Source organism: Variovorax jilinensis (genome assembly GCF_030316885.1).
In the GTDB taxonomy this organism is placed as follows: Bacteria; Pseudomonadota; Gammaproteobacteria; order Burkholderiales; family Burkholderiaceae_C; genus Variovorax; species Variovorax jilinensis.
Window position 1 is genome coordinate 1 of the sequence record NZ_JASZYQ010000010.1, and the last position, 55,867, is coordinate 55,867.

Below are 55,867 nucleotides of genomic sequence, written 5' to 3' on the forward strand. Positions count from 1 at the left end.
CGAGGCCCGTTCGATGTCGGCCCAGGACGTCGTCCGGATGTCGTCGGCCAGCGCCTCGAAGCCCTGCGTGTGGGTGTCGATGAAGGCACGATCGAGCACACCCAGTCCGCCCGCGGCGAGGTCGGCGGCATCGATCTCGAGCACGCCCTTCATAACGCCCTTGAGTGCCGCCGCATCGCCACCCACCTTCACCTGCAGGTAGTCGCTGGCGATCTCGGTGGAAGAGAAGGTGGCCATCTCGACCGGATTCTGCGGCGCCGCGAAGCGCTCGAGCGCACGTTCGCGCAGCGGATTGAAGACCACGATGCGAGCGCCTCGCCGGGCCGCGGCATGCAGCGAAGTCATCATCCGCGGATGGTTGGTGCCCGGGTTGTGGCCGATCGAGATGATCAGTTCGGCCTGGTCGAAATCGTCGAGCGACACCGTGCCCTTGCCGATGCCGATCGACTGCGGCAGGCCGACGCTGGTCGGCTCATGGCACATGTTGGAGCAGTCGGGAAAGTTGTTGTTGCCGTAGGCGCGCGCGAACAGCTGGTAGAGGAACGCCGCTTCGTTCGACGCCCGGCCCGAGGTGTAGAACTCGGCCATGCGCGGGTCGGGCAATGCATGGAGCGCCGCGGCGATGCGCGTGTTGGCCTCGTCCCAGCCGATCGGCAGGTAGCGGTCGGTGGCCGCGTCGTAGGCCATCGGATGCGTGAGGCGTCCGAGGTCCTCGATGTCGTGGTCGTTCCATGTCAGCAGTTCGCTGACCGAGTGACGCTGGAACACCTCGGGCGTCGCGCGCTTGCGTGTCGCTTCCCAGCTCACGGCCTTGGCACCGTTCTCGCAGAACTCGAAGGCCGAGGTGTGCTTCGGATCGGGCCAGGCGCAGCCCGGGCAGTCGAAGCCGTCGGGCTGGTTGTTCCTGAGCATGATCCGCGAGCCGGCGATCGCGTTCATCTGGCCGTGGATGGCCTTGGCGACCGCGCCGAGCGCATCCCAGCCGCCGGCGGGGTTCTGGTACTTGCGGACGCCGGCGACCGGCTGGGCCTGGGGTTCGCTGCCAGCATCGGCGCCGGGCGATGTTCGATCGTTCAATGAGACTCCTTCGCCGTGGGGAACGGCCTCGCAAGCAAATGATTGAATGAATGATGCCGCGGTCCACGGTCGTGACCGCTGGGTTCGCCAGCATAGCGCTCGGCGCACGCCGGTTCACCGAAAAACGTCGTGGCCGAACGGTGGCATTCGTTCAGATCGGCGCGTAGGCACCAGTGCCATCGGGCCAGGTCGTGAGCACGTCGTATCCCGTGGGTGTGACAGCCACCATGTGCTCCCACTGGGCGGACAGCGACCTGTCCCGGGTCACGACGGTCCACCCATCGGGCAGTTGCCGGGTCTCCCGCCTGCCGGCGTTGAGCATCGGCTCGATGGTGAAGACCATTCCGGGCTCCAGCTCGACCCCTTCGCCGCGCCGCCCGTAGTGCAGCACCTGCAGTTCCTCGTGATAGACCTGACCGATGCCGTGCCCGCAGTATTCGCGCACGACGCTGAAGTTCTCGCGGTGGGCGACCGACTGGATGGCGTGGCCGACGTCGCCCAGGGTGGCGCCGGGCCTGACCTGCCGGATGCCTGCCCGCATGGCTTCGTAGGTTGTCTCCACCAGCCGCCGAGCCAGCACGCCGGGCTCTCCGACGAAGAACATGCGACTGGTGTCGCCGAACCAGCCGTCCTTGATCACCGCGACATCGATGTTGACGATGTCGCCCTTCTTCAGGATCTTGTCTGCCGAGGGAATGCCATGGCAGACCACCTGGTTGACCGAGGTCAGGATGGTCTTGGGATACCCCAGGTACCCGACGTTGGCCGGAATGACGCCCTGGACGTTCACGATATGGTCGTGGCAGATCCGGTCGAGGGCATCGGTGCTCACGCCCGGCACGACGAAGGGCCCGATCATGCCGAGCACCTCGGCCGCGAGCCTGCCGGCCCGCCGCGACATCTCGATGTCCTCGGCCGACTTGATGGAGACCTCGCGCCGCATCAGTGCCTTTCGGTCGAGGACGCGCGTGACCTGCCCGGTCGTGACGCGATCGCCGCGACGATGTCCAGCCCACCCGAGAGCTCGGACTCGATCAGCAGCTGGCAGACCTCGCGGTAGTCCAGTTCGGGGTGCATCTCGATCAGCATGCCGACCCGCATCCAGTGCTCTGCCTGCGCGTTGATGGAGCGGCTCAGTGCATTCCCTGCCACGCGCAGGTTCTCGTGCATCAGGTCTGAAATCTTGACGATACCCATGGGCGATCTCTATATGAAACGTATATGAATTATATACATTCCGTCTCCATGGCCGAAAGGCGGGCAGGAGGGCCCCGTCAGTGTGTCAAGTCGCGCGCCCCGGGCCTGCCGGACCGCCCCTTCCCGCCATCTGCATTCCATCCGCCCGGCTGCCGCCACTCTCGCGGCGAGCAGCCGAAGCGCTCGCGGAACGTGCGGCTGAAGTGGGCTGCATCGCTGAAGCCACGGCCGTAGGCGATCTCGCCGACGGAACGGCCGGCCGCACGCGGATCGAGCAGGTCGCGGCTGCAGGCCTCGAGCCGGCGCTCCCAGATGTACTGCGTCGGCGTGACCGGCTCGCTCTTGAACACGCGGTGAATCTGGCTCACCGACAGGCCCAGCCCGGCCGCCAGCGAGCCGACCGACAGCTCGGGATCGTGCAGCTGCTCGTCGATGCTCCGCTTGATCCGCGCGAGGTGGAAGGCGGTCAGGTTGCTCAGGCCGGGCGAACGGGCCGCCGGCAGCGTCTGCAGCCCGGCGACCAGGATGTTCAGCACGCCGTTGGCCACCGCCAGCGCCGATGCCGGCTGCAGCGCGTCGATGTCCTCGTGCAGGGTGCGGATCATGCCGAGCAGCAGGTGGCCGGCGCCTTCCCGGCCCGACACCGTGGTGGCCGTCAGCGCCTGGGTCTCGCGCAGCGCGCTGCGCAGGCGCTCGCCGGGCAGCTTGAGCACGATCTGCTCGAAGGCGTCGTCGAACTGCAGCTGGTAGGGGCGCGTGCTGTCGTAGAGGGCGAAGTCGCCGACCGACAGGACCGCGTCGCGTCCGTCCTGGCGCACCACGCCGCGGCCCCTGGCCTGGATGCTGACCAGGAAGTAGTCGTCCGACGAACGCGCGACGTGTCCGGCGGTGCGCATCACCCGCTGCGGCCCCGAAGTGACCACCGAGACGTCGAGGCTGGGCAGCGTGTGCTGCCGGATGCTGCCGTCGAAGTCGCCCGCGCTGCCGGCCCGTGCCACCGGATCGCAGCCGAGCTGGACATAGACGTTGCAGATCATGTCGGTCCAGTAGGCGAGCCGCTGCTCGCGCGGGACGACGTCGGTGCTGAGCACTCGGGTCATGGGCGATCCTTCCGGGGCATGTGCGGCTTGCGACGCTGGATCAAGAACGCCGCGAGTTCCGGACAAGGTGAATCCAGGCGGCGAACTTACGCTTCAAGCAACCCGCATGCCACCGCGCTAACCCGGATGCCGCGGGCCCCTTCGCCCCCTTGCGCCAATCAACCCGGAGCCCGCCATGTCCAGCCGAACCCATCCCCGCCTTCGCGTCGCCGCAGTGCAGGCCGCACCCGTCTTCCTCGACCTCGACGGCACCATCGACAAGACCATCGAGCTGATGGCCCAGGCCGCCGGCCAGGGCGTGCAGCTGATCGCGTTTCCCGAGACCTGGGTGCCCGGCTATCCGTGGTGGATCTGGCTGGACTCGCCGGCCTGGGGCATGCAGTACGTCCAGCGCTATCACGACAACGCCCTGGTCGTGGGCTCGCCCGAATTCGACCGCATCCGCGAGGCCGCCCGCAAGCACCGCATCTGGGTCTCGCTGGGCTACAGCGAGAAGGCCGCAGGCAGCCTCTACATCGCCCAGGCGCTGATCGACGACCAGGGCAACACCCTGCAGACGCGCCGCAAGCTGAAGCCGACCCACGTCGAGCGCACCGTGTTCGGCGAAGGCGACGGCTCGGACCTGGCCGTGGTCGAGACGCCGATCGGCAACATCGGTTCGCTGTCGTGCTGGGAACATCTGCAGCCGCTCAGCAAGTACGCGATGTACTCGCAGAACGAGCAGATCCACTGCGGCGCCTGGCCCAGCTTCTCGCTCTACCGCGGCGGCGCCTATGCGCTCGGCGCCGAGGTCAACAATGCGGCCAGCCAGGTCTATGCGGCCGAGGGCCAGTGCTTCGTGGTTGCGCCCTGCGCCACGGTCTCGAAGGCGATGCACGAGCTGCTGTGCACCGATGCCTCCAAGCAGCAGATGCTGCTGGTCGGTGGCGGCTTCGCGCGCATCTACGGGCCCGACGGTTCACCGCTGGGCAAGAATCTCGCCGAAGACGAGGAAGGCCTGGTGGTGGCCGACATCGACCTCGGCATGATCTCGCTGGCGAAGGCGGCGGGCGATCCGGCGGGCCACTATTCGCGACCCGACGTCACGCAGCTGCTCTTCAACAGGAAGCGGCGCGAGCCGGTGGTGCTGCACGGCCCTTCCGCGGTCGAGCCGGCGGCCCCGGAGGCCGAGCTGCCGCCCGCGGAGCCCGCTGCGACCGGGGTCCGGCAGCCGATCGCCGCCTGAGCGCAGGGCGCGTCCGTCCCGTGCGCTGATGCAGAATCGCGCGCAGAGTCACACGGGAACGAACGATGATCAGCAGCCTGGCGCAACTGCGCGCCCTCTACGCAGCACCCGGCGAGCGTGCGGTGCGCAAGCAGCTCGACCGCCTCGACGTCCACGACCGGCGCTTCGTCGCCCTGGCGCCCTTCTGCGTCGTCGCCAGCGCCGGGACGGACGGCGCCTTGCTGGATGTCTCGCCGCGCGGCGGCACACCGGGCTTCGTCAAGGCGAGCGAGGATGGCGCCACGCTGTGGCTGCCGGACTCGGGCGGCAACAACCGGCTCGACACGCTCGAGAACCTGCTGGTCGACCCGCGCATCTCGCTGATCTTCATGATCCCGGGCGTGGACGAGACGCTGCGCGTGAACGGCACGGCGCTGCTGCGCGACGAGCCGACCTTCACGCACCGCTTCGCCCAGGAGCGCCAGCAGCCGAAGCTGGTGATCGAGGTCGCGGTGCGCGAGGCCTACCTGCACTGCGCCAAGGCCTTCATGCGTTCGCAGCTGTGGCAGGCGGATACGGCCGTTTCGCGCAATGCGCTGCCCAGCATGAACCAGATGATCCATGACCAGATCGGCGCCGGCCCGGTGACCGAGAGCGCGGCCGAGACGATGGCGCGCTACCGCCTCCAGATCGAAGGCGAGCAGGGCATCCGGCCCTGAGCCGCGCCGCCTCCCGGTCCTACCCTTCGCTGCGCATCACGTGCACGCGCAGCTGGCCGAGCTGGCTGTGCAGCTGCTTCACGGTCTTCGTGTCCAGGCCTGCAAACATCTCCTGGATCCACTGCGCATGCTCGGCCGCCATGGCCTCGAAGCTGCGCCGGCCCTTGGGCGTGAGGCTCACGATCCAGGCGCGCCGGTCTTCCGGACTCGGCGCCCGCAGGACCACGCCCTCGCGCTCCAGCTCGTCGGTCAGGCCGGTGACGTTGCCGCCGGTCACCATCAGGTAGCGCGAGAGCACGCGCATCTTGAGGCCGTCGCGATACCGGTAGAGCTGCGCCATGTAGTCGAAGCGCGCCAGCGAGATGTCGAAGCGTTCGCGCAGCCGCTTGCGGATCTCGGCCTCGATCTGCGTCGTGCTGGCCAGCAGGCGCAGCCACAGCTTGAGTACCGCATGGTCGTCGTGTCCGGCGCGCGCCTCGTGGCCGAGTTCCTCGGCGTCGCTGAGCGTCGCATGCGACGGGTCGTTGCTTTTGTCGTTCATGGGGCCTGCAAGAGAAGAAGACCGGACATTGCGACCGCGCCGAGTTGTCGATGCGCCTCAGCGCATCAGGCGGCCGCCGTTGAGGTCCAGCGTGGCGCCGGTGATGAAGGCGCCCGCCGGCGAGGCGAGGTAGACCACCGCGGCCGCAACCTCCTGCGGCTCGCCGAAGCGCCCGAGCGGGATGCCGTCCAGCAGCGCCTGCTGCCGCTCCGGCGCCATGGCGTCGAGCAGCGGGCTGCGGATCGCGGCGGGGGCGATCGCGTTCACCGTGACGCCGTCGGCCGACAGTGCCTGCGCGAACGAACGTGTGAGCGCCACCAGGCCGGCCTTGGAGGCCGCGTAGTGCGCGCCAGTGGCCGCGCTGGCCTGCTGGCCGGCGATCGAAGCCAGGTTGACGATGCGACCCGAGCCGCGCGCCCGCATGTGACGCCCGGCGATGCGGCAACCGAAGAAGCTGCCGCGCAGGTTCACGGCCATCACGTCGTCCCATTCGTCGGCGTCGATGTCCCACAGCGGGGTCGATGAGGTCCGGGCGGCGTTGTTCACCATGATGTCGACCGCGCCGAAGTGATCGACCGCGGCATCGAGGCAGCGCGTGAAGGCGCTCTCGTCGCGCACGTCCAGTGGCAGCGCGAGGCAGTGGTGGCCGGCGGCCCGAAGCGCGTCGGCCGCCGCATCCGCGGCCTGCGCATCCACGTCGGCCAGCACCACGGCCGCGCCGGCTTCGGCCAGCCCGCGCGCGATCGCGGCACCCAGGCCCTGCCCGGCGCCGGTGACGAAAGCGGTTCGGCCGTCCAGCGCGAACATGGCTCAGGCCCTGGCGCGTCCGGCCGGACCACGGTCCCAGGTGGTGGCCGAGACGCCGCGTTCGCGCAGCTTGTATTTCTGCACCTTGCCGTTCTCCGTGCGCGGCAGGTCGTCGAGCAGATCGACGTAGCGCGGCACGGCGAAGTACGGCAGGCGCGACTCGCAAAAGGCCATCAGCTCATCGGGGACGAGCGCCTGCCCCTCGCGGGCCACGAGGGCGGCCATCACCTCGTCCTCGGCCAGGTCGGAGCCGACCGGATAGACCGCGCAGGCAGCTACCGCGGGATGGCTCAGCAGCACCTGCTCGACCTCGAAGGAGGAGATGTTCTCGCCGCGGCGGCGGATCGCGTCCTTGATGCGGTCGACGAAGCGGAAGGCACCGTCGGACTCGCGCAGCACGCGATCGCCGGTGTGGAACCACAGGTTGCGCCAGGCCTCCACGGTCTTCTCGGGCATGTCGAAGTAGCCGCTCGCGAAGGCGAAGGGCTCGTCGGCACGCAGCAGCAGTTCGCCCGCCTCGCCCGGGGGCAGCTCTGCGTCGAGCGCGTCGGCCACCCGGGCCTGGAAGCCCGGACGCAGCCAGCCCATGACGCCGCCGCGCGGCGAATCGGGCGCGGTGGCGATCGCGAAGTTGGTCTCGGTCGAGCCGTAGCCCTCGAGCAGGCGGACGCCGGTGCGCGCCATGAAGGCCTGGCCCGCGGCCGAAGGCACGCCGGGGCCGAGCCCGGTACGCACGCGGTGGTCGCGCTCACCGGGGCCCTCGGGCTGGGCGAGCAGGATCGGCACCATCGCGCCCAGCAGGTACACCACGGTCGCCTTGCAGGCGCGCATCGACGGCCAGAAGCCCGAGGCCGAGAAGCGCGACTCGAACACCACCTCGGCACCGGTCAGCGCGGCCTGGCCGAAGGTGTTGAGCGCGTTGATGTGGAACAGCGGCAGCGTGCTGCACAGCACGTCGTCGGGGCCGACGCCGAGCACTTCGGCACTGTTCACGCTCCACCAGAAATACTGGGCATGCGGACACACGACGCCCTTCGCCGGGCCGGTGGTGCCGCTGGTGTAGAGGATCGCGAGCGGATCGCCGGGTCCGACCGCGGCCGGCTCGATCGCCTGCCCCGCCGAAGGAAAGCGCACGAGGCGCACGCCCTCTGCCGGGCGCCAGTCGGTGGCCGGCTCGCCGATCACCCAGATCTCCTCGAGCACCGTGCGGCGCAGGTCCGCGGTGTGCAGGCGCGGCAGCAGCTCGGCCTCGATCACCAGCAGCCGGGCCTGGCTGTTGGCGAGGAAGTATTCGATCTGCGGCCCCATCGAGGCGGTGTTGATCGGCACGGCGACTGCGCCGAGCCAGCCGGCGCCGAGAAAGACCTCGAGGAACTCGATCCGGTTGCCGCTCATGAGCGCCACGCGATCGCCGCGCGCCAGCCCGGCCTGCGCCAGCGCCGCGGCGCGCCCGGCGGCGGCCGAGGCCGCGTCCGCGTGCGACCAGGCCCTGCCCGCGACCTGCAGCAGCGGGCGCTGCCCGAACCGCGCCGCCTGCCGCTGCAGCATCGCCGGCAGCGTGCGCTGCGCGGGCGGAATGGCGCGCGGCTCAGTCGTCGTCATGGGTGCCTCCACCCAGGTAGGTGGCCTGCACGCGCGGGTCGCTCTCGAGCTGCGCCGACGGCCCGGACAGCGCGATCTCGCCAGTCTCCAGCACGTAGCCGTGGTCGGAGCTCTCGAGCGCGGCGCGCGCGTTCTGCTCGACCAGCAGGATCGAGACGCCGTCTTCGCGCAGCTGGCGCACGATCGCGAGGATGTCGCGCACGATCAGCGGCGCCAGGCCCAGGCTGGGTTCGTCGAGCATCAGCAGGCGCGGCGCCGACATGAGCGCACGGCCCACGGCCAGCATCTGGCGCTCGCCGCCCGAGAGCGTGTCGGCGCGTTGCGCACGCCGCTCGGCCAGCCGCGGGAAGCGTTCGTAGACCTGCTGCAGCTGCCGCTTGAGCGCGTCCCGGCCGAGGCGCCGCGAGAAGGCACCGAGCTGCAGGTTGTCGAGCACGGTCAGCTCGCCGAACAGTTCGCGCTTCTCGGGCACCAGGCAGAGGCCGCGCTCCACGCGCGCCTCGACGTCGAGGCCATGCAGGTCCTCGCCTTCGAACTTCAGGATGCCCTTGCTCGGCAGCAGGCCCATGGCGGCGGCGAGCAGCGTGGTCTTGCCGGCGCCGTTGGGGCCGATCACGGAAATGATCTGGCCATGCTCGAGGCTGAGCGAGACACCGCGCACGGCGTCGACCTGCCCGTACGAGACATGCAGGTCGCCGATCTCCAGCATGGCGGTCGCATCACTCATACGACGCTCCCCAGGTAGGCAGCCTGCACGCGCTCGTCCGCCCGCACCGCCGAGGGCACGCCCTCGACCAGCTTGGAGCCGAAGTTCATCACCACCAGCCGGTCCACCAGTTTCATCACGAAGTCCATGTCATGTTCGACGATCAGGATCGTCACGCCCTCGTCGCGCAGCTTGCGCAGCAACTCGCCGAGTGCCATTTTTTCCTTGCGGCGCAGGCCCGCGGCTGGCTCGTCGAGCACCAGCAGAACCGGATCGGCGGCGAGGGCACGCGCAATCTCCAGGATGCGCTGGGTGCCCAGCGGCAGGCTGCCGGCCAGCTCGCCGGCGCGGTCGCCCAGGCCGATGCGGTCCAGCTGGCGCTGCGCCTCCTGCAGGATCTGCCGCTCCTCGGTGCGGTCGAGCCGCATGCCGGCCTTCAGCACACCGGCCCTGGTGCGCGAATGGGCGCCGAGCGCGACGTTGTCGAGCAGACTCATCTGCGGGCGCAGCTTCACGTGCTGGAAGGTGCGCGCCAGCCCCAGCCGCGCGACCGTCCGCTGCGGCAGGCCCGCGATGTCCTGCCCCAGAAAGCGCACCTGCCCCGCGCTCATCTTCATGGTGCAGGTCAGCAGGTTGAACATGGTCGACTTGCCGGCGCCGTTGGGTCCGATCAGGCCGACGATCTCGCCGGCCTTGACGTCGAAGCTGACGTCGTTCACCGCCACCAGGCCACCGAAGCGCTTCACCGCGCCGGTCACCGAGAGGATGGGCGAGCCGCGCTCGGGCAGCGTCCGATGCGCCAGCGGCTCGACCGGCGCCGCCGGCACGCGCGGTGCAGGCGCCAAGACGCGGCCGCGGGTCCAGCGCCGCACGAATCCCATCAGGCCGCCGCGCGCGAAGTGCAGCAGCAGGATGAACAAGGTCGCGAAGGCCACCGCCTCGAGCTGGCCGGCGCGCTGCGTGAGCATCGGCAGCACGTCCTGCAGGCCGTTCTTGAGGATCAGCACCAGCCCGGCGCCGACCAGCGCGCCTGCGAGCTGTCCGAGGCCACCGGCTACCGCCATCAGCAGGTACTCGATGCTGGCGCGCACGTCGAAGGGCGACGGGCTCACGAAGCGGTTCATGTGCGCATACAGCCAGCCCGCGATGCCCGCGAACAGCGCCGCCGTGACGAACAGCGTGAGCCGCACGCGGTAGGCGTCGGCGCCCACGCTCGCGAGCAGCGTCGCGCCGCCGCGCAGGCTGCGGATCGCGCGGCCGGGCCGCGACTGCAGCAGGTTGTAGCTGAACAGGAAGGCGAGGCCGACCAGCGCCCAGATCAGGTAGTAGATCGCGCGCGGATCGGCCAGCGACCAGTCGCCGATGCGCAGCGGCGGAATGTTCGACAGGCCGGTGTGGCGCCCGAGCGCATCGACGTTGCCGAACAGCATCGCGATCGACAGGCCCCACGCGATGGTGCTGAGCGGCAGGAAGTGCCCGCCCAGGCGCAGCGTGAGCATGCCGATGGCGAGCGCGGAGAGGCCGATCAGCAGCAGCGCGAACAGGAGGCCGATCCAGGGCGACATCCCTTGCGTGGTCGTGAGCCACGCCGTGGCATAGGCCGCGATGCCGACGAATGCCGCCTGCCCGAAGGAGGTGGCACCGCCGATGCCGGTCAGCAGCACCAGGCCCAGCGCCACCAGCGCACCGATGCCGATGTCGTTGAGCAGCGAGACCGTGAAGTTGCCGGCCACCATCGGCGCGATGGCCAGCAGCACGACCACCAGGCCGACCCAGAAGTTGCGGTTGCGAAGGAGGCTCATCGAATTACCTTCTGGCAGCTGCGCTTCGGCATTCGTCTTGGGAGCGGCGGTACGGCTCATTGGTCCACCTCGTCTTCTTCCTCTTCGGAATGAACGCTCAGGAAGGAGCGCAGCATGAGCACAGGGATCAGCAGGCTGAACACGATCACGTCCTTGAGCGCACCGCTCCAGAACGACGCGAAGCTTTCGACCACGCCCACGGCGAGGGCGCCGATGGCGGTCATCGGGTAGCTCACGAGCCCGCCGATGATGGCGGCCACGAAGGCCTTGAGGCCGATGATGAAGCCGGAGTCGTAGTACATGGTGGTCACGGGTGCGATCAGCACGCCGATCAGGCCGGCCAGCAGCGAGGCGCTGCCGTAGGCCAGCAGGGCGGTACGCGCCGGCCGGATGCCGACCAGCCGCGCGCCTACGCGATTCACCGCGGTGGCGCGCAGGGCCTTGCCGGCCACCGTGCGCTCGAAGACCAGGAAGAACAGTCCGCTCAGCACGATCGCCGCGCCGACCATCAGCACCACCTGGCCGCTGACCGAGAAGCCATCGCCCAGCGAAATGCTGCCGCCCGCAAGAGGCTGCGTGCGCGAGCCTTCAGGCCCGAAGAACAGCAGGCCCAGTCCCGACAGCAGGAAGTGCAGCGCCAGCGAGACGATCAGCAGCACCAGCACCGAGGCATCCGCAATGGGCTGGAACACGACGCGCGCCAGCAGCGGCGCGATCGGGACCACCAGCAGCACGGTGGTCGCGATCTGCACCGCCGCCGGCATGCCGGGCCGTGCCACGGCCCAGGCGAGCAGGCAGGGCAGCAGCGGCAGCACGCCCCAGGAAAGAATGGCCCGCGGCAGCTTGCGTGCCTCGCCGCGGCGCAGCAGGCTGCCGACCTCGGTCAGCGTCGCCAGCGCAGCCAGCACCATCACCAGGCCGATGGTGGGCGGCAGGCGGTCGGTCTCGAAGGCCGCCAGGGTCAGTGCCGCGAAGGCCGCGATGTCGCCGAAGGGCACGAACACCACCCGCGTGACCGAAAAGATCAGCACCAGCCCGAGCCCTGCGAGCAGATAGACCGCGCCATTGGCGAGCCCGTCGATGCCCAGGATGAGCGCCACGTCCCATGTCATTGAAATGCCCTTCGAAAAATGTTGCCCCCACGCTCCCCCACTGCGTGTGGGTCGCTGCCCCCCGAGGGGGCCGCAGGCCGCCCGTCCGTGGGCATCGCGGACTTCTCCGCGCTGGCGGCCCGGCGCCGGCCTGGTGCCCCTGGTTCCGTACGACTCTCGGCCTTTGTCATTGCGCCAGCTTCCACTGCCCGTTGTCGAGCTTCACGATGACGCGCGCACGCTCGTCGACGCCGTACAGGTTGCCCGGCTTGAAGTTGTAGACCCCGTGCGTACCGACCACTTCCCTGGTGCTCGCGATCGCATCGCGCAGCGAGAGCCGGAACTCCGGCGTGCCGGGCTCGCCCTTGGCCCGTGCGGCGGCGTCGGTGAAGACCAGCCAGCCGTCGAACGAGTAGGCCGAGAAGGCATCGCTGGTCGGCGCGTTGTTGACCTTCTGGAACACGTTCCGGAAGTCCATCGCGATCTTCTTGGTCGGATAGCCGTCTGGCAGCTGCTCGGCGACGATCACCGGGCCCGTGGGCATCAGCGCACCCTGCCCCGCCGCGCCGACCACGCGCACGAAGTCGGGATTGATCAGGCCATGCTGGCCGTACATCGGGCCCTTGAAGCCGCGCTCGGTCAGCGCGAGGAAGGGCAGCGCGCCCGGCGTTCCGGCGCCGCCGGTCATCACCGCGTCGGGCTTCATCGCGAGCAGCTTGAGCACCTGCCCCGTGACCGAGGCATCGGCCCGCGCATAGCGCTCGTTGCCCAGCACCTTGATGCCGGCCTCGGGCGCCGACTTCATCAGGGCGTTGTAGACCAGGTCACCCCAGGCATCGGTGAAGCCGATGTAGCCGACCGACTTGACGCCATCCTTCTTCATGCGCTGGACCACGGCGTCGATCATCAGCTGGGTCGGCTGGGCCACGGTGAACACCCAGGCGTTCTCGGCCGGGTCGAGCTGGATCGGGGTCAGGCCGATCATCGGCACCTTGGCGTCGCGGCCCACCTGCGCCATGGCGATCGCGGCCGGCACGCCCGAGGTGCCCATCAGGATGTCGACCTTGTCCTCCTCGACCAGCTTGCGCGCGTTGCGGCCGGCGGTGGTCGGGTCGGAGCCGTCGTCGAGCACGATCAACTGGATCTTGCGGCCGTTGACTTCCGGCTTGTAGGCGAGGGCCGCCTGCATGCCCTTGGCATAGGGCACGCCGAGCGAGGAGTTGGGGCCCGAGAGCGAGACGCTCAGGCCGACCTTGAGATCGGCCGCGAACGCCGCGGCGCCGAGGCCGAGTCCGAGTGCGGTCGCGAGTGCGCTGCGGGTCAAGGTCTGCATCAAGCTCTTCATGTCGGAACTCCTGGTGAGGGTGGGAATGGATGAGCGCTGCGCTCAGATGAACAACTGGATGGCCGGCAGCGCGCGCCCGGCATTGAGGAGATCGACGCGCTTCTCGCGGATCGACCAGGCAGTGGCGGTGCGAAGGAGCCGATGGCGGTAGCTGCCCGCGAGCAGCAGCTGGTCGTCGCCACGCGCCTCGATGTAGAGGAAGGGGGTGTGCAGCAGCAGCTCGTCGCTGCCGTCGGGCCCGGGCTCGACGCGCGATCGCTGCAGCACGTGCTGGCAATGGCTGGCCGGATGCTGCGAATGGGCACGCGGGTTCCTGAGCCGCTCGACACGCAGCTGCAGCAGCAGCCGGTCCTCGTAGGCGATCGAGTTGTGGGAGTGCGGGTCGGCCTGCGCCGCGCCCTGCAGCGGCACCCAGTAGTGCCCGTCCTCGGCGAACAGCGCCAGCCAGTCGTCGAAGCGGCGCGCATCGAGCAGTGCGGCCTCGGCGGCGACAAAGTCTTCCGGAGTCGTCACGCGTGGGCCTCCGCGGACGGTGCCATGAACTTCGCCCAGGCGCGGAACTGGTTGCGCATCAACAGCTCGTTGGTGCCGTTGGTGGTGAGGGTCGACTGCCCGAGCTCGGACGGATCGAAGTTGCGGTGCAGGCTGATCCACTCGTTGCCGTCGGCGCGCAGACCCTGCTGCATGCTCTCGAACAGGTGGACGTCGTCGTGTGCCACCACCGACATGGGCGAGAAGACCAGGCGGTTGTAGCTCATCGCGCGCTCGAACAGCAGCGCGGGCGCACCCGCGGCGCGGAAGCTCCAGGCCTCGATCAGCGTGCGGTCGTGCGCCAGCGGGCGGATCACACGGATCGCCTGAGGCGAGCCCTTGACCGACAGGCTCGGGAAGAACACCGAGTTCTGCGGCGAACGCTGCAGGATCTCGGCGGCACGCTCGGCGCCGTGGGCATCGCGCATCGCCTGCTCGTAGTCGGGCAGCTGCGCGTAGTTCGAGTGGATGCTGAAGTTGACGCCCAGCACGCTGTGCCCGTTGGCGAACACGCGCCCGCCCATGCGGTCGAAGAAGTCGTAGCCGGAGCCGAAGGGCAGGATCTGCTCCATGGCCATCGGCTTGGGCGCATCGGGCGGCTGGCCCTGCCACAGCGCATCGGCGGCTTGCGTGGCCGATTCGTGGGTCGACATCGGATGCACCGTGTCGTTGACGTTCTCGAGATACATCTTCCAGTTGCAATGGACGATGTTGCGCAGCACGCCGCCGCCGACCGTCAGCCGGCCCTCGGGCGAACGGTCGACCATGTTGTCGATGGCGCCGAGCACCTCGCCGAAGTAGTCCTGGAAGTCCGGTCCCTCGTCTGCCAGCCGCACGAAGACGAAGTCGCGATAGACCGCCGTGTGCTCGATCTCGGTCAGGCCCCGGCCCGATTCGCATTCCTTCAGCCGAGTGCCTTCGTAGCCGCTCTTGAGCGGGATCGCGAGCGGTGCGCCGTCGAGCTTGTAGGTCCAGGCGTGGTACGGACAGCGAAAGAACCTGCCCGCGTTGCCGCACTCGTCGGTGACCAGCCGGCTGCCCTTGTGGGCACAGCGGTTGTAGAACACGCGCACCGCCCCATCGGGCTGGCGCACCATCATCACCGGCCGGCCCGCCAGTTCCAGCGACCAGAAGTCGCCGGCATTCGGCACCTGGCTCGCATGGCCCGCATAGAGCCAGGTGCGCGCGAAGAAGCGCTCCTGCTCGAACGCGAACAGTTCCTCGCTCAGGTAGAGGTCGCGGTGCACGCGATCGTCCTCGACGAGCGCGGCGATCGCTTCGGGCCGGCTGCGGTAGTCAGGCATCTACGGAACCAGCTTCCACTGGCCCTTCTCGCTGCGCACGATCACGACCGCGCGCTGGTCGGAGCCGTAGCGGTTGTCGGGCTTGAAGTTGTAGATGCCGTGGGTGCCGACCAGCTCCTTGGTGTCGACGATCGCATCGCGCAGCGCGGCGCGGTAGGCCGGCGTGCCGGGCTCGCCCTTGGTGCGCGCGGCCGCATCGGCCAGCAGCAGGTAGGCGTCGTAGGTGTAGGAGGAGAAGGCGTCGTTGGGCGCCGCGCCGTTGGCCTTCTGGTAGGCGTTGCGGAAGGCCATCGAGACCTTCTTGATCGGATTGGTGTCGGGCAGCTGGTCGGCAACCAGCACCGGCCCGCTCGGCACCTGCAGGCCCTCGATCGAGGCGCCTCCGACACGCACGAAGTCGGCATTGATCAGCCCGTGCGTGCCGTAGATCTGGCCCTTGTAGCCACGGTCGGCGAGCGCCAGGTAGGGCAATGCGCCGGGCGTGCCGGAGTTGCCCGCGAAGACGGCGTCGGGCTTGGTCGAGAGGATCTTGAGCACCTGGCCCGCCACCGACGAATCGCTGCGTGCATAGCGCTCGTTGGCCACCACCTTGATGCCGGCCGCCTCGGCGCTCTTGACGAGCGAGTCGTAGGCCAGGTCGCCGAGCGCGTCCGAGAAGCCGATGAAGGCGACCGTCTTGACGCCCGACTTCTTCATGCGTTCGACCACCGCCGCGACCATCAGCGGGAACGGCTGCGAGACAGTCACGGTCCAGGCGCCCTCGGGGCCCGGGATGGTGACCGGCGTGGGCGAGATCAGCGGCGTGTTGAGCTCGCGCGCCACCGCTGCGATGGCCATCGCGCCGGGCACGCCCGAGGTGCCGATCAGGACGTCGACCTTGTCCTCCACCACCAGCTTGCGCGCGTTGCGCCCCGCGGTGGTCGGGTCGGAGGCGTCGTCGAGCACGATCAGCTGGACCTTGTGGCCGGCCAGCACCGGATGCTCGGCGATGGCGGCGCGGATGCCCTTCTCGTAGGGAATGCCGAGCGCGGATACCGGCCCTGAGAGCGAGCTGATGAAGCCGACCTTGAGGTCGCCGGCCATCGCCTGGGCAGCGGCCAGGGCTACCGCCGTGGCGCCGATGAATCGAATGAAGGTGCGCATGATCTGTGGTTTCCGGTCAACGAGTCGGTGGGCTGGGGACATGTGTGGAGGGGGACGAGTCAGGGCACCAGCTTCCACTGGCCCTTCTCCAGCTTGACGACCACGCGCGAGCGGTCGTCCGAGCCATAGCGGTCGTCGGGCTTGAAGTTGTAGACGCTGTGCGTGCCCACCAGCTCCTTGGTGCTGACGATCGCGTCGCGCAGCGCGACGCGGTAGGCCGGCGTGCCGGGCTCGCCCTTGGCGCGCGCGGCGGCGTCGAGGAACAGCAGCCAGGCGTCGAAGGAGTAGGCGGAGAAGGCATCCGTGGGCGGTGCGCCGTTGGCCTTCTGGTAGGCCGTGCGGAAGTCCATCGAGACCTTGCGGATCGGGTTCGAGTCGGGCAGCTGCTCGGCCACGATCACCGGACCCGTGGGTGCCAGCAGGCCTTCGACGGAGGTGCCGCCGACGCGCACGAAATCGGGATTGATCAGCGCATGCATGCCGTAGATCTGGCCCTTGTAGCCGCGCTCCGCGAGCGCGAGGTACGGCAGTGCGCCGGGCGTGCCCGACGTGCCCGTGATGACTGCATCGGGCTTGAGCGCCACGATCTTGAGCACCTGGCCGGTAACCGAGGAATCGGCGCGCGCATAGCGCTCGTTCGACACCACCTGGATGCCGGCCGGCTCGGCGCTCTTCTTGAGTGCGTCGTAGACCAGGTCGCCCCAGGCATCGGAGAAGCCGATGTAGCCCACCGTCTTCACGCCCGACTTCTTCATGCGCTCGACCACCGCGCTGACCATCAGCGGCGCCGGCTGCGGCAGCGTGACCATCCATGCGCCGTCCTCGCCCGGCAGGTTCGCGTTGGCGATCGAGATCAGCGGCGTCTTGGTCTCGCGCGCCACCGCGGCAATCGCGAGCGCGCCCGGCGAACCCGCGGTGCCGATGATGACGTCGACCTTGTCCTCGTCGATCATCTTGCGCGCATTGCGTGCGGCGGTGGACGGATCGGAAGCATCGTCGAGCTGCACCAGCTGGATCTTGCGGCCGTTGAGTTCGGACTTGTAGGCCAGCGCGGCCTTCATGCCCTTGTCGTAGGGGATGCCCAGCGACGACACGGGCCCCGACAGCGAGGTGATGAAGCCGACCTTGAGGTCGGCGGCCAGTGCCGTGGCGTGGAAGGCGCCGAGGCCGGCCGCGAGGCCCGCCAGTGCGCAGAGTCGGGTCAAGACTTTCATGCAAACCTCCTGAGGTTGGAGTGGGACGACGAACCGGGGACTTCAAACAAGAACATGATTTATGAAATGTTTAAGTGTCAAGCATGCTAATGAGGCACTGGTGTGATGGCAAGCGAAAGAACCATGATCAACTGGTGATTGGCGTCAGAGCGCGAGGCTGCCGACGCTGGTGCCGCCGCACACGTAGAGCACCTGGCCCGTGACGAATCCGTTGTCGGGGTCGGCGAAGAAATGCACGGCCCGTGCCACGTCGGCCGCTACGCCGAGGCGCCGAACGGGCACCGATGCCGCGAGCGCGCGCTCGCGCTCGCTGCCGGCCTCGACCACGTCGTAGAACATGTCGGTGCGGATCGGTCCAGGCGCCACCACGTTGACCGTGATGCCCTCGGGCGCGAGCTCGAGCGCCCAGGTGCGTGCCATGCCGAGCATGCCGGCCTTGGTCGCCGAGTAGCTGGTGCGCGTCTGCAAGCCAAGCGCCGCACGCGAGGACAGCAGCACGACGCGGCCGAAGCGCCGGGCGCGCATCGCGGGCAATGCAGCCTGTACCAGTTGGATCGCGCAGCCCAGGTGCAGGTCGACGAGCGCATCGAGATCCGAGAGCTTCACGTCGGCGATCAACGCCGGCCGGATCACGCCTGCGTTGTGCACCACGGTGGTCACTTCGAAGCGCCGGACCGTTTCGGCCACGGCCTCGGCAGTGGCCGCGCGGTCGGCCAGATCGACCTCGATGCTGTGCAGCTTCGGATGGTCGATGTCGGCACGCCGGCGCGCCAGCGAGATCACCTCGTAGCCTCGTGCGAGCAGGTCCTCGCAGATGGCCCGGCCGATGCCGGCGCTGCCTCCGGTGACCGCGGCAATCCTGGGCTCGCCAGTGACCGCGGCGGTGCCTGCCGTGCTCATGCCCCGGCCCCCACCAGCGCGAGCACGCGCAACGGACTGCCGCTGCCCTTCTCGATCTTGAGCGGCGGGCAGATCAGCACCGCGCCCGAGGGCGGCAGCAGGTCGAGGTTGCTCAGGCACTGCAGGCCGTAGCGGCCCGCGCCATGCATGTAGTAGTGGCACGGATAAGGCGGCCGAAGGTGGTAGCCCTGGCCGGCATCGGTGCCGATGGCCTCGGAGCCGAAGCCGATCACGTCGCGCTGCTCCACGAGGAAGCGCACCGCCTCGGTGCTCGGGCCCGGCGTGTGCTGGCCGGTCTCGTCGAAGTTCTGATAGGCCTCGGGGTCCTGGCGCTTCGACCAGTCGGTGCGCATCAGCGCCCACGCACCCTTGGGGATCCGGCCGTATCGGCTTTCGTAGCGCTCGATGTCGGCGATGCTCAGCAGGTAGTCGTCGTCGGCCTTGACCTGCTCGGAGCAGTCGATCACGCAGGCCGGCGCAACGAAGTGCTGCACGGGGATGGTGTCGACCGAGTTGTTGGGCAGGTCTCGGCCCGAGATCCAGTGGATGGGCGCATCGAAGTGCGTGCCCGTGTGTTCTCCGCACGAGAAGTTGTTCCAGTACCAGCCCGGCCCGCGCTCGTCGTACTTCGACACCTCCTCGATGCGGAAGGGCCAGCACTGGCCCATCTCGGGCGGCAGCGCGATCTGCGGAAATTCGGGCGTCAGGGTCTGCGTGAGGTCGATCACGCGGATGCGGCCGCTGGCCATCGCGCCCACCAGGCCACCGAGGATCTCGGCGGCGGACATCAGTTCGGTGCTTGTCGTCATCGTATGGCTCCTGTTCTCAGCCGCCCGCGGCCAGTTCGCGTTCCAGCACCTTGGGGTTCTCGCGCCAGCGTTCCAGCCATTCCTGCGCGACGTCGCCCGGATACACGTCTTCCACGCCATCACGCAGTGCCTTCACGATGGCATTGGCCAGTGCGGTGGGCGCCAGCTTGGGCGGCGGCGTGTGCTGGTTCCATTCGTCGTCGATCGGTCCGGGGAACACGTTGATCACGCGGATGCCGGCCGGCCGCATCTCGGCGCGCAGGCACTGGGCGAGCGAATGCGCTGCCGCCTTCGATGCACTGAAGGTGCCGTGCGGCGGGAAGTTGCTGAGCGCGTAGATCGACAGCAGGTTGACCCAGGCGGTCGCCCCGGTCGCACCGTCGGCCGAGCGGCCCTTGAGCGCGGGACCGAACTCCTGGGCCAGCCGCAGCAGCCCGAAGTAGTTGATGTCCATCTCGGCCTTGGCAACATCGGTGCCGCGCCGCGCGCCGATGCCGAAGGTGCGGTGCAGCTCAGCGTTGTTGATCACGATGTCGACCTTGCCGCCGATGGAGCCCGCAAGCTCGGTCACCTGGCGGCCGTTGGTGAGGTCGAGCGGCACCAGCGTCACCTGCGGCAGGGCCGAGATGTCGTCCAGGCCGTCGCCCATCTTCTTCCAGGGCTCGGCATGGCCGACCCAGACGATGTCGGCGCCGGCCTTGACCAGCGCGCGCACGATCGCCTGGCCGGTCTCGGTCTTGCCGTCGGTCACCAGCGCCTTGCGGAACTTGGGGTCGCTGGTCATCTCGCGCAGCATCTTGTCGTCGGCCATGTGGGCACTCCCTTCATTCGGAAAACCAATGAGAACCGCCTGGCCCGCGCGATCGAGGCGCGCGCCGACGCGCACGCGCGCCGGCGCATCGCCGACCTCGCCGTGCAGGTGGACCATCAGCGTCGGTCCGGCATCGAGGTGCACCAGGCCCAGCCGCCACGGCAGCCGCTCGCGGAAGAACAGGTCGTTGCTGTGATGCAGCGTGGTGCTGCCGAGCAGCTCGCCCTCGCCGCTCTGCGCGCGCCAGCGCAACGCAGCGGAGAGGCACTTGTGGCAGACCTCGCGCGGCGGGTACTGCACGGTGCCGCAGTCCTCGCAGGTCTGGAGCTCGAAGCGGCCTTCGGCAGCCGCGGCCGTGAGGCCCAGCGCCACGCGGCCGCGGGCGCCCGGCGGCAGGTTCATCTGCCGCGTGCGCAGCACCGGGTTCTTGCGTGGGGGGCGCATCAGGGGCATGGTCATGGCGCCTCCGCCGGGCCGCCCCAAGGCAGGCGCGCGGCCCCCTCGGGGCGCAGTGCAGCCGCGAAGCGGAAAACGTGGGGGTACATCATTCCGGTCTCCCGAGGATCACGGCGCCCGTACACAGGCAGCGGTCGTAGGTCACCATGCCGAAGCCGGCGACGAGACCCAGCTGGGCATCGGGCACGGCGCGTGCACCGGCCTGATCGGTCAGCTGGCGAATCGCTTCCACCATGCCGAGGAAGCCGCCGGCCGCGCCGGCCTGGCCGGCCGAGAGCTGCCCGCCGCTGGTGTTGTTCGGAAAGCTGCCGTCGAAGGTCATGGTGTGCGACTGCACGAAGGCAGAGCCCTCGCCCTTCTCGCAGAAGCCCAGGTCCTCGAACTGCATCATCGCGATGACGGGGTAGTCGTCGTAGGTCTGCACGAAATCCAGGTCGGCGGGCCGCATGCCGGCCTGTGCATAGAGCTCGTCGCGGTCCTTGCGCCAGCCGCCCTGCACCATCACCGGATCGTCGGCGTAGGCGTTGTGGCGCTCGATCGCGCCCCGGATGACCACGTGTGCCAGCCCCAGGTCGCGCGCCCGCTCCTCGCTCATGACGAGGAAGGCATCGGCACCGGCACAGGGCATCACGCAGTCGAACAGATGGATCGGGTCCGAGATCGGCCGCGCGGCCATGTATTCGTCGAGCGTCAGCGCCTTCTTGAACATCGCATTCGGATTGCCGAGCGCATTGGTGCGCTGGTCCACGCAGATGCGGCCGAAGTCCTCGCGCCTGGCGCCGTAGGTCCGCATGTAGTTGGCGGTGATGAACGCGAAGATGGAGTTCGGTCCGCCCGAACCGTAGGGGTAGCTCGCATCGCGTGCGAAGTTGCTGAAGCTGCCGAGCGTCTGGCGGAAGGAATCGACGTGGTTGGTGTCGGCGCCCACGCAGGCCACGATGTCGGCGTCGCCCGCCTGCACGGCGCGCGCGGCACGGCGCAGGCACATCACGCCCGATGCGCCACCCGTGGGCACATGGTCGAGCCAGCGCGGCGACAGCCCCAGGTGCTGGGTCACGCCCACGGCCGTGTCGGGTGCCAGCGAGAAGCTGCTGAGGCACAGGCCGTCGATCTGGTCCTTGGGCACGCCGCTGGCCTGCACCAGCGCCTCGATCGCCTGTCCGATGAACCAGTGCGCGGTGCGGGTCGAGTAGCGCACGTAGGGCACCGTGACGGGCACGGCCACCGCGACGCCTTCGTAGGAAAGCCGTTGCCTGGTCATGCCTGCCCCACTTGTCGTTTCTTCATCGAACGCGTGTCGATGCAGTGGTCCTGCCCCGGCAGCGCATGCGCCATCTCGCGCAACTGGCCGCGCTGGATCTTCTGCGAGGGCGTCAGCGGCAGCGCATCGACGAAGGCGACGTAGCCCGGCGCCTTGTAGTAGGCGAGCTGGTCGAGCGCATGCGCAACGATGCTGGCGGCGATCTCGGCGCGCCGCGATGCATCGGTGCCTTCGCGCACCACGATGCAGGCCAGCACCTCGTCGCCGCGCACTGCGTCGGGCGTGGCCGCCACGGCCGAGCTCTTCACGGCCGGATGCTGGTTGAGCACGCTCTCGACCTCGACCGCGGAGATGTTCTCGCCGCTGCGGCGGATCACGTTCTTCTTGCGGTCGACGAAGAAGAAGTTGCCCTCGGCATCGCGCCGAACCAGATCGCCGGTGTGGAACCAGCCGTCGGCCCAGGCCTCGCGCGTGGCGTCCTCGTCCTTCAGGTAGCCGGAGAAGAAATAGCGCCTCGGATCGTCGCCGGCCGAGCGCACCAGCAGTTCGCCCGGTGCATCGACGCCGACCTCGCTGCCGTCCTCGCCCACGAGGCGGATCTGGACGAAATCTTCCTGGCGACCGAAGCAGCTGGTGCCCACGAGGCGCGGCTCGCGGTTGGCCATGATGCAGGCGGCCGCGCCGGTCTCTGTCATGGCCCAGGCCTCGACCAGCGGGAAGCCGAAGCGTTCCTCGAAAGGCGCATGGTTCTTGCGGTCCACGCCGGCGCCGAAGCCCCAGCGGATCGCATGGTCGCGGTCTGCGGCCGATGCAGGGGCGGACAGCAGCATCGCCGGCATCACGCCAAGGTAGTGCACGATGGTCGCACCGCTCTCGCGCGCGCTGGCCAGCCAGCTCTTCGGATGGAAGCGATCGAGCTGCACCAGGCATCCGCCCGCGATGAGCACCACCATGGTGGAGAACGCCATCGCGTTCATGTGGTTGAGCGGCAGCGGCGTGATGACACGCTCGGCGTCAGGTCGGATGCCGCACACGCCGTCGAGCGCGGCATACCACTCGCCGGCCCGCAGGAAGTAGGCGTTGCCGAGGATGCAACCCTTGGGGCGTCCGGTGGTGCCCGAGGTGTACAGCAGGCCGCATTCCGTATCGATGCCGATCGCCTCGCCGGCCCGCGGTGCGGTCGTCTTCGCCTTCGGCACCGCGTCGTCGGGACCCATCGTCTCGAAGGCCACGCCCGCCTGCTCGGCGGCCGCGCGCAGGTCGGCGGCGCGCTCCGGCAGGGTCACGGCCAGGCCGATCTCGCTGTGGCCGATGAGGTAGACCAGCTCGGCCGAGCGCATCTCGGCATTGATCGGCACCACGCTGGCGCCCAGTGCGTTGAGCGCGATCCAGTGGAAGAGGAAGGCCGGCCGGTTCTCCAGCAGCAGGCCGACGCGATGGCCGTGCCCGTAGCCGGCCTCGGCATAGGCTTGGCGCAGCCGTTCGACCTCTGCAGCAGCCTCGCCCCATCGAATGGCGCCCGGGGCGATTCCATAGGCGGCCGCGGTCACCGATTCGGTGAACAGGAACTCCGCCTGCGGCGTGCGCTGCGCGGTTGCCGCGAAGACCTGGTGGACGGTGGTGTGTGGCATCGCGTGCTCAGATGAAGAGCTGCACGGCCGGAAGCGCCGCATCGCAGTTGAGCAGGTTGACGCGCTTGAGCGTCATGCGCAGCGCACCGTCCTGCACCGTGAGGTGATGGAAAAAGGTGCCCACGTAGAACTGGAGCTCGTCGCCCTGCGATTCGGTGTAGTGGAAACCGGTGCGCACCACGAAGCGGCCGCACTCGGCGTCGAAGGTCTCGACCACCGGCATTTGCAGCAGGTGATGGCAGCGGCTCGGCGGCTGCTGCGAGAACGCACGCGGGCTCTTGAGCCGTTCGATGCGCAGGTCGCGCAGCAGCTTGTCCTCGTAGAGATGCGAGGTGTGGTTGAGTCCGTCCTCCTGGTCGGGAATCAGCGGAATCCAGTAGAAGGCGTCGTCGGTGAAGAGCGCGTTCCATTCCTCGTAGCGCCGCGTGTCGAGCAGATGCGCCTCGTTGACGACGAAGTCGATCAGGTCCTGGCGGTTGATGCGGGCGTCGGTGTCGGTGGCGGCCATCACATCGTCTCCGTCATGCGCTCGACCCAGCTGCGGTACTGGTTGCGCATCGGCAGCTCGTTGGTGCCGCCGGTGGTGATCTCGCCGCCCTTGAGTTCCGAGGGGTCGTAGTCGCGATGCAGGCTGACCCATTCGTTGCCGCTGGAATGCAGGCCGGCCTGCATGCCGCGGTAGGCCTGCAGGTCGTCGTGTCCCACCACCGAGAACGGCGAGTTGATGAGGCGGTTGTACATGGTCGTGCGCTGCAGCAGCTCGGGCGGTGCGCCCTTGAGGCGGAAGGTCCAGCTCTCGATCAGCGTCCTGTCGGCCGAGATCGGCTTCACCACACGGATCGCCTGGATCGCGCCCTTGATCGTGAGGTTCGGGTAGTAGACGGTGTTGTGCCGCGCCATGCCCAGGATCTGGGCGGTCTTCTCTTCGCCGTAGCGCGCCTTCATGGCGTCGTCGTAGGCGGGGATCGCCTTGTACTTGCTGTGGATGCTGAAGTGCACCCCCGTGAAGCTGTGGCCGTTGTCGTAGGTGCGGATGCCCATGTCCTCGAAGAACTTGTAGTCCGACATGAAAGGCACGAACTGTTCCACCGCCATCGGCTTCGGCTCGTCGGCCGGCTTGTCGGCCCACATGCGCTTGGCGGTGCCGGCGGAAGACTCGTGCGCCACCATGGGGTGCATGGTGTCGTTCAGGTTCTCGACGAACATCTTCCAGTTGCACTGGTGCATGAAGCGCAGGCACCCGCCCGCGATCTCCAGTTCGCCTTCGGGCGAGCGGTCGGCCATGTTGTCGATGGAGCTCAGCGAATCGCCGAAGTAGGCCTCGAAGTCGGGGCCGGCGTCGTTGATCTTCACGAAGATGAAGCCGCGGTGGCTGCGCACGTGCCTGACCGTGGTGAGCCCCTTGGCCGACTCGCACTCGTGCAATGCCGTGTTCTCGTAGCCGGTCTTCAGCGGAATGGCCAGCAGCGAGCCATCGGTCTTGAAGGTCCAGGCGTGGTAGGGGCAGCGGAAGAACTTGCCGGTGTTGCCACAGGCTGCGCTTACCAGGCGCGAGCCCTTGTGGGCGCAGCGGTTCATCATCGCGCGCACGCTGCCGTCGGTGTGGCGCACGACGATCAGCGGACGGCCGGCGATCTCGTTGCTGATCCAGTCGCCGGGCTTCGGCAGCTGGCTTTCGTGGCCGACGTAGTTCCAGGTGTTGGCGAAGAAGTGCTCCTGCTCCAGCTCGAACAGTTCCTGGCTGGTGTACAGGTCGCGGTGCACCCGGTCGTTGTGCACCAGCGCGCGCACGGCATCGGGGTTGTCTCGGTACGAGGTCATGGTCTTCATGGCTCCTTCAGAGGTCGAGCACAAGGCGCGCACCCTTGGCGCGCGAGATGCAGATCTGCATGACGTTGCCCTCCGCCTTCTCGCGGGCGGTGAGCACGTAGTCGCGGTGGTCGATCTCGCCTTCGATCACCGGCACGGCGCAGACGCCGCATTCGCCGCGCATGCAGTCGAACATCGGGTCGCAGCCGTTCTCGATCAGGCAGTCGAGGATGCTCTGGTCGGCCGGGACCGTGAAGCGCTGCCCCGACTGGGCGAGTTCCACCTCGAAGGGCTGGTCGCCTTCCTCGGCGACAGGCTCGGTGAAGAGTTCGAAGTGCACGCGGTCGTGCTCCCAGCCGCGGGCCTGGGTGCGTTCGAGCACCGCATCGAGCATGACCTTGGGGCCGCACACGTAGAGCCGGTCGCCGGCGGGCACGCCGTCGAGCAGCGCTTCGATGTCGAGCGGCGCGCCGGCTTCCGCGTCGGCATGCACGCGCAGGTCGTCGCCCAGCAGCGCCTGCAGTTCAGGCAGGAAGGCCATCAGATCGCGGCTGCGGCCGGCGTAGTGCAGGCGCACCAGTGCTTCCTCGGCGCGGCGGCGCGCGGCCATGCTCGCGAGCGGCGTGACGCCGATGCCACCGGCCACCAGCACCGTGCCGCCGGGGCCGGTGTGCAGCGGAAAGTCGTTCTTCGGCGCCTCGACGGCGATCGCATCGCCCTCCTTCAGTCCGTCGTGCATGAAGCGCGAACCGCCGCGGCCCTCGGCCTCCTTGCGGACCGCGATCACGTACTCGGTCGGCGCGGTGGTGGCGTTGCGCGCCGTGCCGAAGTTGATCAGCGAGTAGTGACGCCAGTCGGTCCTGCCGTCGGCCAGCGTCACCTGCACGCGGACATGGGCACCGGCCGCGAAGCCGGGCAACGGTCGGCCGTCTTCCGCGCACAGGCGCAGCATGCGGATCAACGGATTGAGTTCGCGCGCTTCGGCGACGCGAAGCTGGAGCGTGGCGGTGGGTGCGGTCATCGTGGTCGTCTCGTCAGGCCATGGCGTGCTGCGCCAGCGCGGCCTGCAGCTTGTGGCCGTGTTCGTCGGCAAGCGCCGCGTCGCGCCATTCGCGCAAGGTGGCGGGCGCGAGTTGCGCGCCGGCACGCTCGAATGCGCGCATCACGGTGTCGTAGTTGCGCACGCCGCGCTCGTGGGTATCGCTGTAGCCCTTGACCAGGCGCTGGCACTGGGCGAGCTCGACGGCCAGCTCGGGGTTGCGCCGAGCGGTCGCGGCGATGCGCTGCAGCCATTCCTCGATGCGGCGGTTTTCTTCCGCATAGCGCATCGTGGATCGGCGAAAGCGCTTCATGCCGGCCACGGTGCGCAGCATCAGGTAGCCGCGCAGCGAGCTGGTCTGGATCACGCGGCCGTGCTGCGTGAAGCGCTCGACCAGCTTCTTCGGCAGCGTGGAGCCCATCAGCCAGCGCCCGATGCCGCCCGGCAGCGTCTCGCAGATCTCCTGCAGGCGCGGATGCATGTATTCGTTGATGGCCAGCACCTGGCCGGGCTGCACGCGGGCTTCGCCGCGCACGCGCTCGAAGCGGGTGGCGCGGGTCTTGAGGGCTGCCACGCGGGCCGTGTCCTCGTAGGACATCCAGAGCGCGAGGTGACGCGCGGTCTCGCGCAGCAGGCGGTGGTCATCGCCGTCGGGCTGGGCGGCGATCGCGGCCATGCGCTCCAGATACAGGCCCGCATAGTCCGGGTCCTGGTAGTCGATCAGGCGACGCACGCCCTCGAACAGGAAATCCCGTGCGGCCGGCGGGAAGTCCTGCTGCACCCGCTCGACCAGCGCGCGCACGGCCGGATGGCGGGGTTGCGGGGCTGGCGCGGCCGGGGCCTCTTGCGGCGGCACTTCGCCGTCGTCGCCAGCCTGCGCGCGGGCGAAGGCATCGCCGAAGGCCTTCAGGCTCGGCTTCACGCCCACGCCGCCGCGCTCGATGGTGGCCTCGAACTGGGCGCGGCTGAAGGGCAGGACACCCGAACCCGCGACCGCGCCGAACAGCACGGCACTGATCACGCTGCCCGAAGCCTCGGCCGCCTGCGCCATGTCGAAGCGGATGAAGCGCTTGGCGGCCCGGGCGGTGTGCGCGAGCAGTTGCGCGCTGTCGACCCGGCCATCGCCCAGCGCGCTCTTCTCCGCGATGGAGTACACGCGGTGCGTCGAGGCGATGAGCGTGGTGCGGTCCTTCGTGACCAGGCCGCGCTGCACCGCGCGGCCGGCTTCCATCAGTTCCGACGCGAGCACCACGTCGACGTCGCCGGGCAGCGGCATAAGGGCCAGCACCGGCCGTCCGCCGTCGGCCTCGGCCTGCGCGATCGGGTACAGCTCGACGTAGTAGATGGTCGCGCCGGTGCGCTGGGCAACGCCCGGCACCGAGGTGGTCTGGGCCACGTAGCCATTGGCCTCGCCCATGTCGACGATCCAGTCGGCAAGCACGCCGCCGCCCTCGCCGCCCATGGCGAGGATCGCGATCTTGATGGGCTGGGCCGTGTTCGTCATGGATTCAGAAGGCATGGGCTTCGCGGCGGCGCGCTTCACCTCGCTGCAGCCAGCCGATGACGGCACTGCGCACGCGTTCGCGCAGCAGGTCCCAGCGGCCGGGGTTGCTCACGATCTGCGCCTTGTAGAAGGAAGGGCACAGCACGGCGGCGTGCGAGACCTCGCCGCACACGCCGCAGCCCACGCAGCTGTCGAGCACGGTGGCGACCGGATCGGTGCGCAGCGGGTCCGGGTTGGGCTTGATCGACAGCGACGGGCAGCCGGAAAGCCGGATGCACGAGTGGTCGCCGGTGCAGGTGTCGGAGTCGACGCCGAACTTCTCGCGCACCATGCGCTTGCCGTCGGCAATGGCCCGACGGACCTGCGGCTTCTCGCGGCGCTGCTTGTTGAGCATGCATTCCGACTGCGCGATCAGGACCTTGGGGCCCTTCTCCTTCGTGGTGAGCGCCTCCTTGAGCGCATCACGCATGCCGGCGACGTCGTAGGTGCGGCGCAGCGTCTTCACCCACTCGACGCCCACGCCGCGCACCGCGCGCTCGATCTCGTGACCGGTGCTGCGCGTCTTGTTCACCGCGTTCGACGACAGGATGTCCTGGCCGCCCGTGGCCGAGGTGTAGTTGTTGTCGACGACGATCGTGAGGTTGTCGCTCTTGTTGAAGACCGCATTCGCCACGCCGCTGGTGAGGCCGTTGTGCCAGAAGCCGCCGTCGCCCATCATCGAGATCGCACGCTTGCCGGCCGGCGCATTGAGCGCCGAGGCGCCCGCGCCGCCGAGGCCGTAGCCCATGGTGGTGTTGCCGATGTTGAAGGGCGGCAGGATCGAGAACAGATGGCAGCCGATGTCGGCGCTGACGTGGTGCGCGCCGAGCTCGCGCTCGACCAGCTTCATCGCGCTGAAGATCGGGCGCTCGGGGCAGCCGGTGCAGAAGCCCGGCGGGCGCGCATGCACGACCTCGCCGAGCGCAGTGGAAGGCTGCACGGGCTCGGGCGCGGCGTCGACGCCGATGGCCGCCACTTCCTTGAGCTGTATCACCTTGCGCACCGGCGCGGGCACCGGCAGCGGCGCCAGGCGTTCGTAGCGCTCGCAGAAGCTGCGCGCGCCCTTGAGCAGCTCGGAGGCGGTGTACTCGCCCGCGACCGGCAGCATGTCCTTGCCGTGCAGCGCGGTGCCCGAGCCGGCCTGGCGCAGGATGGTTGCGAGGTTCTGCTCGACGAAATTGGGCTGGCCCTCCTCCACGATCAGCACCGCGCGCTTGCCCTGGCAGAAGCGGATCACTTCGCTCTCGATCACCGGGTAGGCCACGTTCATCACGTAGAGCGGCACCTTGGTGTTGCCGTAGACGTCGGCCAGCTCGAGGCGTTCGAGCGCGCGCAGCAGCGTGTTGTAGCTGCCGCCCTGCACGATGATGCCGATGTCGTCGGCGTCTTCCGAGAAAAACTCGTTGAGCTGGCGCTCTTCGATGAACCGCACCGCGGCGGGCCAGCGGTCCTTCACCTTCTCCTGCTCGTGCACGAAGCTGGCGGGCGGCAGCACGATGCGGCTGACGTCGCGCTGCGGGTTCTCGAGCGCTTCCTGCAAGGTGAACTTGGCGCGCTTGTTGTCGCCTGCGATGAAGTGGCCGTGCACATGGCAGGCGCGGATGCGCAGCTGCAGCATCACCGGCGTGTTGCTGGCTTCGGAGAGGTCGAAGCCGGTCTTCACCGCATCGACGATGCTCGGCAGGTTGGGCCGCGGGTCGAGCAGCCAGATCTGCGACTTCATCGCGAACGCATGGCTGCGCTCCTGCATGATCGAGGAGCCTTCGCCGTAGTCTTCGCCGACGATGATCAGCGCGCCGCCGGTGACGCCGCCCGAGGCAAGGTTGGCCAATGCGTCCGATGCGACGTTGGTGCCCACCGTGGCCTTGAAGGTCACGGCGCCGCGCAACGGGTAGTTGACCGAGGCGGCCAGCGTGGCGGCGGCCGTGGCCTCGCTGGCGCTGTTCTCGAATCGGATGCCCTGCTCGGCCAGGATGTCCTGCGCATCGGCCAGCACGTCCATCAGGTGCGAGATCGGCGCGCCCTGGTAGCCCGCCACGTACGACACGCCGGATTCGAGCAAGGCCTTGGTGACTGCCAGAATGCCTTCACCCCGGAACACGTCGCCGCCGGTCAGCCGCAGCTTCTTCACCTCTTCGACGAACGATCGCTCTGCCATGGTGTTCCTTCATTCGTGGGGCCAGCGGTGCGTCTTTCGACACCGTGATCCATATAATGTTGACAACTGAATGTATTCACAATCATGAATAACCCTAGACATGCAAGCAGCGTGCCCGCCACGGGTCCGGGGGTCGGGGAGCAGACACAGGACGGACCTCACCGGTTCGTCGACGACTACCTGCCCGCGCTGCTGGCGCAGGCGAGCCAGCTGATCTCGTCGGAGTTCCACCGGGTGGCGCGCCAGCACGGCTTCTCGGTGTCGGAATGGCGGGTGATGGCCTCGCTGTCGGGTGGCGAGCCGATCAGCATCGGCGCGCTGGCACAGGTCACGGTGACCAAGCAGCCCACCGTGACGCGCCTGCTGGACCGCATGGAGGCGCGCGGCCAGGTCGAGCGCCTGCCCCATGACAGTGATCGGCGAGTCACGCTGGTGCGCATCACGCCCCAAGGTACGCAGGCCGTGGAACACCTGATGGAACTCGCGCGCGAGCACGAGCTGCGCGTGCTCGAACCCTTCGGCCTGGAGCGCGCGGAGGAACTCAAGCGCACGCTGCGCCACATCGTCGCGCTGCATGCGCAGGTGCCCGGCGACGCCGCCGACGCGGACGGCGACGACTGAACCGCGCCGGCCTCAGCGCGCAGGCACCAGCACCGCGCGGCCTCGATGGCCGCGTTGCGCGATCCACGCCAGCGCCGAGGCCGCGTCCCCGAGCCCGAACGACTCCACCGCGAGATGCAGGCGGCCATCGGCCAGGCGCGCGAGCAGTTCGGGCGCCGCCGCACGTCCCGCGGCTTCGCGGCGGAACATGTTGAGCGGCAGCAGTGCGACGTCGCGCTGCAGGAAGTGGGCGAGGTCCAGCGACAGCGCGTGCCCCGCGGTGTAGCCCACCAGCACCGCACGGCCGCCCGCCTGCACGCACGGCAAGGCCGCGGCCAGCACCGCTCCGCCGACGGTGTCGACGAGCAGGTCTGCTGCCACGCCCGCCAGTGCGGCGCAAGGATCGTCGCCGAGCACGCGCAGCTCGGCGGCCGCGGGCAGCTGCAGCTTCGCCGCGCTGCTCACCAGGGCAGTGACATGCGCACCGGCATCGAGCGCCAGCTGCACCGCGAGCGAGCCGACCGCGCCGCTGGCGCCGCTCACTAGCACGCGCTCGCCGGCACGCAGCCGCGCGACCTCGTGCAGCGCCACCCAGGCCGAGGTGCATGGAGAGAAGAAGGCCGAGCCCAGTGTCGCGGGCACCGCGTCGGGCAGCAGGCCGATCGACTCGTCCGGCGCATCGATCAGCTCGCACCAGGTGCCGTCGAACAGCGTGCCCAGTCCGCTGCCGCGCACCCACACGCGCTGGCCAACGGCATGGCGGTCGCCCGCGACCACCACGCCTGCCGCCTCGACGCCCGGCGTGTACGGAAAGGGCGGGTGCTGCAGGAAGCGGCCGCCCCAGACGGTGCGATCGATATGGCCGACGGTGGCGGCCTCCATGCGCACGAGGGTGCGGCCGGCGCGTGGCTCCGGTTCGGCCAGCGCCTCGATCACCGGTGGCTGGCCGAAGCCGTGCACGCGCGCCGCCTTCACGCGAGCGTCTCCCGGAAGACCAGCACCGCCGCCGCGAAGTCCTCGGGAAGCTGGTCGGGCAGCGGCACCATGCCGCCCTCGATGTCGACGATGCGCGCCTGCGGCAGCGCATGCTTCAGTTCGGCCGCATGCGCAGAGGCAAAGGGATCGTCGGTCGCGCGCAGGATGAGCACCGGCTGCGCGATGCAGCCGATGCGATCTTCCATGCGATAGGCCGCCACTGCGCGATGGCCGTCCTCAGGGCTGCCGCTGGCCGTGAGCGCGTCGCGCACGAAGGCCTCGAGCAGTTCGGGCCGGCCGGGCGGATAGAAGCCCTGCCGGCGCTGCCAAAGCGCCGCGAGATGGCTGCCGTCCGTGCTGGGCTCGACCTCGTCGATCGGCGGCCGTTCGGCGCGCGCGCGGCGGAAGCGCTCGTCGGTGAAGGGCGTGGAGGACAGCACCAGTCCGCGCACCCGTGCCGGTGCCTGCGCCGCGATCTCCAGCGCGATCACGCCGCCCGTGTGATGACCCACGACGTCGCAACGGTCGATGCCCAGCGCATCCAGAAGCTCGACCGCGATGCGGGCCCAGGCCTCGATGCTGACTGGCCCGTCGATGGCGGCCGAATCGCCGAAGCCGGCCGTGTCCATCGCGATCGCGCGGCAGCGTGGGGCGAGCAGCGGCAGAACGGCACGGTACTCGGTCCAGCTGCGCGGCGACTGGTGCAGCAGCAGCACGGCGGGCGCCCGCGCGTCGCCGCATTCGGCGTAGTGCACCTGGCCCACCGACAGGTCGGCGAAGGCGCGCCGGATGGTCATGGCTGCGTCTTTTCCGCCGGCGGCTGCCACAGCCCCGCATGCCGGAGCATCCCCAGCGTGCGCGACAGCACGTCGCGGCGGTAGGCGCCGACGTCGCGGCCCTCGTAGTCGTAGAAGCCGCTGCCGCTCTTCAGGCCCAGGCGTCCTTCATCGACCATCCGATCGACGATCGCGGGTGCCGCGTAGCGCGACTTGTCGATCGAAGCCGACATCTCGCGGCTCGCGTGGTGCAGGATGTCGCAGCCGCCGAAGTCGATGAACTCCACCACCCCCAGCGCCGCGAAGCGCAGGCCCAGCCCGTAGCGCGTGGCCTTGTCGATCTCCTCGGCCGTGGCCGCGCCCTCCTCGATCATGCGGGCCGCCTCGTTCATGACGAGCGCCTGCAGCCGCGGCACGATGTAGCCCGGCGTCGGGCCGCAGACCACCGGCAGCTTGCCGATGGCCTCCATCAGTGCCTTGGTGCGTGCCAGCACGGCCGGATCGGTGCCCGCATGGCAGCTCAGCTCGACCACGGGGATCACGTAGGCCGGATTCAGCCAGTGCATGTTGAGGAAGCGCTCGGGCCTGCGCACCAGCGCCGCCAGCTGCGTCACCAGGATGCTGCTGGTGGTCGAGGTGAGGATGGCATCGTCCCGGCAATGGCGGTTGAGCCATTCGAAGGCCTCGCGCTTGGCCTCGAGCGTCTCGGGCACGCCCTCGAAGAGCAGTTCGGCTGCGGCGAGCGCCGCCGGTGCGGCCGCCGCGTTCACGAACTCGACCCGCGCCGCGATCGCCTCGACCTGGGCGGCATCGATCACGCCGAGCTGCGCGAGTCCGGCCAGGCTGCCCTCGATCTCGGCGCGTGCCTCGTCGCGCAGCTTCTGCCAGGCCTCGTCGCTGCGCGAGCGCAGATCGACCAGCGCGATGCGATGGCCGGCGTAGGCGAAGGCGATCGCGATGCCGCGGCCCATGCGGCCCGCGCCGACCGCCGCGAAGCGGGGCAGCTCAGAAGCCATCGTGCAGCCCGGCCTTGAGTTGGGCCGGCGTCAGTGCCGCCAGGCCCAGCGACTCGAGCGTGCGTGGACCCTGGCGCAGGTCGCGCCCGAGGAAGCCGCCCACGATGGCCAGCAGCCCGTGCGCGATCGGCGCATCGACGCCGACGAAGCGCGCGGTCGAAGCCAGGAAGGCCAGGCCGAGTTCGGTGTCCTCGGTGATGTAGCGGTGGGTGTGCAGGTCGATGTTCTCGCGCCAGTCGCCGGACTTCACCAGCTGCTTGTGGGCATCGCCGTACATCCAGCGGTCGTTGTCGTAGTGGTCGGCCAGCGGATAGTGCGGCGCGCCCTGCCCCAGCGCCTCGCGCACCGCGATGCGCTCGTGGTCGAGCCGGTCTGTCACGTCGCGCACTGCGCGCTGGGTGCCCTCGTTGTGGATGTCCCAGCGCTCGAAGTGCTGCAGCGGCGCGGCGTTCATCACCATCAGCGGCGGATGGATCACCGGGCCGGCGTTCATGAGCGCGCCCGACAGCGCGTCGCCGCAGCCGTGCACGCTGGGATAGGCCCGGCGGATCACCGCGATGGCCTGCGCTTCCTTGCGTGCCGGATAGACGCCGGTCGGCAGGCGGATGGCGCGGATCGTCACGTTCACCTCGCGCTCGCCATGCTTGCGCGCGAGGTAGGGCAAGGTGCCGGTCTCGGCCCAGGCGACGTCGGCGCGGTTGCCGGCCTCGGCAACCCGGCGCGCCATCAGGTAGCTGCCGAAGGTGCCCGGTGGCAGGAACACCACCTGCCCGTCGACCAGGTGCGGCGCCATCGCGCGGGCGATGTCTTCCTGTGCAATGGCCGGCGTCGGGATCACGATCAGCTCGGCGTCGCGCATCGCTGCGCCGATGTCGGCCGTGGCCAGCGCGATCTTCACGTCGCGGCTGCCGTCGGCATCCTTCAGCGTGATCGAACCGGCCTGCACCAGCGGCGCCAGCGCTGCCGCATCGCGACGCCACAGGCGCACCTCGTGGCCGGCTTCGGACAGGTCGGCAGCGGCCGCGTAGGCGCCGTGGCCGCCACCCAGGATTGCGATTTTCATGAGATGAAGCCGAGTTGGAAGTGGATCGATGTTCAATACATTACTTTTCAACTGTTCATGTGTCAACTAAAAGTCGGACTGGCGCACGGACGCACGGATACCGCTCGTCGAGCCGGTGGAATGCCCAGGCCGAACGGCGTAGCATCCGCGCTCTCGTTTTCCATTTCGCGCCCCTGGCGACGCATGGGAGGTGAATCATCATGGCGATTCAGGAGTCCGCGGCCTCGGCATCCAGAGGCCCCGTGTCGCGCCGCAGCATGCTGCGCGGGCTGGGTGCCGCGGTCGGCGCGGCCTGGGTGGTGACACCGCGCTGGGCCGACGCGCAGGCAGCAGGCGCACCTTCAGGCGGAGCGGCGGCGCCTCCCAGCACCGTCACCCAGCCGCCGCGAGATTTCAGCCGACGCGGTGCGCCCACCACCTACTTCACCGATCCGGACGTCCTCACGGTCGACCCGGCCTTCGACGGCCTGCGTCAGCCCAATGCGCCCATCCAGCGGCTGTGGACCGGCGCCCTGTGGTCCGAGGGGCCGGCATGGAACTCGGTCGGGCGCTTCCTGGTCTGGAGCGACATCCCGAACAACCGGCAGCTGCGATGGAGCGAGGACGACGGCCACGTCAGCGTGTTCCGCAGTCCTTCGAACAACAGCAACGGCAACAGCTTCGACTTCCAGGGCCGCCAGCTGTCCTGCGAGCATCTGACGCGGCGCCTGGTGCGCTACGAGCTCGACGGTTCGGTCACCATCCTGGCGTCTATGTTCAACGGCAAGCGGCTCAATTCGCCCAACGATGTCGTCTCGCATCCGGACGGCAGCTACTGGTTCACCGATCCACCTTATGGCGCCCAGCTCTACGAGGGCACGGTCGATGCGGCGGGCGGTCCAGCGAACAAGGCCGGACGCCTCAATCCGCGACTAGGCCAGCCGCCCGAGATCGGCAGCTACAAGCGTGAGTTGCCGACGGCGGTCTATCGCCTCGACAAGAGCGGAACGCTCACGCAGGTGGCGGGCGAGGACGTGGTGCCGGATCCGAACGGCCTGTGCTTCTCGCCGGACTTCAAGAAGCTCTACATCGTCAGCACCGGCCAGGGTCCGGGCGACACCATCGCGGGCGGCAAGGGCGACATGCACGTGTTCGATGTGTCGGCGGAAGGCAAGCTCACGGGCGGCAAGCTGTTCAACAACTTCGTCATCGACGGCATCAAGTGCGGACCCGACGGCGTGCGCGCCGACGTCGACGGCAACCTGTGGTGTTCGAGCAATGCGGGCCGCAGCGTGGGCTACAGCGGCGTGACCGTGTGGACGCCGCAAGGCCGCCTGATCGGGCGCATCCGGCTGCCCGAGGTGTGCGGCAACGTGAGCTTCGGCGGACCGAAGCGCAACCGGCTCTTCATGGCGGCGAGCCAGTCGCTGTATGCGGTCTACACCGCGACGCAGGGGGCCGGACCGGCGTAGGAACGCATCTCATCGGCGGCGGGAGGACGCGCCGGCCGGGTTCATATACTGGGCGATGCCTTCAAACTTGCAGCCACGTGTCGACTCGCGCTATGCGATGTGGCGCCTGCTGATCACGCTGCTGATCATGACCGTGGGCAGCAGCGGCATGTACGTGGTGTCGGTGGTGCTGTCCGCAGTGCAGGCCGACTTCGGCGTCGCGCGCGCCGAGGCCTCCATGCCCTACACGCTGCTGATGATCGGCTTCGGCGTAGGCGGCGTGGTCATGGGCAAGCTGGCCGATCGGTTCGGCGTGATGTGGCCACTGCTGATCGGCTCCGTGTGCGTCGGGCTCGGTTTCGTCGTCTCGAGTCTTGCCACCGGCATCCTGGGCTTCTCGATCGTGCAGGGGCTGCTGGTGGGTCTCGGCAGCGGCGCGGTCTTCGCCCCGCTGGTGGCCGACACCTCGCTGTGGTTCGTGAAGCGTCGCGGCATGGCGGTGGCGGTGTGCGCCAGCGGCAACTACCTGGCGGGCGCGGTCTGGCCGCCGATCGTGCAGATGTTCGTGGAACAGAGCGGCTGGCGCGCGACCTACGTGGGCCTGGGCGTCTTCTGCGGCCTGTCCATGGCCGGGCTCGCGCTCTTCATGCGCGAGCGGCCACCGGCCGCGGTGATGGCGGCGCCGCCCCCTGCGGGCACCGGCCGCACGGTCGCGATGCCCTCCATGCGGCCCTTCGGCCTGAGCCTCGGGGTCGCGCAGGGCATGCTGTGCGTGGCCGGCGTGGCCTGCTGCGTGGCCATGGCGATGCCGCAGGTGCACATCGTGGCCTACTGCACCGACCTGGGCTACGGCGCGGCGCGCGGCGCACAGATGCTGTCGCTGATGCTGGCCTGCGGCATCGTGAGCCGCCTGGTTTCCGGCGCCATCTGCGACCGCATCGGCGGACTGCGCACGCTGCTGCTCGGATCGGTTTTGCAATGCGCCGCGCTGCTGCTGTTCCTGCCCTTCGACGGCATGGTGCCGCTGTTCATCGTGTCGGCGATGTTCGGGCTGTTCCAGGGCGGCATCGTGCCCTCGTACGCCATCATCGTGCGCGAGCATTTCCCGCCGGCCGAGGCCGGCGCCCGCGTGGGCACGATCATCGGCTGCACGCTGCTCGGCATGGCGCTGGGCGGCTGGATGTCCGGCAAGGTGTTCGACCTCACCGGCAGCTACCACGCCGCCTTCCTCAACGGCATCGCCTGGAACCTGCTGAACATGGCGATCGCCGTCACGCTGCTGGTGCGCACGCGGCGCATGGTGCGGCGCGCTGCGCTTGCCGTGTGAGCCTCGTCGCCTGTCGAATCTGCACCAGGGTCAGAACGTCCACTTCGCGCTGACCCGCGTGCTGCGCGGCTCCATCGGATGCACGTGCCTGTCCTCGATGCCCGCACCGCAGGCGCCGCTCGCGACTTCGCCGGCCGTGCAGGAGGCATAGAAGTACTCGATGTCGTTGCCCTTCTTGCCCGCCAGGTTGAAGACGTCGAGCCCGAGCGTGAGGTGGGGGTTCACGGCATAGCGCACGCCGAAGTTCAGCAGCGTGTTGCTGCGCGAGCGCACCGTGTTCAGCGTATCGAGCGCACGCGGACCGAGATAGCGCAGCCAGAGTGATCCGGTCCACGGGCCCTGGATGTAGGTGATGCCCGTGGCGAGCACGCTTTCGACGGCGTTGTCCACGTAGTTGCCTTCGCCTTCAGGTGGCGTGCCGCGAAAGCGCGCGCGTGAATAGGCCGCGTCGACGTCGAGGCGCAAGCCGTTCGACAGCTTCCAGCGCAGCGTGGCCTCGATGCCGCGGCGGTCGCTCGCGCGCCCAGTCTCGGTGGTGCCTGCATCGCCCACGTAGACCAGTTCCGAGTCGAGCCGCAACTGCCACAGTGCCACGGTCGCCATCACATCGTCGTTGGGCTGGAAGCGCCACCCGAGCTCCGAGCCGTTGCCCTTGGCCAGGGCCGGCACGCGATCGGCCGGCAACCCGGTCTGCGGATCGAGCGTGATGGTGGCGCCGCGCACGTCGTTGCTGTGAAAGCCGGTGCCGGCATTGAGATAGAACTCGTGCTGCGGCGTGAGCGTGAAGATCAGCCCGGCCTTGGGGCTGGCCTGCGAGTCGTGGCCGCTGCCGCTGTTGAGCGGGCCATGCACCGGCTCGCGCCCCTGAACGTCGTAGCGCAGCATGTCGCCGCGCAGCCCGACATAGCCGCGCCAGCGCTCGCTGAACTGCAGCGCCTGCTGCGCATACAGCGACAGCAGGTCCTGCGCGACCCTGTCGTTGCGCACCGTCGAAAGCCGCTGGCGCGCTTCGGTGTCGTACAGGCCGACCTCGCCGATGCGGTCGCCGCGCCATTGGGCACCGAAGCTCAGCACGCCGTCGAGCGCGCCGAGCTTGTTCGGCATCTGGTGCGAGGCCTCGGCGCCGAAGACGTTGCGGCGATCGGTCTGCTCGAACTGGTCGCCATTGACGGGGTTGTTGAGGAAGTAGGTGAAGTCCGAGAACAGGTCGAAGCGGTAGGCCATCGCGTAGACGTTGACCTGGGTCTGGCCGCTCTGGCCGCGGTCGAACCACTTGCCCGACAGGCTGTAGCGCTGGCTCTCGCCGCCATCGGTGGCGTTGAGCGAGCCGAAGCGCGGCAGTTCGCCGCTCGCGATCAGCCGCTCGGGCACCTGGTCGGTGGCGTTCCACCGGCTCTTGTAGGCCATGCCGGTGATGCTGAAACCACGCGTGGGCGAGCCTTGCGAATAGCGCAGCAGCGCATTGGCCTTCCTGAGGTTCTCGGGCACGTCCCAGGGGCCGTCGTTGCCCACCAGTTCCACGGCGCCGAGCCAGGTCTGGTCCTGCACCGTGCGCGAGCCGGCCGCGAGCAGGCGCCGATAGTCGTTGGAGCCGAACGTGACCTCGGCGAAAGGCGCGTCGAGCGCGCTCAGGTAGTCGATGGTCGCGCTGCCGGCCAGCGCGAAGTCGCTGTTGTCGGCGAAGTACGGACCCTTGCGGTAGCTCACGCCCGAGACCAGTTCGGGAATCAGGAAGTTCAGGTCGGCATAGCCCTGGCCGTGACCATGGGTCGGCATGTTGACCGGCATTCCGTCGACCTTCATCGAGAAATCGGTGCCATGGTCGAGGTTGAAGCCGCGCAGGAAGTACTGGTTGGCCTTGCCATCGCCCGAATGCTGGGTCGCCACCACGCCCGGCACGGCTTCGATGATGTCGCCGGGACGCAGCTTGGGGCGGGCCTGGAACACCTCGCGCTCGGCAGCCCCCTCGCTGGCGCTGTCGGCCGAGCCGATGGTGGCATCGCGCGGGCCGCGCACTTCCACCTCGGGCAGGTGGCTTTCCTGGGCCCATGCGCTCCCGGTGAGCATGGCGGCAATGGACACGGCATGAGGAAGGCGGCGGGCAAGACGCATCGTCGGATTGTGTATGAAGAAACCTATATTTCTCATACAATTATGCGCAGCCTGCTGCCTCGGATCAACGCAGCGGGTGGCGGCGATGCCTCAGACGCGGGTCGCTCCCGGCGACGACCCGGACGGCCGAGACGAAGTCAGTCGCTGGCCGAAGCAGCCGCGACCACCACGTGCCGCGGATGACGCGCGGCCCACATCGAACCCGCGAAGGCCAGCATCACGCCGCCGACGACGACGGCGCCGAAGACGAGGCTGTGGCCCTCGGCCCAGGCATCGACCGCCGGCAGCAGCAACTTGGTCACCGTGAAGATGCCCACGGCGAGGCTGAGGGCCGCCACCCCGAGAGCCATGATGCGTGAAGCGACGACGGCGGCGCGGTCGGCGCGGCGGATCAGCGCCGAGATCCAGACGCCGTTGATGCCGTCGACGACGAACATGCCGAAGACGAACAGCGCCGCGACGAACAGGGCCTGGAACACACCGCCGAAGCGGCTTGCCGACAGCGCGAACAGCGCCGCCAGCGAGACCGTATCGAAGGACAGCGCGAACAGCATGCCGACCGCGGCGATCGCCCATGGCCGACGCACGGTGAGCACCCGGCCCAGAAGGCGGCCCTTGAGGCCCGACGGGGCAACCACCGTGTTCGGGGCAGTGGTCAGCACCGCGTGAACGTTGACGAAGGCCAGTCCGAACAGGAACAGGGTGGAGACCGCCACACCCGTGACTTCGAGCCAGCCCGGCGTTTGCCAGCCGGAAGAGACCGTGCCGGCGACCCATGCGACGATCAGGATGACCACCCCGTGGCCGAGCGAGAACAGGGTTCCAGCAACCTTCGCGAGGCGCGGATTGGCGCGGGCGTTGTAGCGCGTCAGGCCATCGATGGTGGCGAGGTGATCGGCGTCGAAACCGTGCTTGAGACCGAGGACGAAGGCCAATACGCACAAGGCGGACCAGGTAGCAGGCAGAGCGTCCATTCAGATCGGTTCGGGAGAAGTCGGATGTGAGACGAATGTCGCACAACTTCCTACCGACGCCAAGTCCGGCAGCCTGCGGACCGGGATGAAGCCGGCCGCCATCGGACCTGCATTGCCGACCCGCATCGACGTCGATACCATCGACCGCAGCGGCACGCCGCGATGGCGCGCCGTCCGCGTCCACGCGCTGCGATGTCGAACCCGAAGGGAGATCAGGTGAACAATGTCGCGGTGATCGGGCTCGTCTTCGTCGGCGGTGCGGCCGGGTCCGTGCTTCGGTGGCTCGTCGGCGCGGCCGTCGGCCGCTGGTCCAGGGCCGGCCCGCCGCTCGGCACCTTGCTGATCAACGTCAGCGGTGCCTTCCTCATGGGCTTCCTTTCGACACTGTTCGAGGTCGACTGGCACGATCGCTACGGGAGCGCGCTCACCGCGCTGGTGCTGACCGGGCTGCTGGGGGGCTACACGACCTTCAGCAGCTATCAGCTCGATGCGGTCACACTCTTCGGCAAGCGACAGCGCCTTGTCGCCGCTGCCTATTGGGCAGGTTCGGTGGCCCTGGGACTCTGCGCGGCCGTGCTGGGGTACGCCACGGCCCGCTGGATCGGGAGCTGACGATGAGCACCGCGTTCAGGGACACGGCTTGCGTCGCGATCGGCGGCGGAGTCGGCTCGGTGATTCGCGAACTGCTGATGCTCGGCGTGGCGGACCTGCCTGGCGGCTTTCCCATGTCCATCTTCATCGCCAATGTCGTGGCTTCGGCGCTGATCGGCGTCCTCGCCGCCCTCAGCGTCCCGGACGGGCCTGTAGGCGCCACCGGCAAATTGCTGCTCACGACAGGCGTTATGGGCGGAATGTCGACATTCAGCTCGCTGATCTGGGGCACGCAGCAGATGCTCATGAATCCGGGCGAACGCACCACGGGCATCGTCTACCTGCTGTCGAGCATGGTGGTCGGGTTCCTGCTCGTTCAGCTGGGACTTCGCATCGGTACCCGGCTGCGCGCGCCCGCGCGGCCTGGACGCCGCGGCGATGCCTGAGCGGACTCAGCCGCCCAGGCGCCCGCCCTTCGTGGTGCGATGCGGATGCGGGTTGATGTCCTTCTTGGGCAAGGTGAAGAGCCACATCGTCAGGACGTAGGGCGCAGTGAGCGTGGGGATGCCCCAGGGCGACATCAGCGTGTCCATCGCGCCCTGGACGATGACGGTGAACACCGTCGCCAGGAACGCGAAGAACACGACCTTCGGGCTGGTCTTGAGGAACACCACGCCGACCGCGATCGCCGTGAGCACCGGGCTGAAGCCGTAGAGTCCCTCGCGCATTGCACCGGTGTCGACACCGAGCACGATGGAGCAGCCGATGGCAACGGCCGAGCCCAGCAGCGCGGCGATGGCCGCGGGCACGGACGAAACCGCCAGCCCGATGACGATGAGCACGCCGCTGATCGCGCTGCCCAGCAGGAAGACTTCACCGATGTTGAGGAACAGGATGGTCGGCAGTTCCCGCAGGCTCAGGGTGTCGGCGCCCACCGCCAGTTCGGTCGCAAGCGCCGGCGGGCCCATGCCCGCGATGTGCAGGTGCGCGAAGGCATAGGCGCCCAGCAGCAGCAGCCAGGTCACGAGCACGAACGGCGCGGTCGAGCCCGCGATGCCCCAGTTCCTCGTCACGACCGTGGACAGCGCGTCGACCACCACGGACGACACGGCGGCACCGATCACCAGGTAGGCCCACATGGTCGGATTCACGGACAGGAATGTCGGCAGCGCGACGCCCACCAGGATGCCGTTGAAGCCGTACAGCCCCTGATGGATGGACGGCGCATCGCAGCCGATGAGATGGGCGGTCAAGGTGGCCACCACCAGCCCGACCACGGCACCCGCGAAGATGCTCCAGTTGCCGTTGTCGTGCGAAGCCCAGGCGATCGCCGCGAGGAAGAACAGCCCGGTCGCGGCGTTCGGCTGGAAGAACACCTGGCCCGCGCCGCGCAGGCAGCTGGTGAGCAGGTTGTCCGGCAGGGGCTTCCCGAGCGTCATGATGTCACCTCGCAGTTTTTCTCGCGGCTTGGTGCCGCTGCCACGCACGTCGCCCTGATCAGCGCCACGCGAATTCCTCGGGCAGCGTGCGGCCCGTCGCCTCCTCGCGCACGACGGCCCACACCTCGCGCATGCGCGCGCGCACCTGATGACTCTCGGTTGCGACGACGCGCAGCATCAGGCCGGCCCCGTTCGGCAATCGGCTCAGGCCGCTCGCCAGTCCTTCCGCGAGATCGAACTGCGGAGGCACTCGCGCAGTCACCCGCTCGACGATCTCCGGCGGCGTGAGGATCAGCAGGTTGCCGAAGACGTCGAAGTGCTGCATCACGCCCGGCAGTTCGGGCGAGCGGCGGGCCGGCTCGATCAGCAGCTTCTCGGTGAACACGGGCGTCCCGTCCGGCCGCACGACCTCGGTCGACAACGACAGCACCTCGTAGCGAAAGCGCTCTCCGCCGTGATGCTTGCGCCCTGCCATCACGGCCTCGGCCACCAGCACGGTCGCGCTCGGTGCCGCCACGATGCGCGTGCGCGATGCGTAGCGTGCACCGCGGTACGGGATGGTGACCTCGGGCAGGTACTCGAGGTAGCCGTCCTCGGCGACCGTCAGCAGCTGCAGCTGCGCCGCGTGGTTCGAATCCATGGCATGCACACGCGTCGCGCCCTGGGTGGTCACATGCGCGCAGGCGCCCTCCTCCACGTCGACCACGATGGTGAGCCGGTCGCCCTGGAGCGTGCCGCCGCCCACCGAGGTGACCATGCAGATCGGAAGCTCGGGCATGCCCTCGTCCCAGTAGAGCGCGCGTTGCACCAGCAGCGGGGCAATGCGTTCCAGCTCGACCAGTTCCGAGCGCTCGGGTCCGCGCGCGAAGCGCAGGCGCAGATAGCCCACCTTGCCGGGCGCCCCGGCCGGCATCTGCGCAGGCTGGTCCTGGTAGTCCGCAAGCTCCGGCAGGCCCGACAGCTCCGGCAGCGTGAGGCGCGACGGATCGGCGTACGTGTTCGCGGGCGGGCATGGTGCAGCCTCTGCGTGCACAGGGGTACGCGCCACGGGTTCAGGCAGCAGCGACAGCGAGCTTCTTCTTGAGCGGGACGTCGAACAGCGCCATCTCGTGAATCGCCGACACCAGCTCGGGGATGCCCTCGCCGGTCTTGCAATTGGTGAACAGGAAGGGCTTGTCGCCGCGCATCACGCTCGATCCTTCGCGCATCACCTCGAGCGAGGCGCCGACGTAGGGCGCGAGGTCGGTCTTGTTGATGACCAAGATGTCGGACTGGCTGATGCCGGGGCCGTTCTTGCGCGGGATCTTGTCGCCGGCGGCCACGTCGATGACGTAGATGAAGAAGTCGACCAGCGCCGGGCTGAAGGTGAGCGTGAGATTGTCGCCCCCGCTTTCGATCAGCACGACATCGCTCTCGGGAAACTTCGCTTCCATCTCCTCGACCGCAGCCAGGTTCATCGACGGGTCTTCGCGAACCGCGGTATGGGGGCAGGCACCGGTCTCGACGCCGATGATCTTCTCCTCCACCAGGATGCCCTTGAGCGTGCGCTGCACGTGGCGCGCATCCTCGGTCGTCACCACGTCATTGGTGATGATGAGCACGCGGACGCCCGCGTCGATCAGGAGCGGCGTGATGGCCTCCACGATCGCGGTCTTGCCGGAGCCCACCGGGCCGCCGATGCCTATGCGTGTGATCTTCTTCATGGCTTTCCTTGCAACTGCGGCACGATGGCGCCGCGCTAGTTCATGAACATGCGGACATGCGCGCCGACATGATGCGCGACAAGCACATCGAACACCGGCGCGAAGCCCGTCATCTCGTCGAGTTCGACGTCCCGCACCTGCACATAGAGGTCGTGCACGCCGGCGCTGATGTCGAACAGTATCTTCTGAGTCTGCAGGTGGTCCACGCGCATCAGCCGCAGGGCGGCGCCCAGCATCATCTGGGTGACGCCGTACTGGTGCACCGCGAAGGCGTCTTCTTCAGGCAGCGCGTGGGCGGCGAACATCAGTCCGTGGGCGACCGGGAACGAACCCGGCGTGCGGCCATCGGCAATGGCGGCCAGCCAGCCGACGAGCAGTTCGTCGTCGAACAGGCCACTGCCGAGCTGTGCCAGCTTCTTGCCCATCCGGGTCGACATCAGGCGCTGCTCGTCACCCACGCGACGCAGCATCAGCGCGTTGTCGGCCTCGATCACGCCTTCGAGGTCGTGCCGGAGCGCGGCACGATGGGCCGCCAGCAAGGCCACGCCGTCGAGCTGCGCCGACTGCCACGCAGCCGCGAGAACGAAGCCCTTCAAGCTCTCGAGATCGCGCACGATCCCGGTCTGGATCGCCGATTCGACACCGTTCGAGAAAGAGAACGCGCCGACCGGCAGGGTCGAGTCCCCGAACTGCAGAACGCGCATCAGCTCCACTGCATCGCGGCCCGTGGTGGTCGCCATCAACGACCTTGTTCGCTCGAGTGGTCGTGGTCGTGGGCGGCGAAGCTGCCGTGCAGCTCGGCGTGCTGGTGCGCGCCACGCGGCGCCGATGCATGCGGATGCTGATGCGCGTGGGCATGCGGATGCGCGTGCGTGGTGCCGTCTTCGTGCACGTGCGGATGGACGTGCTCGTGTTCGTGGTCGTGCGGGGCCACTGCCGCGGGCACGGCAGGCACCGTGGGGGCGGCGGGGGCGGCCTGGTACGCCTGCGCATGGCTGTGCGGCGTGGCGTCGGCACCGCCGAAGAGTCGACGTGCCTCGTGCGGCGCAAGGTAGGGGATCACGCTGGCGCCTGGCTGGAACGCGTACGTGATGTGCTCGAAGCGATGCGTGCGCATCACCGAATCCATCACCTTGCGGTCGACGGTCAACGGCACGTAGACATTCGTGTCCTTGACCACCGCGGGCCAGTGCTGGTTGCCCAGCGCGTGCCCGAGTTCGAAGCAGCTGCGGGCGATCGCGTCGGGCGACAGCGCGGCGGCGCCTGCCAGGTCGATGACCATCACCTCCTTGAGCGTGATGCGCACCACGATCGCGTCGGTGTCGCTGCAGGCGAGCACATCGCCGTCCCTGAGCTGGTAGAGCCTCGGCAAGGCGACCGCGAGCTCGGTTCCGCCGATCGTCTTCTTGCGCAGCCGGTTCTTCTGGGCCTCCCACTGATCCAGCCGGAACTCGTCGATCCGAAGCGGCGCGAGGCGTGACTTCCACTCTTCGTCGTTGCAATTGCCCAGCACGCTTTCGATCAGGTTCATGTGAATCAGGGTTAAGTCGGCAGGTTGAAGATGCGATCGGCCGAAGCCGAGGCTAGCTGAAGAAATAGAGCTGGTTGAGGCGAACCTCGGACGCCGGCGGCACGGTCGCATGCTTGCCATCGACCTTCACCGCGAAGGTCTCGGGATTAACTTCGATGGTGGGCGTCGCCGAGTTGCGCACCATGTCGGCCTTGGAGATCTGGCGGGTTCCCCTGACAGGCTCGACATTGCTCTGCAGGCCGTAGCGATCGGCGATGCCGTTCTCCCACGCCGCATGCGAGGTGAAGGTGTAGCGGGTCTTGGCGAGTGCCGATCCGCTGGCGCCGAACATCGGCCGGTAGATCACAGGTTGCGGCGTCGGCAGCGAGGCGTTCGGGTCGCCCATCGGATACCAGACCACCATGCCGCCCTTGATGACGTACTTGGGCTTGGCACCGAACATGGCGAAGTCCCACAGCACGAGATCGGCAAGCTTGCCTACCTCGATCGAGCCGATCAGGTGGCTCACGCCCTGCGCCACGGCCGGGTTGATCGTCACCTTGGCGAGATAGCGCAGCACGCGGAAGTTGTCGTTGCCGGGCGCATCTTCGGCCAGCGGGCCGCGCGCGCGCTTCATGCAATCGGCCGTCTGGATGGAGCGCAGGAAGCTCTCGCCGACGCGCCCCATGGCCTGCGAGTCGGACGAGATGATCGAGATGGCGCCCAGATCGTGCAGCACGTTCTCGGCCGCGATCGTCTCTGCCCGCACGCGGCTTTCGGCGAAGGCCACGTCCGAAGGAATCTTCGGATTGAGGTTGTGGCAGACCATGATCATGTCGAACAGCTCGGCCTGCGAATTCACGCCGTAGGGCAGCGTGGGATTGGTCGAGCTCGGCAGCACGTTCGGCATCGAGGCCACGCGAATGATGTCCGGCGCATGGCCGCCGCCCGCACCCTCGGTGTGGTAGGTGTGGATCGTGCGGCCGTCGAAGGCGGCGATCGTGTTCTCGACGAAGCCGGCCTCGTTGAGCGTGTCGGTGTGGATGCACACCTGCACGTCCATCTCGTCGGCCACGGTCAGCGACGTGCGGATGGCGCCCGGCGTGGTGCCCCAGTCCTCGTGGATCTTGAGGCCGGCGGCGCCGGCGTTGATCTGCTCGATGATCGGCGCGGCTCCGGACGAGTTGCCCTTGCCGAGCAGCCCGACGTTGACCGGGAGGCCGTCGAAGGCCCGCATCATCATCTCCATGTTCCAGGTGCCGGAGGTGATCGTGGTGCCGTTCGTGCCGTCGGTGGGGCCCACGCCGCCACCGAACAATGTGGTGATGCCGTTGGAGAGGGCCGCCCAGACCTGCTGCGGCGAGATCATGTGCACGTGGCCGTCGTTGCCTCCGGCCGTGAGGATCAGGTGCTCGCCGCTGATCGCGTCGGTCGCAGGGCCGATGGCCAGCGATGGCGTGACGCCGGCCATGGTGGAAGGGTTGCCTGCCTTGCCGATGCCGCAGATGAAGCCGTTCTTGATGCCGAGGTCGGCCTTCACCACACCTTGCACGGGGTCGACGATCGTGACGTTGGTGATGACGAGATCGGGCGCTCCGGCCGCGCCGGTGAGCTGGTTGTCCATGCCCATGCCGTCGCGCAGCGTCTTGCCGCCACCGTAGACCGCCTCGTCGCCGTAGTTGCGCAGGTCCTTCTCGATCTCGATGTAGAGATCGGTGTCGCCCAGGCGAATCTTGTCGCCCGTGGTCGGACCGAACAGATCGGCGTACTGCTTGCGGGACATCTTGGCCATGCGGCTAGCTCCTCGTGGATTTCTTGGACTTGAAGCCGAAGAGCTTCGCGCGCTGCATCGACTCTTCGAGCCGAGGGCGGTAGCCATGGTCGTGCTCGCTTCCGGTCCAGCCGTCGACCAGATTGTTGAAGCCGTAGATGCGCTGCTTGCCGGCGATGGGGACCAGCACCACGAGCTTCTCGTCGCCGGGTTCGAACCGGACGGCCGTGGTCGCGGGAATGTCGAGCCGCTTGCCGAAGGCCTGCTCGCGATCGAACTCGAGCCAGGAATTCGCCTCGAAGAAATGGTAGTGCGAGCCGACCTGGATCGGGCGATCGCCAGTGTTGCGCACCTTCAGTTTGGTCTGCTCGCGGCCTGCGTTGATCTCGATGTCGCCCTCCCCGAAGACCAGGCCACCCACGGGCACAGTGTTCGAAGGGGCTGCCACGCGGGCTTTCGCGGGAGGCGGGGTTTTCTTCTGTGCCATGACGCTCGGATCTCCTGGTGGACAGGCTATTTGATCGGCTGGTGGACCGTGACGAGCCGGCTGCCGTCGGTGAAGACGGCCTCGACCTGCACCAGAGGAATCATGTCGGCCACGCCGACCATGACGTCGCTCAGGGTCAGCACTTCGGCTGCATCCTTCATGACCTGCTCGACCGTCTTGCCTTCGCGAGCGCCCTCCATGGCTGCGGCCGCAATGACGGCCACAGACTCGGGATGATTGAGTTTCAACCCTTTGGCCTTGCGTCGCAGGGCGACGTCGGCGAGGGTGTAGATGAGAAGCTTTTCCTGCTCCCGCGGTGTCAAATGCATGGACTTGAGTCTCCCGTGCAAGATGAATCCTGTCCAGTCCGGCGCAGGGCTTGAACAAATTGTGTCAAAGATCGTGAATACACACAAGGCTGGCCGCAATGCGATCGCCATTGAAGGTCAATTCACGCGGATCTCGGATCTCAATAGGCCACCGATTTATTTGCGAGGCCTGTAGCGGTGAGTTGGAGAGGTGCCCGCAATCACGTCATCTGATTCGGCGCTGAATCACGTTCCGTCGAGGCGTCATTCGGATGCAAGTCGACGGCGGGTCCACTGCGCGATTTCGTCCGATGGCGAGATGCGCCATCGCCGATACGCGACGCGCCCTACCCCGGAGTGACGCCCGTTTCCTTGACGACCGCACCCCATTTGGCGGTTTCCTCTGCAACGAAACGCTCGAACTGCTCCGGGGTGTTCGCGACGACCACGTTGACCTGCTCTTCGTGGCTGCGCAGCACCTCGGGGTTTCGCAGCGCCTTCACCATTTCCCGGTTGAGCGCATCGAGGACGGCAGGCGGCACCCCCTTGGTGGTGACCACGCCCTGCCAGGTGTCGAACACGACATCACCGTAGCCGAGTTCGCGGAAGGTCGGCACCGCCGGCATCTGAGGCATGCGCGATGCGCTCGTGACTGCGAGCGGCGCTGCCGTACCGGCCTTCAGATGCTCCCAGACGGCAGAGGGGGTTTCGTACAGCAGCGGGACATGGCCGGCCACGAAATCCTGGACAGCGGGAGCCGTGCCCTTGTAGGGGACATGCGTGATGTCGAGGCCGGCGCGCTTCTTGTAGAGCTCGCCGACCATGTGCCCGATGGTTCCGTTCCCGGTCGAGGCGTAGGCCAGTCGGGCGCCGGTTCGAACCGCATCTTCGAGTTGGGCCAGGGTGGTGAAGCCCGTACGCTGATGCGCCATCAGCACGGTGACGGACCGCGAGAACTGCGTCACCGGCTGGAAGTCCCGCAGCACGTCGTAGGGCTGGTTCGGGAACATGGCCGGATTGATGGCCAGCGAGCCGATGGTGCCGAGCAGCAGCATGTAGCCATCGGCAGGCGCCTTGGCGACCAGGTCCGACCCGATCATTCCGCTCGCGCCGGGACGGTTCTCGATGACGATCGACCACCCGGTGTCCTGCCGCATGCGTTCTGCGACCTGGCGGGCGCGGACATCCGAGGTGCCGCCCGCAGGGAAGGGAACGATGAAGCGAATGACTTTTGCTGGATCGGGAAAAGTGCCGTTGCCATGCGCACGAAGCGGCAGGAGTTGAATTCCGGCAAATGCGAGCGGTAGCGATTGAATAAGGCGGCGACGACGCATGACAACCTCTGTAAGCTGAATTCAGAGTATTTCATACATCGACGCAATGGAGTTGTACTCAGACGCTCCAATAGCGTCAGCGAGTGACAGATTTAAGTGCAATGGCATTGAAGCGGTCGGCAATCCGCGCCGCCTCTGCCGCGACCTCGGCCAGAAAGGCATCGCTCACACGGATGTCTGCCGCCGTCGCCGGAGATGTGCTTGCAGAGATGCCCCTCAACCGATCGGCCACGACAGCAAGCTCGGCCGCGGTCGGGCGACTGCCGCTGCGGTCGCGCCCCGCGGCGTGGGCGCCAATGCGCGTGCACAACTCTTCTGCGGCGTCGACGAACGGGATCCACTCTGACGCCTCGCGTCCTGCCGGCGGAGGCTCGGCCAACAGTCGTGCCAGCGTGGCGCGCAGCTTCGCGAGGCGCGCGTAGGCAATCCCGCGTGCGGCGACGATCTGCGTCGATGCATCGCCCGGCGAGCAGCCCGCGACCAGGTAGTCGGCGGTCGCCGACATGACGGCGCTGAATTCGGACGCCAGCAGGTCGCCATGCCGGCGCGGCCAGATGAAGTAGCCAAGGACAAGGGCAATTGCGGCGCCGACCAGCGTGGCCACCAGGCGCGCTTCTCCGTAGTCGATGTTGTGCGTTGTGGGTGCGATGAGGTCGACCAGGATGAGGACGAGCGGAGTGAACACGACCGCCTGGGCCGCATAGGAAAGGCTCTTGGCCCATGGAAGCAGCGCCGCGAACATGACGACGACGAGCACCAGCACCGTGCCCTTGGGCAGCAGGATCATCACCGCCGCGCCGATGACGACGCCAACGCTGGTACCCAGGCAGCGCAACACGGCGCGGGCGAAGACCGAGCCCAGGTCCGGCTTCATGACCAGCGCAACGGTCATGGGAATCCAGTACCAGTGAACGCCGGCGACGAGCCCCTTCATGGCAAAGGCCGTGCCCATGCACAGTGCCAGCGAGGCGGCAGCAAGCAGGACGGGCCTCTCGACCGAGAACCAGGCGCGGCCGCTTTCATTGTCCAGACGCGAAGGCGGCTCGGCCTTCGCGGCAATGTCGCCGGCGCCAATGGTTCCTGCCAGCTGTGCGAGCCCGTGGGCAAGCTTGCCGGTCGGATCGAGCGACACCGGTGGTGCGGCGGCGCGGCGGCGCACCGACATCGCCATCGCGCCGAGCCAGGCGGCGGCAGAACGCAGTGCGGCCGGATCCGTCTCGGCCATGATGGCTGCGAAGGTGCGATCGTTGGCGTCCACGATGGCCGGATGCAGGTACTGGGATCGACCGATCGCTTCGCGACGGGCCAACCTCACCTGCGGACTCGCCTGGCCGGCCATGGCCTCGTCTGCCCGGGCTCGCGCGAGATTGGCGAGCGCCGCCACCTCGTCGGCCTGTATGGCGCGCTCGGGTCGCTGGAAATCCATCGCTGCTTCGACCGCCAGCACCAGCGCATAGAAGACAGCACCCGCCAGGTAAAGCAGCGCCGGTTGCCAGAACGGTCCCATCTGCGGCAGGCCGATGGCGATCGCGGCCAGCATGAGCGCCTGCATCGTGCCGAGCGACAAGGCCTTTCCGTAGCTGTTGACGATGCCTGCAAGAAAGGCCAGCACCGTCATGGCGACAACGACGGCCGGATAGGGCAGGACCGCGAGGTACCCCGCAAGGTAGCCTGAAGCGGCGATGGGCGCGCAGATCGCGATGTCACGAAAGCGTGATCGGTAGCTGCCGGCGCCTTCGGCCGCCGCCATGTTGAGCGTGCCCAAGGCCACGAGGAAGCCGAACACGAAGCGGTCCGTGACCAGACCCAGCGCGAGCGGGATACCCACGCAGATGGCGGCTCTGACAGCCACGTCCCGCGGCCAGGGGGCCGATTGCAGCCGGGTGAGTTCATGCACCCAGCTGGCTTTCCGATATGGATCGTCTTGTGTCATTGGCCGCTGGGCATGAGCCGCCGGAAACCGCTTCGGGCGACGTGCCTGAGAGTGTATGCGGCCGGGTACGGCGGCATGAACCTCAACCACATGGCGTATGCGAACTCTCGAGCGTCTCGATGTTGAAGCGCGCGAGACGCGGCATTATTCTGGGCGCCGGCGCATGCTGAACCTGCGCGCCGCTAGCGTACGGATGGCACTACAGATCTGCGGACAATCCGTCGCGTCGACATGTTGTCAATGAAGGAGTCTCATGGAAGTCCAGCTGGCATTTCAGTTGTTCATGGCCGTCGTCATGTTCGCCCTGACGATCGGCTTGCAGATGCTCGCGACCGTCGGTGCCCTCTGGCTTCGGGACCGGGCAACCCCGACGGGTGCCCCGATCAGTGCGATGGGAGCGGCAGCCCAGGTCGGCGCACTGACGACCGCCCTGCTGGTTCTGGCCTTCCTGCAGTCGCTGATCTGGGCGTTCATGTACCTGTGGACCTCCGGTTTCCAGACCTTCCATGACGCACTGTTCTTCTCCCTGTCGTGCTTCTCGACCCTGGGGTTCGCCAACTTCCTGCCACCCCGGGGGTACGACGTCCTCGCTGCGCTGCAGGGCATCGTGGGGTCGCTCTCGATGGGCTGGTCGGCGGCGATCATCGTGGCGGCGGCACACAGCTACTACATGGAACTGCATCGCCGCGCAGGCGTGTCGCTCGATCTCTAGCAGGCCAGCCATGCGCCGGCCGACGCCGGCGATCAGTTGTGCGGCTTCAGGTGCGCGTGCCCCTTGCCGTGGCCGTGCGAATGCCGATCGCCGCTGCCATCGAGCGGCACCAGGTGCACGTTGCCGTGTCGCACGCCCCGCAACGCGACGAGCTGGTCGGCACAGGCCTGCACCGCGGCCATCGGCCCGCGCAGCACCACGGTCTCCATGCAGTGGTCGTGGTCGAGATGCGTGTGCAGGCTGGTGATGACCAGATCGTGGTGGTCGTGCTGGAGGTCGAGGACGCGGGTCGTGACCGTCTGCTCGTGGTGATCGTAGATGTAGCTCACGTTGGCGACGCACCAGCCCGTCTTCTCGCGCGCCGGCTGCCGCAGCGTGACGCTGCCGAGCTGCGAGCGGATCAGGTCGCGCACCGCCTCCGAGCGATTGACATAGGCCTTTTCGGCAATCAGCGCGTCGAACTGCGCGGCCAGGTCGTCATCGAGCGAGATCGTGAAACGTTGCATGGAGGGCGTAGGAAGTGTGCGGGCCCAGCCATCATAGGCCGCGCGAAGCTGCCGGCTCGGCGCGTTCGAGCGCGACGCCCAGCCGCTTCGCGAGCCGGATGAAGTTGGCCCGGTCGAGCCCCAGCGCCTCGGCGGCCGCCGACCGATTGAAGCCATGCGCCGCGAGCGCCGCGGCGAGCCGCTGCCGCTTGAGCGCATCGACCGCATCCTGGAGCGATCCGCCCTTTTGCGCGACGCCGGCATCGCCGAGCACCATGGCGACGGCCGGCGTCGCTGCCGTCGTGGTTTCCTCGGCGGACTGCGACGCCAGCTCGAGGTCTTCCGCGCCGAGGCTCAGCATGCGCGTCGGCTCCTGGTTGCGCGCGCGTGCCCTGAGCACGCTGCGCCCCAGGAGGTGTTCCAGCTCGCGCACGTTGCCGGGCCAGGGGTAGGCCAGCAGGGCCGCCTGCGCGCTCGCGTCCAGCCGGGCGGCGCCGATGCCGAGCCGGGAGCGGTTCTCCTCGAGGAAGAAGCCGGCCAGCAGCAGCACGTCGCGCCCGCGCTCGCGCAACGGCGGCACCCGCAGCGGATAGGCGCTGAGCCGGTGATAGAAGTCGGCGCGCAGGCGTCCTGCCCGCACTTCCTCGGCCAGGTTGCGGTTGCTGGCGGCGATCAGCCGCACGTCGACGCGGTGCTCGCGGTCGGAACCCAGGCGCTGCAGCTGGCCGCTCTGCAGCACGCGCAAGAGCTTGGCCTGCACCGGCATCGACAGCTCGCCCACCTCGTCGAGGAACAGGGTGCCACCGTCGGCCAGCTCGAACTTGCCGGGCCGGTCGCCGGCCGCGCCGGTGAATGCGCCCTTCACATGGCCGAAGAGCTCGCTCTCGACCAGCGTCTCGGGCAGGGCCGCGCAGTTGAGGCTGATCATCGGCCGCGCCGCGCGCAGGGAGCCCGCATGGATCGCCTCGGCCACGAGTTCCTTGCCGACACCGGTCTCGCCCTGGATCAGCACCGACAGCTCGCTGCCCGCCACCAGCGCGATGTCGGCGACGAGCTGCCGCATGGCGGCGCTGCGCCCGATCAGCTCGCGCGCACGCGGCGCAGCGGCCAGCCGGAAGCCTTCCGCGCGCAGGCTCTCGGCCGCGACCCGATGCTCCAGCTGCTCGATGCGGCCGGCCACTCCGACGATCGCCGCGGCCAGGCTGGCGAACAGCTGCAGTGCCGCCAGGTCGGCGCGCGAGAAGCGATCGGGCTGCAGCGCATCGAGCGTGAGCAAGCCCCAGATCCGCTGGTTGAGCTGGATCGGGCAGCCGACGCAGTCGTGCACGTCGAGCTCGCCCTCGACGCCGTCGACCAGGCCGTCGTAGGGGTCGGGCAGGCTGCTGTCGGAGGGAAAGCGCAGGGGACCGCCAGCGCCCACCAGCGCCGCGAAGCGCGGATGCTCGGCGATCCGGAAGCGACGACCCAGCGTGTCGCGACTCAGGCCGTCGACCGCCAGGGGCAGCAGGCTGCCGTCTTCCAGCCGGAGCAGCGCCGCGGCATCGCAGGGCAGGAACACGCGCAGCGATTGCAGGAGGCGGCGATAAAGCTCCTCGGCAGGCAAACCGGCGCCGAGATCGGCCACCAGGGGCGCCACCGCCTCGAGCAGCTTGTCGGCAGTCGAAAAGACACGATTTGGAGTCATCTGGACACGATGATAGACGTGTCATCGAGACACATGGCGTTGTAAGTCCTTGATCTGCCACGAGAACAGGCCTGGAACGGATGTTGCGCTGCATCACGCATCCCATGTGAACTCCAGGAGTCCTTCCCGTGCTGACCGCTCAACAAAAGTCCATCGTTTCCGCCACCGTGCCGCTGCTCGAAACCGGCGGCGAGGCCCTGACCACGCACTTCTACCGGATCCTGCTCGACGAGCATCCCGAAGTGCGGCCGCTCTTCAACCAGGCCCACCAGGCCAGCGGCGCGCAGCCGCGTGCCCTGGCCAACGGCGTGCTGATGTACGCGAAGAACATCGACCGGCTCGAGGCGCTCGGCGACCTCGCGGGGCAGATCGTCAACAAGCACGTCGCGTTGCAGGTGCTGCCCGAGCACTACCCGATCGTGGGCGCCTGCCTGCTGCGCGCCATCCGCGAGGTGCTGGGCACCGAGATCGCCACCGACGAGGTGATCTCGGCCTGGGCCGCCGCCTACGGCCAGCTCGCCGACATCCTGATCGGCGCCGAGAAGCAGGCCTATGACGAACGCGCCGCTGCGCCGGGCGGCTGGCGCGGGGCTCGCGCTTTCACGGTGGTGAAGAAGGAAGCCGAGAGCGAGGAGATCGATTCCTTCTACCTCGCACCGGCCGATGGCGGCGCGATCCTGGACTTCGCGCCGGGCCAGTACATCGGCCTCAGACTGGTGGTGGACGGCAAGGAGATCCGCCGCAACTACTCGCTGTCGGCCGCCCCCAACGGCGCCACCTACCGCATCAGCGTCAAGCGCGAAGCCGGCGGCGTTGCCTCCAACCATCTGCACGACCATGTCTTCGAAGGCTCGACGGTCGAACTGTTCCCGCCCGCGGGTGCCTTCACCCTGCAGGCAGGCGAGCGGCCGCTGGTGCTGATCAGCGGCGGCGTCGGCATCACGCCGACCCTGGCGATGCTCGAGGCCGCGCTGAAGACCGAGCGCGCGGTGCACTTCATCCACTTCGCGCGCACCCGCGGCGTGCATGCATTCCGGCACGCCATCGATGCGCTGGCGCACAAGCATCCTCAGTTGAAGCGCTTCTACTGCTACGAACAGGTAGCCACGAACGCCGCCCAGTCCGATGCACCGCACGCGGTCGGCCGCCTCGATGTGCAGCAGCTAGGCCAATGGCTGCCGGCGACGCGCGATGTCGATTCCTACTTCCTCGGCCCGAAGCCTTTCATGCAGCAGGTGAAGACGGCGCTGCACACGCTAGGCGTGCCCGAGCGCCAGGCGCGCTACGAGTTCTTCGGGCCGGCCTCGGCGCTCGAGTAGCCGCGGCTCACTTGCCCGTGATCGGGTTCGGGTAGTGGAAGGGCGGGATGTAGACGCCCGGGAAGGGTTCGTAGTCTTCGGTCGGCGGCAGGTCGGGCGGGTAGTCCGCCAGCATGCCGCCCTTGGGCGAGACGGCGGTGGCCCAGCTTTCGCCGTAGGGCGTGTGGAAGGTTCGATAGAAATGCATCTTCGAGATCTGCCAGCGACCGCCCTCGTCCCTCGCGTACTCGAAGGTCTCGACGCCTTCGCCCCAGCGCCCGTACTTGCCGAATTCGGCAAGCTGCATGAACGAGCGCCAGCGGCCCTTGGCCCGGGTGCCGCACGGCGCCACGTGCACGATGCCCTGAATCATCATGTGGTTGTAGAGCTGGCCATGCAGCAGGCCGTTCGGGCCGCTCTTGGCCGGCCCCTGGCCGAGAAACTGCTTGAACAGCACCTCGAGCTGCTTGCGGCCGAGATAGACGCCAAGGGCGGAAATCTCCACCGAACAATCCTCGGTGAAGAGCGGCAGCAACTCG

At 68.4% G+C, this 55,867-nt stretch carries 51 protein-coding genes and 2 pseudogenes (1 of these 53 cut by a window edge); 9 read left to right on the forward strand and 44 right to left on the reverse strand.

Going from position 1 to position 55,867, the window contains the following annotated elements:
* From QTH87_RS23935 to QTH87_RS23950, 4 genes and pseudogenes are all read right to left on the reverse strand, one after another.
* Positions 1-1,077, reverse strand: a 1,077-nt coding sequence (locus QTH87_RS23935) for a molybdopterin-dependent oxidoreductase (RefSeq protein ID WP_286612661.1), incomplete at its 3' end; no start/stop codon positions are given.
* Positions 1,078-1,228: 151 nt separating this feature from the next.
* Entirely contained in the window at positions 1,229-2,020 is a 792-nt protein-coding gene (map, locus tag QTH87_RS23940) for a type I methionyl aminopeptidase (protein WP_286612662.1), read from the reverse strand.
* Entirely contained in the window at positions 2,020-2,274 is a 255-nt protein-coding gene (locus QTH87_RS23945) for a ParD-like family protein (RefSeq protein ID WP_286612664.1), read from the reverse strand. The genes map and QTH87_RS23945 overlap by 1 nt, the downstream gene beginning before the upstream one ends.
* 149 nt (positions 2,275-2,423) lie before the next feature.
* A pseudogene (locus QTH87_RS23950) lies at positions 2,424-3,374 on the reverse strand (AraC-like ligand-binding domain-containing protein); the annotation flags it as partial.
* Between the two features lie 175 nt (positions 3,375-3,549).
* Between QTH87_RS23950 and QTH87_RS23955 the strand changes: the two are divergent.
* Positions 3,550-4,599 carry a carbon-nitrogen hydrolase family protein gene (locus QTH87_RS23955; RefSeq protein WP_286612669.1) on the forward strand — a complete coding sequence of 350 codons (1,050 nt, stop codon included), beginning with the start codon at positions 3,550-3,552 and terminating at the stop codon, positions 4,597-4,599.
* A 65-nt stretch (positions 4,600-4,664) separates the two neighbouring features.
* Complete coding sequence (locus tag QTH87_RS23960) at positions 4,665-5,297, forward strand: MSMEG_1061 family FMN-dependent PPOX-type flavoprotein (RefSeq protein ID WP_286612670.1); 633 nt, start codon at positions 4,665-4,667, stop codon at positions 5,295-5,297.
* A 19-nt stretch (positions 5,298-5,316) separates the two neighbouring features.
* On the opposite strand, the gene QTH87_RS23965 is transcribed toward QTH87_RS23960, so the two are convergent.
* The 21 genes from QTH87_RS23965 to QTH87_RS24065 all read right to left on the reverse strand — a co-directional run bounded on the left by QTH87_RS23965 (position 5,317) and on the right by QTH87_RS24065 (position 29,800).
* The gene (locus QTH87_RS23965) at positions 5,317-5,838 is read right to left on the reverse strand and encodes a MarR family winged helix-turn-helix transcriptional regulator (protein WP_286612672.1); all 522 of its coding nucleotides are present in this window, start codon (positions 5,836-5,838) and stop codon (positions 5,317-5,319) included.
* A 57-nt stretch (positions 5,839-5,895) separates the two neighbouring features.
* Positions 5,896-6,645, reverse strand: a complete 750-nt coding sequence (locus QTH87_RS23970) for an SDR family NAD(P)-dependent oxidoreductase (RefSeq protein ID WP_286612673.1) — start codon at positions 6,643-6,645, stop codon at positions 5,896-5,898.
* Between the two features lie 3 nt (positions 6,646-6,648).
* The gene (locus QTH87_RS23975) at positions 6,649-8,247 is read right to left on the reverse strand and encodes an ATP-dependent acyl-CoA ligase (protein WP_286612674.1); all 1,599 of its coding nucleotides are present in this window, start codon (positions 8,245-8,247) and stop codon (positions 6,649-6,651) included.
* Positions 8,234-8,974 (reverse strand): ABC transporter ATP-binding protein, encoded by a 741-nt coding sequence (locus QTH87_RS23980; protein WP_286612676.1) that lies wholly within the window; start codon positions 8,972-8,974, stop codon positions 8,234-8,236. The genes QTH87_RS23975 and QTH87_RS23980 overlap by 14 nt, the downstream gene beginning before the upstream one ends.
* Positions 8,971-10,755 (reverse strand): branched-chain amino acid ABC transporter ATP-binding protein/permease, encoded by a 1,785-nt coding sequence (locus QTH87_RS23985; protein ID WP_286612679.1) that lies wholly within the window; start codon positions 10,753-10,755, stop codon positions 8,971-8,973. Before QTH87_RS23985 ends, QTH87_RS23980 begins: the two co-directional genes overlap by 4 nt.
* A gap of 56 nt (positions 10,756-10,811) precedes the next feature.
* Complete coding sequence (locus tag QTH87_RS23990; protein WP_286612682.1) at positions 10,812-11,867, reverse strand: branched-chain amino acid ABC transporter permease; 1,056 nt, start codon at positions 11,865-11,867, stop codon at positions 10,812-10,814.
* A gap of 166 nt (positions 11,868-12,033) precedes the next feature.
* On the reverse strand, positions 12,034-13,191 hold the full coding sequence (locus QTH87_RS23995) for an ABC transporter substrate-binding protein (RefSeq protein ID WP_286612684.1): 1,158 nt from the start codon (positions 13,189-13,191) through the stop codon (positions 12,034-12,036).
* Positions 13,192-13,233: 42 nt separating this feature from the next.
* Positions 13,234-13,704 carry an aromatic-ring-hydroxylating dioxygenase subunit beta gene (locus QTH87_RS24000; protein ID WP_286612686.1) on the reverse strand — a complete coding sequence of 157 codons (471 nt, stop codon included), beginning with the start codon at positions 13,702-13,704 and terminating at the stop codon, positions 13,234-13,236.
* A complete protein-coding gene (locus tag QTH87_RS24005) occupies positions 13,701-15,026 on the reverse strand; it encodes an aromatic ring-hydroxylating dioxygenase subunit alpha (RefSeq protein WP_286612687.1) in 1,326 nt (441 codons plus the stop codon). The genes QTH87_RS24000 and QTH87_RS24005 overlap by 4 nt, the downstream gene beginning before the upstream one ends.
* Positions 15,027-16,169 carry an ABC transporter substrate-binding protein gene (locus QTH87_RS24010; RefSeq protein WP_286612690.1) on the reverse strand — a complete coding sequence of 381 codons (1,143 nt, stop codon included), beginning with the start codon at positions 16,167-16,169 and terminating at the stop codon, positions 15,027-15,029.
* A gap of 59 nt (positions 16,170-16,228) precedes the next feature.
* Positions 16,229-17,383, reverse strand: a complete 1,155-nt coding sequence (locus QTH87_RS24015; RefSeq protein WP_286612691.1) for an ABC transporter substrate-binding protein — start codon at positions 17,381-17,383, stop codon at positions 16,229-16,231.
* A 144-nt stretch (positions 17,384-17,527) separates the two neighbouring features.
* Positions 17,528-18,283, reverse strand: coding sequence for an SDR family oxidoreductase (locus QTH87_RS24020; RefSeq protein WP_286612694.1), 756 nt, complete (start codon positions 18,281-18,283; stop codon positions 17,528-17,530).
* Complete coding sequence (locus QTH87_RS24025; protein ID WP_286612696.1) at positions 18,280-19,092, reverse strand: cyclase family protein; 813 nt, start codon at positions 19,090-19,092, stop codon at positions 18,280-18,282. The genes QTH87_RS24020 and QTH87_RS24025 overlap by 4 nt, the downstream gene beginning before the upstream one ends.
* Before the next feature lie 16 nt (positions 19,093-19,108).
* A complete protein-coding gene (locus QTH87_RS24030) occupies positions 19,109-20,362 on the reverse strand; it encodes an SDR family NAD(P)-dependent oxidoreductase (protein WP_286612697.1) in 1,254 nt (417 codons plus the stop codon).
* 85 nt (positions 20,363-20,447) lie between these two features.
* Positions 20,448-21,620: a thiolase family protein gene (locus QTH87_RS24035; RefSeq protein ID WP_286612698.1), complete on the reverse strand. Its 1,173-nt coding sequence runs from the start codon at positions 21,618-21,620 to the stop codon at positions 20,448-20,450.
* On the reverse strand, positions 21,617-23,251 hold the full coding sequence (locus tag QTH87_RS24040) for an AMP-binding protein (protein ID WP_286612699.1): 1,635 nt from the start codon (positions 23,249-23,251) through the stop codon (positions 21,617-21,619). Before QTH87_RS24040 ends, QTH87_RS24035 begins: the two co-directional genes overlap by 4 nt.
* A gap of 7 nt (positions 23,252-23,258) precedes the next feature.
* Positions 23,259-23,759, reverse strand: coding sequence for an aromatic-ring-hydroxylating dioxygenase subunit beta (locus tag QTH87_RS24045; protein WP_286612700.1), 501 nt, complete (start codon positions 23,757-23,759; stop codon positions 23,259-23,261).
* Positions 23,759-25,072, reverse strand: coding sequence for an aromatic ring-hydroxylating dioxygenase subunit alpha (locus QTH87_RS24050; protein ID WP_286612701.1), 1,314 nt, complete (start codon positions 25,070-25,072; stop codon positions 23,759-23,761). Before QTH87_RS24050 ends, QTH87_RS24045 begins: the two co-directional genes overlap by 1 nt.
* A 16-nt stretch (positions 25,073-25,088) precedes the next feature.
* Positions 25,089-26,081, reverse strand: coding sequence for a PDR/VanB family oxidoreductase (locus tag QTH87_RS24055; RefSeq protein WP_286612703.1), 993 nt, complete (start codon positions 26,079-26,081; stop codon positions 25,089-25,091).
* Positions 26,082-26,094: 13 nt separating this feature from the next.
* On the reverse strand, positions 26,095-27,603 hold the full coding sequence (locus QTH87_RS24060; RefSeq protein ID WP_286612905.1) for an indolepyruvate oxidoreductase subunit beta family protein: 1,509 nt from the start codon (positions 27,601-27,603) through the stop codon (positions 26,095-26,097).
* Positions 27,604-27,607: 4 nt separating this feature from the next.
* Positions 27,608-29,800 (reverse strand): thiamine pyrophosphate-dependent enzyme, encoded by a 2,193-nt coding sequence (locus QTH87_RS24065; protein WP_286612704.1) that lies wholly within the window; start codon positions 29,798-29,800, stop codon positions 27,608-27,610.
* An 84-nt stretch (positions 29,801-29,884) separates the two neighbouring features.
* Here QTH87_RS24065 and QTH87_RS24070 point away from each other — a divergent pair, with 84 nt between their 5' ends.
* A complete protein-coding gene (locus QTH87_RS24070; protein WP_286612705.1) occupies positions 29,885-30,421 on the forward strand; it encodes a MarR family winged helix-turn-helix transcriptional regulator in 537 nt (178 codons plus the stop codon).
* A 12-nt stretch (positions 30,422-30,433) separates the two neighbouring features.
* Here QTH87_RS24070 and QTH87_RS24075 read toward each other — a convergent pair whose 3' ends face one another.
* Genes QTH87_RS24075 through QTH87_RS24090 form a run of 4 tightly spaced genes read right to left on the reverse strand, consistent with a single transcriptional unit; the run spans position 30,434 to position 34,230 of the window.
* Positions 30,434-31,375: a quinone oxidoreductase family protein gene (locus QTH87_RS24075; protein ID WP_286612706.1), complete on the reverse strand. Its 942-nt coding sequence runs from the start codon at positions 31,373-31,375 to the stop codon at positions 30,434-30,436.
* Positions 31,372-32,172, reverse strand: coding sequence for an alpha/beta fold hydrolase (locus tag QTH87_RS24080; protein ID WP_286612707.1), 801 nt, complete (start codon positions 32,170-32,172; stop codon positions 31,372-31,374). Before QTH87_RS24080 ends, QTH87_RS24075 begins: the two co-directional genes overlap by 4 nt.
* The gene (locus tag QTH87_RS24085) at positions 32,169-33,167 is read right to left on the reverse strand and encodes a 3-hydroxybutyryl-CoA dehydrogenase (RefSeq protein ID WP_286612709.1); all 999 of its coding nucleotides are present in this window, start codon (positions 33,165-33,167) and stop codon (positions 32,169-32,171) included. Before QTH87_RS24085 ends, QTH87_RS24080 begins: the two co-directional genes overlap by 4 nt.
* Positions 33,157-34,230, reverse strand: a complete 1,074-nt coding sequence (locus QTH87_RS24090; protein WP_286612710.1) for an NAD/NADP-dependent octopine/nopaline dehydrogenase family protein — start codon at positions 34,228-34,230, stop codon at positions 33,157-33,159. Before QTH87_RS24090 ends, QTH87_RS24085 begins: the two co-directional genes overlap by 11 nt.
* A gap of 200 nt (positions 34,231-34,430) precedes the next feature.
* On the opposite strand from QTH87_RS24090, the gene QTH87_RS24095 reads away from it, so the two are divergent.
* The gene (locus QTH87_RS24095; protein ID WP_286612712.1) at positions 34,431-35,681 is read left to right on the forward strand and encodes an SMP-30/gluconolactonase/LRE family protein; all 1,251 of its coding nucleotides are present in this window, start codon (positions 34,431-34,433) and stop codon (positions 35,679-35,681) included.
* Between the two features lie 55 nt (positions 35,682-35,736).
* The gene (locus QTH87_RS24100; protein ID WP_286612713.1) at positions 35,737-36,987 is read left to right on the forward strand and encodes an MFS transporter; all 1,251 of its coding nucleotides are present in this window, start codon (positions 35,737-35,739) and stop codon (positions 36,985-36,987) included.
* A 30-nt stretch (positions 36,988-37,017) separates the two neighbouring features.
* On the opposite strand, the gene QTH87_RS24105 is transcribed toward QTH87_RS24100, so the two are convergent.
* Both QTH87_RS24105 and QTH87_RS24110 read right to left on the reverse strand, forming a co-directional pair.
* The gene (locus QTH87_RS24105) at positions 37,018-39,099 is read right to left on the reverse strand and encodes a TonB-dependent receptor (protein WP_286612714.1); all 2,082 of its coding nucleotides are present in this window, start codon (positions 39,097-39,099) and stop codon (positions 37,018-37,020) included.
* A gap of 137 nt (positions 39,100-39,236) precedes the next feature.
* Positions 39,237-40,073, reverse strand: a complete 837-nt coding sequence (locus QTH87_RS24110) for a HoxN/HupN/NixA family nickel/cobalt transporter (protein WP_286612715.1) — start codon at positions 40,071-40,073, stop codon at positions 39,237-39,239.
* 216 nt (positions 40,074-40,289) lie between these two features.
* On the opposite strand from QTH87_RS24110, the gene QTH87_RS24115 reads away from it, so the two are divergent.
* Positions 40,290-40,685 carry a fluoride efflux transporter FluC gene (locus QTH87_RS24115; RefSeq protein ID WP_286612717.1) on the forward strand — a complete coding sequence of 132 codons (396 nt, stop codon included), beginning with the start codon at positions 40,290-40,292 and terminating at the stop codon, positions 40,683-40,685.
* 2 nt (positions 40,686-40,687) lie between these two features.
* On the forward strand, positions 40,688-41,110 hold the full coding sequence (locus tag QTH87_RS24120; protein WP_286612718.1) for a CrcB family protein: 423 nt from the start codon (positions 40,688-40,690) through the stop codon (positions 41,108-41,110).
* Positions 41,111-41,116: 6 nt separating this feature from the next.
* Here QTH87_RS24120 and yut read toward each other — a convergent pair whose 3' ends face one another.
* The 10 genes and pseudogenes from yut to QTH87_RS24170 form a co-directional block, all read right to left on the reverse strand.
* Positions 41,117-42,103, reverse strand: a complete 987-nt coding sequence (gene yut / locus QTH87_RS24125; RefSeq protein ID WP_286612720.1) for an urea transporter — start codon at positions 42,101-42,103, stop codon at positions 41,117-41,119.
* Positions 42,104-42,161: 58 nt separating this feature from the next.
* On the reverse strand, positions 42,162-43,151 hold the full coding sequence (locus tag QTH87_RS24130; RefSeq protein WP_286612721.1) for an urease accessory protein UreD: 990 nt from the start codon (positions 43,149-43,151) through the stop codon (positions 42,162-42,164).
* Between the two features lie 4 nt (positions 43,152-43,155).
* Positions 43,156-43,806 carry an urease accessory protein UreG gene (gene ureG / locus QTH87_RS24135; RefSeq protein ID WP_286612722.1) on the reverse strand — a complete coding sequence of 217 codons (651 nt, stop codon included), beginning with the start codon at positions 43,804-43,806 and terminating at the stop codon, positions 43,156-43,158.
* A 35-nt stretch (positions 43,807-43,841) separates the two neighbouring features.
* Positions 43,842-44,546 carry an urease accessory protein UreF gene (locus QTH87_RS24140; RefSeq protein WP_286612724.1) on the reverse strand — a complete coding sequence of 235 codons (705 nt, stop codon included), beginning with the start codon at positions 44,544-44,546 and terminating at the stop codon, positions 43,842-43,844.
* A complete protein-coding gene (locus tag QTH87_RS24145; protein ID WP_286612730.1) occupies positions 44,546-45,337 on the reverse strand; it encodes an urease accessory protein UreE in 792 nt (263 codons plus the stop codon). The genes QTH87_RS24140 and QTH87_RS24145 overlap by 1 nt, the downstream gene beginning before the upstream one ends.
* A gap of 52 nt (positions 45,338-45,389) precedes the next feature.
* The gene (locus QTH87_RS24150) at positions 45,390-47,108 is read right to left on the reverse strand and encodes an urease subunit alpha (RefSeq protein ID WP_286612732.1); all 1,719 of its coding nucleotides are present in this window, start codon (positions 47,106-47,108) and stop codon (positions 45,390-45,392) included.
* Between the two features lie 109 nt (positions 47,109-47,217).
* Positions 47,218-47,499, reverse strand: a pseudogene (ureB, locus tag QTH87_RS24155) (urease subunit beta); the annotation flags it as partial.
* Positions 47,500-47,600: 101 nt separating this feature from the next.
* Positions 47,601-47,903 (reverse strand): urease subunit gamma, encoded by a 303-nt coding sequence (locus QTH87_RS24160; protein ID WP_286612733.1) that lies wholly within the window; start codon positions 47,901-47,903, stop codon positions 47,601-47,603.
* Between the two features lie 326 nt (positions 47,904-48,229).
* Positions 48,230-49,216, reverse strand: coding sequence for a Bug family tripartite tricarboxylate transporter substrate binding protein (locus tag QTH87_RS24165; RefSeq protein ID WP_286612735.1), 987 nt, complete (start codon positions 49,214-49,216; stop codon positions 48,230-48,232).
* Positions 49,217-49,292: 76 nt separating this feature from the next.
* On the reverse strand, positions 49,293-51,149 hold the full coding sequence (locus QTH87_RS24170; RefSeq protein ID WP_286612736.1) for an FUSC family protein: 1,857 nt from the start codon (positions 51,147-51,149) through the stop codon (positions 49,293-49,295).
* A 253-nt stretch (positions 51,150-51,402) separates the two neighbouring features.
* On the opposite strand from QTH87_RS24170, the gene QTH87_RS24175 reads away from it, so the two are divergent.
* Entirely contained in the window at positions 51,403-51,861 is a 459-nt protein-coding gene (locus QTH87_RS24175) for an ion channel (RefSeq protein ID WP_286612737.1), read from the forward strand.
* Positions 51,862-51,893: 32 nt separating this feature from the next.
* Here the strand turns inward: QTH87_RS24175 and nikR are convergent, their stop codons facing one another.
* Together nikR and norR are read right to left on the reverse strand one after the other, a co-directional pair.
* Positions 51,894-52,367, reverse strand: coding sequence for a nickel-responsive transcriptional regulator NikR (nikR, locus tag QTH87_RS24180; RefSeq protein ID WP_286612739.1), 474 nt, complete (start codon positions 52,365-52,367; stop codon positions 51,894-51,896).
* Positions 52,368-52,398: 31 nt separating this feature from the next.
* A complete protein-coding gene (gene norR / locus QTH87_RS24185) occupies positions 52,399-54,030 on the reverse strand; it encodes a nitric oxide reductase transcriptional regulator NorR (protein ID WP_286612741.1) in 1,632 nt (543 codons plus the stop codon).
* A gap of 128 nt (positions 54,031-54,158) precedes the next feature.
* On the opposite strand from norR, the gene hmpA reads away from it, so the two are divergent.
* Complete coding sequence (gene hmpA / locus QTH87_RS24190) at positions 54,159-55,349, forward strand: NO-inducible flavohemoprotein (RefSeq protein WP_286612743.1); 1,191 nt, start codon at positions 54,159-54,161, stop codon at positions 55,347-55,349.
* A gap of 7 nt (positions 55,350-55,356) precedes the next feature.
* On the opposite strand, the gene QTH87_RS24195 is transcribed toward hmpA, so the two are convergent.
* Positions 55,357-55,867, reverse strand: the 3' portion of a protein-coding gene (locus QTH87_RS24195) for a nuclear transport factor 2 family protein (RefSeq protein WP_286612745.1). The gene runs 161 nt beyond the window's last position; only the last 511 of its 672 coding nucleotides appear in the window; its start codon lies off the right edge, out of view — the gene reads right to left on this strand; the stop codon is at positions 55,357-55,359.

Excerpts from the sequence above, each read along its gene's own strand:
- QTH87_RS24015 (WP_286612691.1), bottom strand. The coding sequence starts at position 17,383 with ATGAAAGTCTTGACCCGACTCTGCGCACTGGCGGGCCTCGCGGCCGGC.
- QTH87_RS24105 (WP_286612714.1), bottom strand. The coding sequence starts at position 39,099 with ATGCGTCTTGCCCGCCGCCTTCCTCATGCCGTGTCCATTGCCGCCATG.
- QTH87_RS24095 (WP_286612712.1), top strand. The coding sequence starts at position 34,431 with ATGGCGATTCAGGAGTCCGCGGCCTCGGCATCCAGAGGCCCCGTGTCG.
- QTH87_RS24170 (WP_286612736.1), bottom strand. The coding sequence starts at position 51,149 with ATGACACAAGACGATCCATATCGGAAAGCCAGCTGGGTGCATGAACTC.
- QTH87_RS23990 (WP_286612682.1), bottom strand. The coding sequence starts at position 11,867 with ATGACATGGGACGTGGCGCTCATCCTGGGCATCGACGGGCTCGCCAAT.
- QTH87_RS24160 (WP_286612733.1), bottom strand. The coding sequence starts at position 47,903 with ATGCATTTGACACCGCGGGAGCAGGAAAAGCTTCTCATCTACACCCTC.
- QTH87_RS24035 (WP_286612698.1), bottom strand. The coding sequence starts at position 21,620 with ATGACCAGGCAACGGCTTTCCTACGAAGGCGTCGCGGTGGCCGTGCCC.
- QTH87_RS24085 (WP_286612709.1), bottom strand. The coding sequence starts at position 33,167 with ATGGCTTCTGAGCTGCCCCGCTTCGCGGCGGTCGGCGCGGGCCGCATG.
- QTH87_RS23945 (WP_286612664.1), bottom strand. The coding sequence starts at position 2,274 with ATGGGTATCGTCAAGATTTCAGACCTGATGCACGAGAACCTGCGCGTG.
- QTH87_RS24005 (WP_286612687.1), bottom strand. The coding sequence starts at position 15,026 with ATGCCTGACTACCGCAGCCGGCCCGAAGCGATCGCCGCGCTCGTCGAG.
- QTH87_RS24010 (WP_286612690.1), bottom strand. The coding sequence starts at position 16,169 with ATGCGCACCTTCATTCGATTCATCGGCGCCACGGCGGTAGCCCTGGCC.
- QTH87_RS24175 (WP_286612737.1), top strand. The coding sequence starts at position 51,403 with ATGGAAGTCCAGCTGGCATTTCAGTTGTTCATGGCCGTCGTCATGTTC.
- QTH87_RS24070 (WP_286612705.1), top strand. The coding sequence starts at position 29,885 with ATGAATAACCCTAGACATGCAAGCAGCGTGCCCGCCACGGGTCCGGGG.
- QTH87_RS24055 (WP_286612703.1), bottom strand. The coding sequence starts at position 26,081 with ATGACCGCACCCACCGCCACGCTCCAGCTTCGCGTCGCCGAAGCGCGC.
- QTH87_RS24080 (WP_286612707.1), bottom strand. The coding sequence starts at position 32,172 with ATGACCATCCGGCGCGCCTTCGCCGACCTGTCGGTGGGCCAGGTGCAC.
- QTH87_RS24100 (WP_286612713.1), top strand. The coding sequence starts at position 35,737 with ATGCCTTCAAACTTGCAGCCACGTGTCGACTCGCGCTATGCGATGTGG.
- QTH87_RS24110 (WP_286612715.1), bottom strand. The coding sequence starts at position 40,073 with ATGGACGCTCTGCCTGCTACCTGGTCCGCCTTGTGCGTATTGGCCTTC.
- QTH87_RS23975 (WP_286612674.1), bottom strand. The coding sequence starts at position 8,247 with ATGACGACGACTGAGCCGCGCGCCATTCCGCCCGCGCAGCGCACGCTG.
- QTH87_RS24165 (WP_286612735.1), bottom strand. The coding sequence starts at position 49,216 with ATGCGTCGTCGCCGCCTTATTCAATCGCTACCGCTCGCATTTGCCGGA.
- map (WP_286612662.1), bottom strand. The coding sequence starts at position 2,020 with ATGCGGCGCGAGGTCTCCATCAAGTCGGCCGAGGACATCGAGATGTCG.
- QTH87_RS24145 (WP_286612730.1), bottom strand. The coding sequence starts at position 45,337 with ATGAACCTGATCGAAAGCGTGCTGGGCAATTGCAACGACGAAGAGTGG.
- QTH87_RS23965 (WP_286612672.1), bottom strand. The coding sequence starts at position 5,838 with ATGAACGACAAAAGCAACGACCCGTCGCATGCGACGCTCAGCGACGCC.
- QTH87_RS24120 (WP_286612718.1), top strand. The coding sequence starts at position 40,688 with ATGAGCACCGCGTTCAGGGACACGGCTTGCGTCGCGATCGGCGGCGGA.
- QTH87_RS23960 (WP_286612670.1), top strand. The coding sequence starts at position 4,665 with ATGATCAGCAGCCTGGCGCAACTGCGCGCCCTCTACGCAGCACCCGGC.
- QTH87_RS24090 (WP_286612710.1), bottom strand. The coding sequence starts at position 34,230 with ATGAAAATCGCAATCCTGGGTGGCGGCCACGGCGCCTACGCGGCCGCT.
- ureG (WP_286612722.1), bottom strand. The coding sequence starts at position 43,806 with ATGAAGAAGATCACACGCATAGGCATCGGCGGCCCGGTGGGCTCCGGC.
- QTH87_RS24030 (WP_286612697.1), bottom strand. The coding sequence starts at position 20,362 with ATGACCATGCCCCTGATGCGCCCCCCACGCAAGAACCCGGTGCTGCGC.
- QTH87_RS24065 (WP_286612704.1), bottom strand. The coding sequence starts at position 29,800 with ATGGCAGAGCGATCGTTCGTCGAAGAGGTGAAGAAGCTGCGGCTGACC.
- QTH87_RS23985 (WP_286612679.1), bottom strand. The coding sequence starts at position 10,755 with ATGAGCCTCCTTCGCAACCGCAACTTCTGGGTCGGCCTGGTGGTCGTG.
- QTH87_RS24060 (WP_286612905.1), bottom strand. The coding sequence starts at position 27,603 with ATGACGAACACGGCCCAGCCCATCAAGATCGCGATCCTCGCCATGGGC.
- nikR (WP_286612739.1), bottom strand. The coding sequence starts at position 52,367 with ATGCAACGTTTCACGATCTCGCTCGATGACGACCTGGCCGCGCAGTTC.
- QTH87_RS24020 (WP_286612694.1), bottom strand. The coding sequence starts at position 18,283 with ATGAGCACGGCAGGCACCGCCGCGGTCACTGGCGAGCCCAGGATTGCC.
- QTH87_RS23970 (WP_286612673.1), bottom strand. The coding sequence starts at position 6,645 with ATGTTCGCGCTGGACGGCCGAACCGCTTTCGTCACCGGCGCCGGGCAG.
- QTH87_RS23980 (WP_286612676.1), bottom strand. The coding sequence starts at position 8,974 with ATGAGTGATGCGACCGCCATGCTGGAGATCGGCGACCTGCATGTCTCG.
- norR (WP_286612741.1), bottom strand. The coding sequence starts at position 54,030 with ATGACTCCAAATCGTGTCTTTTCGACTGCCGACAAGCTGCTCGAGGCG.
- QTH87_RS24040 (WP_286612699.1), bottom strand. The coding sequence starts at position 23,251 with ATGCCACACACCACCGTCCACCAGGTCTTCGCGGCAACCGCGCAGCGC.
- QTH87_RS24150 (WP_286612732.1), bottom strand. The coding sequence starts at position 47,108 with ATGGCCAAGATGTCCCGCAAGCAGTACGCCGATCTGTTCGGTCCGACC.
- QTH87_RS24050 (WP_286612701.1), bottom strand. The coding sequence starts at position 25,072 with ATGACCTCGTACCGAGACAACCCCGATGCCGTGCGCGCGCTGGTGCAC.
- QTH87_RS23995 (WP_286612684.1), bottom strand. The coding sequence starts at position 13,191 with ATGAAGAGCTTGATGCAGACCTTGACCCGCAGCGCACTCGCGACCGCA.
- QTH87_RS23955 (WP_286612669.1), top strand. The coding sequence starts at position 3,550 with ATGTCCAGCCGAACCCATCCCCGCCTTCGCGTCGCCGCAGTGCAGGCC.
- QTH87_RS24025 (WP_286612696.1), bottom strand. The coding sequence starts at position 19,092 with ATGACGACAAGCACCGAACTGATGTCCGCCGCCGAGATCCTCGGTGGC.
- yut (WP_286612720.1), bottom strand. The coding sequence starts at position 42,103 with ATGACGCTCGGGAAGCCCCTGCCGGACAACCTGCTCACCAGCTGCCTG.
- QTH87_RS24045 (WP_286612700.1), bottom strand. The coding sequence starts at position 23,759 with ATGGCCGCCACCGACACCGACGCCCGCATCAACCGCCAGGACCTGATC.
- QTH87_RS24140 (WP_286612724.1), bottom strand. The coding sequence starts at position 44,546 with ATGGCGACCACCACGGGCCGCGATGCAGTGGAGCTGATGCGCGTTCTG.